We start from the raw sequence: 54,022 nt of genomic DNA, 5'->3' as shown, positions 1-54,022 counted from the left end.
TCTGGACTGCGGTCAGCAGCTTGCCGATCAGCACGTCGACCCGGGCGACCGCGTTCAGGTACTCCTGGCTCGCGGCGCCGGAGGTGTGGCCGGCGTGGTCGATCTCGCCGAGGTAGACGAAGGCCGCGTCGGGGTTCTGGTCCCGCAGTTCGGTGGCGGCCGCGGCGGCGATCTTCGGGTCCTCGCTGCCGTAGCCGTCGCGGTCGCCCTTGAGGGAGAGGCGCTTGTCGACCTTGGCCGAGAAGATCGGTCCGTTCTGGTCGGTGGAGGTGATCGGCTCCCAGTCGGCGGCCGCGTACGTGCTGAGCGCCGGCCTGGCGTCCTCGATGCGGGTCAGGAAGTCCGGGTGGGCCGTGTAGTTCTTGCCGGTGAAGGAGTTGTCCTTCACGCCGTGCTTGTCGGGCCACACGCCGGTGGCGATGGTGGACCAGCCGGGGCCCGAGGAGGTGGCCGCCATCGGGTTGGCGTAGAGGGTGCTGCGGGCGGTCAGGCCCTGGGCCATCAGACCGTTCAGGTGGGGCGCGTTGGCCACCTTGACGCGGTCGAGGACCGCGCCGTCGATGCCGATGACGAGGACCTTGTCGGTGGTGGCCGCCGACTCCCCGGCGGTGGCGGCGGTGGTGCCGAGGGCGGTGGCGAGCAGGGCGGCGGCGGTGGCCGCCACGGCGAGGGTGCGTCCGGGCAGGACAGCAGTGGTCACGTACTCCTCCGGGAGCAATCGTGGGGAAGGCGCGGCAGGGCGGGGCGCGGGCGTGCGGGTGGGGCGGGGACACTGCGTGCGCCGGGCCCGGACCGGGGGTGCGGTCCTCGGTCCAGACCCGTTATCTCGGTGTCACGGCGGGGCCGTGTCGGTGCAAGCGTCACTCTCGCGGCCGTGGGGTGGCCAGGAAGTAACCGGTCAGCTTCCGGTTGCCGACTTCCACGCGTCCACGTATCCGGTGAGGTTCTTGTCGATGTCGGCCCAGTCCGGCTCGAAGACCTCGACGCCCGCCAGGATCCTGGTGAGTTCGACGGCGTTGGCGTCGGTCGGCCGGACGTCGGCGCGGGCCGGGAAGCCGCCGCCGACCTCGCTGACCAGCTTCTGGGACTCCTCCGTCAGGAGGTGGTCGAGGAGCTTCTTGCCGTTCTCCGTGTGCGGGGCCTCGGCGACGAGACCGGCCGCGTACGGGAGGGCGAAGGTGGTGGGCCTGCCGCCTTCGCGGGCCGGGAACCAGATGCCCAGGTTCGGCATGGACTTGGACTGCGCGAAGTTCATCTGGACGTCGCCGTTGGCCACGAGCAGCTCGCCCTTGTCGGTCTTCGGCGCGAGCTTGCTGGTGGAGGAGGACGGGCCGACGTTGTTGGCCTGGAGCTTCTTCAGGTACTCCATCGCCGGCTCCTTGCCGCCGAAGTCGTGCATCGACTTGATGAGGACTGCGGTGCCGTCGCCCGCGACGCCCGGGGTGGAGTACTGGAGCTTGCCCTTGAACTCGGGGTCGAGCAGCTCCTCCCAGGTCTTGGGGGCCTCGGCGAGCTCCTTCTTGTTGTAGACGAAGCCGAAGTAGTTGTTGACGACCGAGGTCCACGTGCCGGCGGCGGCCTTGTCCGCGCCGTTGACCTTGTCGGAGCCCTGCGGCGCGTACGCCTGGAGCAGGCCCTTGCCGTCGGCCTGCTGGATGAAGGGGGGCAGGGTGATCAGTACGTCGGCCTGGGTGTTGGTCTTCTCGCGGACGGCGCGCTGGACCATCTCGCCCGAGCCGCCCTCGACGTACTTGACCTCGATGCCGGTCTTCTTGGTGAAGTCGGCGAAGACCTTGTCGTACCAGCCGTCGCCCTTCTCGCTCTTGAGGCCGTCGGCGCTGTAGACGGTGACGACCTTCTCGCCGCCGCCGGAGTCGGCGGAGGAGGAGGCGCCGCCGCAGGCGGTGAGGGTGGCGGTCAGGGCGAGGCCGGCTGAGGCGGCGACGGTACGGAGCAGGAGCTTACTGGGCGGGAGCGTGCTGGGAAGGAGCGTGCTGGGCATGGAACTTCCTTACGGGAAAAGGGAGTCGGCAGAGGTTCAGCAGGGGCAGCGGTGCAGGGGTGGGGGCGCTCGGGCCGGGTCGGGCGGGGATGGGACGTGGCCGGGCGCCGGGCCGGGTCAGCGGTACGCGGCCCGGGTGCGGATACGGGAGACGGCCAGCAGGACCGTCAGGGTCGCGGCCATCAGGACCACGGCGACGGCGGACCCGCTGAACAGCGCGCCCCGGTCGGTGGCGGTGAAGACGCGGACGGGCAGGGGCATCCAGTCCGGTGGGTAGAGCATCATCGTCGCGCTCAGCTCCCCCATCGACAGGGCGAAGCAGAGCCCGGCGGCCGCGGTGAGGGACGGCAGCAGCAGGGGCAGCCTGATCCGCCACAGCACGTACGCGGGACCGGCGCCGAGGGAGGCCGCGGCCTGTTCGTACGCGGGGTCGAGCCGGACGATCGCGGCGGAGACGGACTGGTACGCGAAGGCGGTGACGAGGACGGTGTGCGCCAGGACCACGATGGAGCCGGTGCCGTTGAGCAGCAGCGGCGGCCGGCTGAACGCGACGAGCACGGCCAGGCCGACCACCACGGACGGCACGGCGACGGGCAGCACGAACAGCGCGTCGAGCACCCGCTTCCCGCGCCGCCCGAGCGCGGCGGCGGCGAGCGCGGCCCAGGTGCCGAGGGTCAGGGCGAGCAGGCTGGCCGTCACGGCGGTGACCAGGGACGTGGTCAGGGCCTGGAGGGATTCGCCGCGGACGGCGGCGGCGTAGTTCCCGGTGGTCGGACCGGAGGGGAAGGCGCCGGACCAGTGGGTGGCGAAGGAGGCCCCGACCACGACGAGCAGCGGCAGGGCGAAGAGGGGGAGGAAGAGGGCGGCGAAGAGGCCCCAGGCGGCCCAGCGGCCGGTCCGGCTATGCACCAGCACGCTTGCTCACCATCCGGTAGAGGCCGAACAGGCCGACGGAGATCGCGATGTTGACGACGGCGACCACGCAGGCGGCCTGGTAGTCGGATTCGAGGATCGCCTTGCCGTAGACGAGCATCGGCAGCGTCGTGACGCCCTTGGCGCCGGTGAACAGGACGATCCCGAACTCGTTGAGGCACAGGACGAGGACGAGGCTGCCGCCGGCGGCGAGTGCCGGGAGGGCCTCGGGCAGGATCACCCGGCGGACGATGCGGGCCGGGCGGGCGCCGAGTCCGGCGGCGACTTCGAGCTGTGCGGTGTCCAGTTGGGAGAAGGCGGCGAGCAGGGGGCGCATGACGAAGGGCGTGAAGTACGTGATCTCGGCGAGGAGGACGCCCCAGGGCGTGGCGAGGAAGCGGAAGGGCCCCTCGGCGGTGCCGGTGAGGTCGGTCCAGACGCCGTTGGCCATGCCCACGCTGCCGTAGATGAAGAGCAGGGCGAGGGTGATGAGGAAGGAGGGGAAGGAGAGGAAGACGTCGATGAACTTCGCGACGGCGCGGGCCCCGGGGAACGGTACGAAGGCGATGACCAGCGCGAGCGCGAAGCCGAGGACGAGACAGCCGGCGGTGGCGCCGACGGCCAGCCAGACGGTGGTCCAGAGGGCCTCCCGGAACGCGGTGGAGGCGAAGACGGAGCCGTAGGCGTCGAAGGCGCCGCCGCCCTCGGGGGTGAGGGACTGCTGGACGACCAGGCCGAGGGGGTAGAGGAAGACGAGCGCGAGCACGGCCACGGGCGGCAGGGCCCACACCCCGCGCGGCAGCCGCCGGCCCGGCCGCGGGGCGGCGCCGGCCGGGGTCCCGCCCTCCGGGGCCGCGCGGCCCGGCCGGGCCGCCGCGGGGGCGGGGACCTCGGCTCCGAGGCGGGCGGCGCCGCGCTCGGGGTGGGCGGGGGCGGGGTGGGCCGGGGCGGGATGGGCCGGGGCGGGATGGGCGAGGGCGGGGGCGGGACGCGAGGCGTCAGGCATGTGACACACCCGCCGCCAGCAGCACCGCGTCCCGCGGCTCGAAGTGCAGGGTGACCCGGTCGCCGAGGGCGGGGGTCTCGCGCAGTTCGGGGAGGTCCGCCTTGACGCGGTGGCCGTGGACGTCGACGTACAACCGGTGTGTGGAGCCCCGCCACTGGACCTCGGCGATGGTGCCGCTGAGGGGGTTGGGGCCGTCGCCGAGGCCGAGCAGGTGCGGCCGTACGCACAGGGTGGCGTGCGATCCGGGCACCGCGCGGCCGCGGTCGAGCTCCAGCGGGCGGCCCTCGAAGACCGCTCCGGTGTCCGCGACGGTGACCGGGAGCAGGTTGGCGTTGCCGACGAACGAGGCGGTGAACTCGGTGCGCGGGGACCGGTACAGCTCCTGCGGGGTGCCGCAGTCCCGGAGCCGGGCCCGGTCCATGACCGCGATCCGGTCGGCCAGCGTGAGCGCCTCCACCTGGTCGTGCGTGACGTACAGGAGGGACACCTCCGGCAACTCCCGGTGAAGCCGGGCCAGTTCGGCGAGCATTCCGGACCGCAGCTGCGCGTCGAGCGCGGACAGCGGCTCGTCGAGCAGAAGCACCCCGGGGCGGATCGCGAGGGCGCGCGCGATCGCCACGCGCTGCTGCTGGCCGCCGGAGAGCTCGCGGGGGTAGCGCTTGGCGTAGGCGGCCATGCCGGTCAGGTCCAGGGCTTCGGCGACCCGGCCGGGTATCTCCGCGCGGGGCGTCTTGCGGGCCTTGAGGCCGAAGGCCACGTTCGCCTCCACCCGCATGTGCGGGAAGAGCGCGTACTGCTGGACCACCATGCCGATGCCCCGTTGGTGCGGCGGGAGCGCGGTGACGTCCCGGCCGCCGATCAGAACCCGGCCCGCGGCGGGCCGTACGAACCCGGCGACCGCGCGCAGGGCCGTGGTCTTGCCGGAGCCGGAGGGGCCGAGCAGGGCCATGACCTCGCCGGGCTCGACGGTCAGGTCGAGGGAGTCCAGGACGGTGGTGCCGTCGTAGGCGACGGTCACCCCCTCGAACCGGATGCCGCTCACGCCGGCTCCGCGCGGCGGGCGGGGCGGGCGGGGCGGGCAGCGGCGAGGACCGCGGGGAGCTCCGCGACGGAGCCGAGGACGTGGGTCGCGCCGTGCTCGGCGAGGGCGGCGCGGTCGTGGGCACCGGTGAGGACGCCGGCCACGAGCCCGGCACCGGCGCGGCTGCCGCTGAGCATGTCGTACGCGGTGTCGCCCGCGACCACGACGTCGCGTACGTCGGCCACGGCGCCGGTCCGCAGGAACGCGGCCAGCACCATGTCCGGGTACGGGCGGCCGCGGCCGCCCGCGTCGGCCGGGCAGAGGGTGAGGTCGGCGAGGTCGCGCCAGCCGAGGGCGTCGAGGATGGCGTCCTGGGTGACGCGGGCGAAGCCGGTCGTCAGGACGACGGTGCGGCCGTCGGCGCGGAGCTCCTCGATGGCTTCCCGGGCGCCGGGGAGCGGGGCGACGAGTCCGCCGTCGACGAGGTCCCCGTACGCCTCCTCGAAGGCGGCGTTCGCGCGCTGTGCGCGCTCCTCGCTGCCGAAGAGGTGGCGGAAGACGGAGATCTTCGACTCGCCCATGGTGTCGCGGACGTAGCGGAGCTTCTCCTCGTGGTCGGGGGCGCCCGGTGCGACGCCGAGGCGTTCGGCAGCGCGCTCGAAGGCGCGCTCGACCAGGCCCCCGTCGGCGACGGTGGTGCCGGCCATGTCGAGGACGACCAGCTTGCGGGAGTCGGCGTTGGGAGCGGCGTTGGCGTTGGCGTTGGTGTTGGTGTTGGTGTTGGTGTTGGTGTCGGTCATGTGGTTCACCAGCCCAGTTCGTTCGCTGTGGTCTCGGCTATGGCGGGCGAGCAGGTCATGCCGCGGCCGCCCGGTCCGGTCACCAGCCAGACGTCGTCGGCCACCTGTTGGCGGTGGACGACGCGGGTGGTGTCGGTGCACTGCGCGTACACGCCCGCCCAGCGGCGCCGGATCTTCGGCAGGGGGCGGCCCAGGAAGGACTCGGCGACCTCGGTGAGGTGCTCGTAGGGGTCCTCGAGGGTGTCGAAGGCGAAGGGGTGCTCGTACTCGTGGGTGTCGCCGATGGTCAGTCCGCCGTCCTGGCGCTGGACCATCAGCAGCTGCATCTTGTGCGCGGCGGCGGTCGGCGCCTGGGCCTGCTCCGCGTTGAGCGCGTCCAGGGCGGGTGAGCCGTAGGCCGGGTAGTAGCGGAAGCTGTCGGCGTCCGCGACCGAGGTGGTCAGCGCCTCGCCGAGCGGCGCGGTCTGCATCATCTGGAGCCGGACGCGGCGCACGGGCAGGTCGTGGGCCAGCTCGCGGACCAGGCCGGACAGCCAGGCGCCGGTCGCGAGGACGACGACGTCGCCGCGGTGGATGCATCCGTGGTCGTCGCGGACGGCGCCGGGGCCGGCCAGGGCGCGGACCTCGCGGCCGGGGACGAAGGTGTAGCGGCCGCTCGCCCGCAGGGCCTCGCGGAGGTGGAGCTGTGCGGTGCGCGGCTCGACGGCCGCGTCCCGCTCGCACCACAGGGCGGCTTCGAAGTCGCCGCGCAGGGCCGGGTTGATCTTCCGCGCCGCGGCGGCGGTGACCAGTTCGTAGCCGCGGGCGGCGGCGTCGGGGCGGGTTACGGCCGCCTCGGCGACCGCGTACTCGCGGGCATTGCGGACGGGGGTGAGGGAGCCGATGGCGCGGAAGCCCAGGCCGGGCACCTCCGCGCCGATGCGCTCCCAGAGCGCTCGGGCCCGCAGCGCGGTGTCGAGCTCCTCGCCCCCGGCCCGCCCGCTGACCCAGATCTGGCCGAAATTGCGCAGTGACGCGCCGCGGGCCTCCGCCTCGCGCTCGATCTGGACGACCTCGTGGCCGCGTTGGACTGCTTGCCAGGCGTGCATGGTGCCTACCACGCCGCCTCCGACGACTATGACTCTCACGGCGTCCACGGTGGTGCGGGCCCGTGGACCGACGGGATCGGGCCGGCGACGCGCCGGTGAACAGGCCTCAACGTTTGGACTAGACCCGTTATCTTTCTGTGATACTGATGCGCCCCTTTCCAGGGGGTACAGGTGGTTGTGCGGGTCTGCCGCGGCTCTATCCAGGCCGCAGGTGGGTCGTGAAGCTGAACCTGTCCCCCCGGTAGAGGGAACGCACGCGCTCCAGCGGGCGGCCCTCCCCGTCGCGTGAGAAACGGTGGATGAGCAGCATGGGGAGGGCGGGCGGCGTCCCGACGAGGAGGGCTTCGCGGGGGGTCGCGAGGACGGTCTCCAGCTTTTCGTCGGCGTCCCCGAAGACGATGCCGAGGCTGTCGCGGAGGTATCCGTAGAAGGAGGAGTCCGGCTGGAAATCGTCGCCGAGGCGGGGGGCGCGGGCGACCCGGATGTACGTGCTCTCCAGGCCGACGCGCTCGTCATCGGCGAGCAGGACGCGCTCCAGGTGCCAGACGGGCTCGCCGGGCCCGGCGCCGATGCCGGGAGCGAGGTCGGGCGGGCAGGGGAACTGCTCCAGGCCGATCAGGGTGCGGCCGGGGCGTCGGCCCTGGCGGCGTACGCCCTCGGTGTAGCTGGCGAGGGCGAGCGGCTGCTCCAGCTTCGGCCCGGCGACGACGGTGCCCCGCCCGGAGCGGCGGAGCCGGCCCTCCAGCAGCAGCTCCCGCAGGGCCTGACGGACGGTCTCGCGGGAGACCTCGTACCGCTCGGCGAGATCCCGCTCGGTGGGGAGGGTGCCGCCCTCGCCGAGCTCGTCGAGGAGGGCCGCGATGCGGGCCTTGACGGCGTAGTACTTCGGGATGCGGCCGTGTTCGGGGATACCGGAGCGGACGGGCGATCCGGGACGGTGGCGCGGGGTCTGGTCTTCCACGGTGGGACTCTATGCGGGCCGGGTGAACGGCTCCGGTACGGGGACCGGCGCGGGGGCGGGGCGGTACGGGCGGGGGCCGTGCGGGTGGGGGCCCGGGCGGGTGGGGGCCCGGGCGGGTGGGGGCGTACAGGCGGGGGCCCGGGCGGGCCGGGGGTCAGCGGGCCGGGGTCAGCGGGCCGGGGTCAGCGGGCCGGGGTCGCGCGCAGGCGTCGGGCGGCCAGCAGGAGTCCCCCGCCGACGGCGACGGCGACGGCGGCCACCCCGGCGCCGTACGCCCGGTTGCGCGGGCCGGTGTGCGCCAGCGCGCCCGCCTCCGCGGACTCGTCACCCCGGGGGCCCTCCACGGAGAAGCGGTAGCCGCCGGCCTCGCCGACCCAGTCGCCGTCGTCGCCCTTGCGCTGGACGAGGGCCGCGTCGGCGAGGACCTCGCCGGTCGGGGCGTCGGGGGCGAAGGCGAGGCCGACCTTGACGGTGAGGGAGCCGCCGGCGCCGACGGTGAAGCCGGGGAACGCGTCGCCCCCGTCGAACACGGCGATGATCTCGTCGCGGTCGGTCCCCTCCAGGCTGACGGGGAAGGTGCCGCCCGGGGCGTCGAACTCCATCCGCAGGTGGGCGGGGCGCAGGGTGCGGGCCTTGCCGGTGAAGACGACGACGGGGTGGATGGCCGTGCACACGGAGCCCGTGGTGTTGGTCAGGTCCAGGTACCAGCTCTGCGGTCCGCCGCCCGTGCGGTACACGGCCGGGCCACCGCGGATCCGCGCGCCGATGGGGAAGGCGGCGGCCTTGCCGTCGCCACAGGTGGCCTGCGCCCGGGACGGCAGCGCGGGGGCCGGGCGCGCCCCGCCACCGGTGCCGACGTCCGCGCCCGCGGTGGTCGCCGGGCCGGCGACGAGGGCGGCGGAGAGGGCTGCGGTGAGGGCAAGGGCTTTGCGTAGTCGCATGGAAGGCCTTCGCTGCTCGCCGGACGGGACGATGATCGGACGAGGCGACAATCACCCCGGGCCGCGCTCGCACCGTGTCACGCACGCGCGGCGCGCTGCCGGGCGCCGCGCCTGAGTCGTACTGGTTTACGCCCGATCGGAGCACGAGGTCAAACCGATCCCCTCGCGCGCCGCCCAAGCCCTCCCCCACCCCAGCCCGCACCCACACCCGGCGGGCCAGGTGGGGTGGGGTGGGGTGGGCCCGGGCGCCGGGGCGAGGCCCGGGCGGCCGGGCGCGGTGCAGCCAGGGGCGGGTTAGGTGTGGGCGAAGATCGGGGACAGGGCCAGTTCCGCCGCGCCCTCCGCCACGCCCCTCGGCGCCAGGGAGACCGTCGGCGGGGCCGGGGTGAGGGCGCGGGCCGCGAGGACGGCGCGGACTCCGGCGACGAAGGTCTCAGGGGCCGCCGCCACCACGCGGCCGCCGAGGAGCACCTCGTCCACGTCCAGGAGCGCGACCAGGTTAGCGGCCCCCTCGCCCAGGATCCGCGCCGCCCCGGGGAGGTCGCCGCGGGCCACGGCCGCCAGGCACAGCACCTCCGCGCACCCCCGCGCCCCGCACCGGCACGGCGGACCGTCCAGGAGGAGGACTTGGTGGCCGAACTCCCCCGCCGCCGAGCGGGCGCCCCGGTAGACCCGGCCTCCCAGCCGCAGGCCCGCGCCGAGGCCGGTGCCGACGTGGAGGTACACGGACGTACGGGGCGCCGCCCCGGGGGTCGGCCCGCCGGAGCCCCCGGTTCCGTTCGCCGGGCCGGCGTCGGGCGCCCCCGCACCGGCCGCCGCCGCGCCGGCGTTCGTGTCCTTGTCCAGCAGTACCGGCAAGCCCAGCCGCCCCCGCAGAACCTCCCGCAACGGGAACCCCTCCCATTCCGGGAACCCCGTCACCCGCCCCATCACCCCGGTCCGGTGGTCGAGCGGCCCCGGCGCGGCCACCCCGACGCCCAGCAGCGGTGGCCCGGCCGGGTCCGCGACCCGCGCAACGGCCCGTACGACCTCCTCGACCGCCGCGGCGGGACCGGCCGCGAAGTCCAGCGAGCCGCCGGCCCCGGCGAGGACGGTGCCAGCCAGGTCGACCCGTACCGCCCGGAACTCGTCGCGGTCCAGGTGCACGCCGACCGCGTGGCGCGCCTGCGGGACCAGCCGGAGCAGGGTGCGCGGCTTGCCGCCGGTGGACGCGGCGCGGCCGGCCTCCGCGAGCAGCCCCTCGGCCTTGAGCCGTGCCGTGATCTTGCTGACGGCCTGGGGGGTCAGCCCGGTGCGGGCGGCGAGTTCGGCGCGGCCCAGGCCCGTCGGCCCGGCGCCGCGCAGCAGGTCCAGCAGCAGCGCCTCGTTGTGCCCGCGCAGCGCCGGCAGGTTCACCCCGCCGCGACCGCCACGGTCGCCGCGCCTGTCACGACCGGCACCCTCGCCATGCCCGTCACGACCGGCACGGTCGCCGTGCCCGTCACGGTCGCCGCGCCCGCCGTCGCCGGCGTACGCGCTCCCGGGTTCGTCCCCGCTACCCCTGTTCACCTGCCCATTGTCCACCTTCCTTGCACTTTGGCAACGCTGTTGCCAAAGTGGACTCCATGAACGCCACCGCCCCCACCGGTCCCCTCCGCGTCGGCCTCATCGGCTACGGCCTCGCCGGTTCCGTCTTCCACGCCCCGCTCGTGACCGCCACCGAGGGGCTCGTCCTCGACACGGTCGTCACGTCCGATCCCGAACGCCAGTCCCAGGCACGCGAGGCCTACCCGGGCGTCCGGATCGCCGAGTCCGCCGACGAGCTGTGGGACCGCGGGGATGCCCCCGCCCTCGACCTCGTCGTGATCGCCTCCCCGAACAAGACGCACGTCCCGCTCGCCACCGCCGCCCTCACCGCCGGCCTCCCCGTCGTCGTGGACAAGCCGCTGGCCGCCACTGCGGACGAGGCGCGCGCCCTCGCCGGGCTCGCCGAGCGGACCGGTACGTTCCTGTCCGTCTTCCAGAACCGCCGCTGGGACAACGACTTCCTCACCGTGCGCCGCCTCCTCGCGGACGGCGAGCTCGGCGAGATCCAGCGCTTCGAGTCCCGCTACGAGCGCTGGCGCCCGCAGCTCAAGGGCGGCTGGCGCGAGTCGGGGGCGCCGGAGGAGATCGGAGGCCTGCTCTACGACCTCGGCAGCCACGTCGTGGACCAGGCGCTGGTGCTGTTCGGTCCGGTCGTACGCGTCTACGCGGAGGCCGACGCCCGGCGCCCGGGCGCCGCGACCGACGACGACACGTTCATCGCCCTCACGCACGCGAACGGGGTGCGCTCCCACCTGTACGTCAGCGCGACCACCGCCCAGCTGGGGCCGCGGATGCGCGTCCTGGGCTCCCGCGCCGGCTACGTGAAGTACGGCCTCGACCCCCAGGAAGGCGCCCTGCGCGAGGGGTTGCGCCCCGGGGCGGACACGGCGTGGGGCGAGGAGCCCGAGCACCTCTGGGGGCGGCTGGGCTGCGGCGAGTCCCCGCTGACCGGCGGCGGAACCCCGGTGCCGACGGTGCCGGGCGACTACCCGGCGTACTACGCGGCGGTGGCCGCCGCGCTGCGCGAGGGCGGACCGGCCCCGGTGACGGCGTACGAGGCCGCGCACTGCCTCGACGTCCTGGAGGCCGCGCGCACCTCGTCCCGCGAGGGCGTGGTCGTGGACATCCCGGCCGCCGAGCCCGCCGCTCCGTAGCGGGGACGGCTGAGGGGCGGGGCCGCCGTCCGGCGACTCCGCCCCCACCCGCTTGGCCGGCGGCGCGCGCTACGCGCTCTTGAACTCCTGGCGCTGGCGGCCCAGCCCCTCGATCTCCAGCTCCACGACGTCACCGGCCCGCAGGTACGGCTTGGGCTCGGGCCGGCCCATGGCCACGCCCGCCGGCGTGCCGGTGACGATGAGGTCGCCGGGGTACAGGGTCATGAACTGGCTCAAGTACCGCACAACCTCGCCGACCGGGAAGATCTGGTCCGCGGTGTTGCCGTCCTGCTTGAGCTCGCCGTTGACCCACAGCTTCACGTCCAGGACCTGCGGGTCCGGCACCTCGTCGGCCGTGAGCAGCCAGGGGCCGACCGGGGTGAAGGTCTCGCAGTTCTTGCCCTTGTCCCAGGTGCCGCCGCGCTCGATCTGGAACTCCCGCTCGGAGACGTCGTTGACGAGCACGTAGCCGCCGACGTGCGCCAGGCCCTCCTCGGCGGAGGCCAGGTAGCGGGCGGTGGCGCCGATGACGACGCCGAGCTCGGCCTCCCAGTCGGTCTTCACGCTGCCGCGCGGGATCAGCACGGTGTCGTCCGGGCCGCCCACGGTGTCGGCGGCCTTGAGGAACAGGATCGGCTCGGCCGGCGGCTCCGCGCCGACCTCGGCCGCGTGCCCGAAGTAGTTCAGCCCGATGCCCACGACCTTGCCGATGCGGCCGACCGGCGAACCGATGCGCAGCCCCTCGGCGCCCAGGACCGGAAGCCCGCCGGAGTCCGCCGCTTCCCGTACCCGGGACAGCACGGAGTCGTCGGCCAGCAGGCCGCCGTCCACATCCGTGATCACGCCGGACAGGTCACGCAGGGTCCCGTCCTGGTCGAGCAGCGCGGGGCGCTCCGACCCGACCGGTCCGACACGCAGCAGCTTCATGGGCATTCTCCCGTGGTCGAGGATGGTCGGCCCAAGGGCATGCCCGGGGCCGGACGATGGGTTGCGGCCATCGGAAGGTTGGTTGATCCTCCAAGAAGTCGGCCCAATCCGCAAGACCCTGTTCACAGGGTGGAACGCACGCCTCCACCGGTACGCGCCCCCCTGGGCTTCGACGTCTCCGCCTGCTCCGCAGCGTCCGCCCCGTCCGTCCCATCCACCCGCTCCGCGCGGTCCTTGCGGTACTGGAGCCAGATCCGCTCCGCCACCGACCACGCGGTGGTGGTCAGCAGGTACAGCCCGGCGGCCAGCGGCACCACGGCGGCGGTGATCAGCGTGCCGAAGGAGAGCAGGGGCAGTACGCCGCCCAGCTTGCGCATGACCTCCTGCTGCTCGGCGGTCATCTCGACCGGTCGGCCCGCACCCGCCGCGCCGCGCACGCTACGGGCACCGGCCTTGCTCCCGCCGGGCTTGGGCGCGCCGGCCTTGGTCCCGCCGGCCTTGACCCCGACCGTGGTCCCTGCCTTGGCCGCCGCCCTGGCGCCGGGCGCCGATGCCGGCGCCGGTGCCGCCGAGCCGATGGCGGCGGCCGCCCGGCGCCCGCGTACCGCGCTCCACGCCGCCACGGCCGCGATCGCCGCGAACAGTCCCAGGAACACCAGGCCCTGCGCCCCCACCAGGCCGCCCTCCCCGAGCGCCCCGGTCCACGTGGCCCCCAGGGGAGCCTCGAACAGCCGCTGCCCGAGCAGCTCGTTGGCCGCCCCGCCGACGTCCGCCGAGGAGAACGCCCGGTACATCACGAAGAACACCGGCAGCTGCAACAGCATCGGCAGGCAGGTCGCCAGCGGGGTCGCCCCCCGGAAGGCCGCGCGGCTCAGCGGGTACAGGGCGAGCCGTACGAGGACGGTGAACAGCACGATCGCGGCGGCGGTCGCGGACTCGGCCAGCACCGGCTCCAGCAGCCGGCCCAACTGGGCGACAAGATGGGTGAAAGCAGACATGAGGGCCCTCCGGAGGGTCTCGTCGAACGTCGAAAGAGCCGCATCGGACGACGCGTGGACGCACGGGGTGCGTGGACGCGCGGGGATGCGAGGGGTGTATTTCGGCGTGACGACCCACGAGGGGCACCGGCGGGGATCAGCGATCAGCGGGACAACGACCAGTCGGCGGGCGGCGCGTGCCGGAAGGCAACGGGCCGGGAAGCCGAGTGGCGTGGTGACGCGCCCCTACGCGGCCGTCGGGACGGACCGGCCGGGCGCCCTGGGCCGGGAACGGCCCGAGGCGTCGGGATCGCGCTGCGGCAGGAACGCCGTGCGCTGCTCGCGATCGCGGAGCACGGTGCGTATGCGGTGCGGCGGCACCGGCCGCACGAGCCGCGCCGTGGCGGCCAGGGCCTCGGAGCCCACCGCGACGGTGGCCGCCAGGGCCAGCACCACGACGCCGAGTCCGCTCTCACCGGCGAACAGCCCGAGGACACCGCCGAGGAGGACCAGGGACAGCGTCAGCAGCGCCGACACTCCCGCCGTCCGGACCAGGCGTGCGAGGAGCGACGACGGGAGACGGCCGCCGCTTCGTTGCCGAGCCATGCTGACCGCCCCCTTCCCTCTCCCGCGTACGAACTCTCGTACGACACCGAGCACTCGGATCCGATCCTAACCGGCCCCGCCGACAACCGGTACGGATCCGGCCTTCGGCAGCGGATCCCGAGCCGGCACCTCCTCGTCCGGCCGCCCGTCCGCGGTCCCCTCCGGGCCGGACCGGGACACCGCCGGCGTGATCCCGACCGGGCCGTGGCGCCGCGCGTAGTCCCACGGCAGCGGGCCGACACGTAGCCGAGGGCGTAGCCGCAGGTCACGTACGCGATCACGTACATGACCGGCAGGCCGCTACGGCCTGAGCGTCCCCCACACCACCAGCCGGTACCTGGAGGTGTATTCGGGCGTGCAGGTGGTGAGGGTGATGTACGCGCCCGGCTCGCTGTAGCCGTACTCCGGCTTGACCACGCTGCGCGGCACCGGAGCGATCACCCCGGTGTCCCGCTCGGTGGTCTCGCCGAGGACCTTCCCGACCACGTACGTGTACCTGCGCCCCCGGACGTCGACCAGGAGCTCGTCCCCCGGCCTCAGCCGGTTCAGGTACCGGAACGGCTCCCCGTGGGTGTTGCGGTGCCCCGCGAGCGCGAAGTTCCCGCGCGCCCCGGGCGCCGCGGTGCCCGGGTACTGGCCGGCGTACCCCTTGTCGAGGACGGTCCGCTTGTCGACGCCCCGGGCGACGGGGACGGAGAGGCCGAGGCGCGGGACGCGCAGGACGGCGTACGCCGGTCCGCCGGCCGCCGGCGCTCCGGCGGCGGGCGCGGGGGCCTTGGGCGCCGGGGCCCTGGACGCGAGGGCGGACGGCACGCCGGTCGGCCCGCCGGGGGAGACCGGCTCCGAGTCCCCGCCCGGCGGCACGGATCCATCCGCTTCACCGGGTTCACCGGGTTCACCGGGTTCACCGGGGACGGCGGCTTCGGCGGGGGCGGAGCCCCACTCGCGCTCCAGGGCCCGTACGCGGTCCTGCGCGGCGGCGACGGCCTGCCGGTTGGTCCACCACACCTGATGCACCACCAGCAACGCCACCACCACCCCCACGGTGGTGACCACTTCGGCGCACACCCACAGCACCCGCGCGAACGCCACCCGCGGCACCCGCGGCGCCCGCCGTGCGCGACCCTGCACCACCACCGGTATGTGATCTCTCACGGGCGGCACCATAAGACCTCCCCCGCCAACTGACCAGCGGCAGTACGGTGTGAACCATGCGCCCCGACACGCCTGCAGAGCACATCGCCGAAGCCGAGCGCCTCATCCGCACGGCGACCCGCTACCCCGAGGACCAGGAGCCGTTGCTCCTCCAGGCCGCGGCCCACCTGGAACTGGGCGACGCGCGCGATCGGGCGAGCGCCCTGTACGACCTGCTCCTGACGTCCTCCCCCGCCGACCCGCTCCTGATCAAGGCCCTCCAGGCGGCCAACCTCTGGGAGTACGGCCACGAGGCGGAGGCCCGCGCCCTGATCTCGGGCATCCGCGCGGCCGCCCCCGCGGAACCGGCCCCCTGGGAGATCATCGCGGAGGCCCTGGAGGCCCACGACGAGCTGGAGGCCTCGCACGACTGCTTCACCGAGGCCGCCACGCTCCTCATCACGGAGGACGCGCCGCTCACCCAGGCCACCACGGCCCTGCTGACCGGCCGCCACCGGGTCCGCCGCCTCCTGGGCCGGCCGCACGACGACTGGGACATGGTCGCCGACACCCGCCACATCGGCCCGATCCCGCTCGACGAACTCCACGACCCGAAGCGCATCTGGGCCCTGGGCTCCGACGACCCGACGGAGCTGCGCGCGGAGATCGCCCGCCTCCGCGCGGAACTGGGCGACCGCCGGGCGGCGCTCTCCCGCCCGTTCCCGGTGGCGATCCTGCACTGGCCCCAGCGCGAACTGGCCGAGCTCCTGACGAGCTACCCCACCCTGTCCTCGGAGTACCCCTCCCACGGCACCCACCTCGCCGGCATCGAGGCGTCCCTGCGCGCCCTGGCCGCCTCGGGCACCACGAACCTCGGCATCGTCACGGCGAGCGTCCCGTCCTTCGAGGCCTTCGCCGCGTCGGAGAAAACCTCCCCGGCCTCCCCGTCCCTCCTGGCGGAGTACGCCACCACCCTGGCGGCCCGAGGCAAGGCCACCCCGTGGCCCCCGACCCCGACGGCCCCGTGCTGGTGCACGTCGGGCAAGCCGTACGCGGAATGCCACGGGACCCAGCCTGTCAGCTGATCTTCGCGCGCTGGTGAACGAAGAAGTCGTGGCGGTGGTGATCTTCCTGCCCGGTGAACGCTTTGAACGCGCCAAGGGTGTAGGCATAGGCACCTGAGGAACGCTGAACCGTGTGCACTTCGAAGTCACGGCCCAGATGGCTCAGGTGTCGTTCGACCTCGGGAATGTCCATGGAGATACCCGCCTTGGCGAGCTTCGTAATGATCTGGTCCGATGCCAACGGGCGGGTAGCACCACGAAGCAGCTTGTAGACGGGGTCCTGAACAGTGCTTGTGGACTCGATCAGCTCATGGCGAGGGCCTTCCTGGCGGAGGGCTCTCGCGATCGAGCGACCGACAGCCTCAGCCACTGGCGGGGGAAACGCGTTTCCAATCTGGCGGTATACCGCCGTCTTGCGTCCCTCGAACTGCCACTCGTCGAAGCCCCGCTTCCAGCCTTGGATGCGAGCGACCATCTCTGTGGTGAGCTTGGGCCCCGGGGCTCCAAGCTTGGGCTCCCAGCCGGGTGCAGGCGGGGCATCGGCGACGCCCAGGGCATCTACACCGAGCTCGGCCCAGGCGCGCTTCGCGCGCGTCGGACCCAGGTCCGCTCCACCGTGCCTCTTCGACCCTCCGACGATGGTCGGCGCAATGGAGTCAGCTTGCTTCGCCCAAGCCTCGGCACCCTCCCAACCGTCCGCCTTCATCAAGTCCAGCAGGGTCTCGCCGACTGTCGGCTTCGGGGTATCGAGCGAGTCGGGCCACGTGAAGTACTGGGCGTACTCCTTCGGCATGGCGACGAGTACGAAGCGCGGCCGAAGCTGCGGAACTCCGAAGTCGGACGCATGGAGGAGCTTCCACTCGCCTACGTACCCGTACTCATGAAGCTGGTCGAGGACATGTTGACGATAGGCGGAGAAGCGGTTGGCGCTGAGCCCCCGGACGTTCTCCAGGAGCAGGGCCTTGGGTTGCATACGTCCGCAGGCCTCGATGGCCCAAGCGAAGAGGTCTCGCTCGTCGGCGGCGCCCATCTGCTTACCCGCGATGCTGAACGGCGGGCAAGGAACGCCTCCAGCGAAAAGGTCAACGCCCTTGAACTCCTCCGGGTCCCAAACTTCAGCATCGGCGACATCTCCCTGCCGCACGTCCCATTCCGGCTGATTACGCCTTAGCGTGGCCACGGCATGCGAGTCGAGTTCAACCGCGAGGCGGTGCCGAAAGCCCGCACGCTCAAGCCCCAGAGACTGACCGCCTGCACCGGCGCAGATCTCGACCACCTCGAGATCCTCGTTGCTCTTCGCCGAAGACATGCGATCTCCCTCCAGATAACGCCGGACCCTCCAGCGCACGAGCGGTCAGTGGGTGCCCCCGAGGCCGCAAGATGATGAATTAGGACTGCTCACCTCATCCGGAATGCAGCACCCCAGCAGCAGAGCTTTGCCTGCATGATGGTCGGCGCCAGCGCTCTGACGAGGACGCGGAAGTCTAAGCGCTACCACCAACATGTCCCAAATGCCCTATTTACCCCGAAGAGGTCCGGCGCTACCGCCGACGCAGCACCCGCCGGACACTGGCCCAACTTAGCCCCTCAGAGCTCGGTGCACTTCAGCACGCGCCTGAGCCGGAAGGCGGCGGTAGGCGCTCCATGCGCGCTCCAACGCGACAGCGTCGCGCCGCCCCCGCTCCGCCCAGCGGGCGAGACGCTTCCGATCCGCCTGGTCAAGGCCTTCGATGTCCTCGACGAGACGGGCCACGTCCGCAGGTTCCCCGTCGCCCCCCGCACGACAGCGCTTGCATTCTGTAACCGGCAGGGTTTCCCACTCACCGCCCGGGAGCACCACCTCACGGCGCGAGACGGAGAGCACGGCGGTCTGATTGACGTCGTCGGCGTAGGGCTCCGCACCGCCGATACCGCAGACAGTGCACATGAAGTCATCCCGCTCCATCGCGGCCCGCACTTCCTTTGCGGACATCTTCTTCGGTGCCGCAGCACGACGGGCGACCGGATCCCACACTGGCACGCCCGCGCTCACGAAGCGCAGCTGCTCGGAGGTCAGCGAAGCGTCCTCAGTACTGGGATGCATGACCCACCCGAAGTCACGAAGGTCCCGGATCCGCCTGTCTGCCTGAGCGATGCCAGGAAACGCCTCTCGAATCTGCTCCTTAGTAAAGGTGTTGCCTTCGCAAATCTCTTGAACGAGCCACAGCGCACCGCGGACCATAGCGCCGCCTTTGGTCTTCGGGTCGTTCCATGCGGGCAGAGACACCGCAACTCCGTTCTCACGATGACTGATGGCCAGATTTTACGATCTTCGGGCTCATGCTGTCAGTGGCTCCTGCAATGATGCATGACATCACGCATAGCCACGATGCCCCTGGAGGATCAGGCATGGCTGGGAAGTTCGACGTTCCGCCCGAAGCACACGCGAATCTCGCACTCGTTGAGGAGCGACTTGCTCAGGCGAGGACGGAGAAGGGGGCCAAGGTCACGGTCGACTGGAGGGGCCAGCAGAAGCACCTCGACGTGATCTCAATGCCGGTCCAGGTGCTGTACTTCAACCCTGACACGCACCGCATCCGCGCCCAGCGCACCCTCGACCCCGGCCGGAACCGCGTTCTGGAGGAGGAGCCTTGGAGCGAGCCTGCCCAGGACTACCTGCACCACTTGCTGGGCTGCAAACCCTCGAACCCGAACCAGACCGACCCTGACTTCACAGCCCTCGTCGACGAACTCCGCGACTTCGGTCAGAAGGATCCTGGGATCATCACGCCCGAGGGCATCCTCGTCGACGGCAACACCCGATGCGCCGCGCTACGGCAGCTCGGAGTCAAGGACATCCAGGTTGCTGTCCTACCCCCGGACACTTCCCGCAGCGATATCAGCGACGTTGAACTCTCTCTCCAGCTACGCCGCGATAAGCGGCGCGACTACACGTACGTGAACCGGCTCATCGCAGTCGAGGAGCAACTGGCTGCAGGCAGGCGCGAGGACGACATTGCACGCGCCTTCAATATCAAGACCAACACCCTCCACAAGGATAGGTGGGTCTATCAGCTGATTTGCGATGCAATCGAACGAAGCCGGACGGACAGCGGCGCTGCCCTGCGCCTGGTGGATTTCGAAGACCACCAGGAGAAGCTCCGAGAATTGCATCGGGACTACGCCAAGCTGGACCAGAACGACCCAGATGCCGCGGAACAGCTGAAGGAGTCTCGTCTGGCTATGGTCGTGCTGGACTTCGCCAAGACTACAATGCGCTTGGCTGAGGCAGACTTCCATACCCGGTACCTCAATGAACGACTTCCTGAGGAACTGAAACCAGCAGAGCAGCAGTCCGCTTCTGTAGTCATCCCCGGCCTCCCGGGCGTTGCCGTTCAGGACGCGGCACCGGCGGTGAAAACCACTCGAGCACTCACTGACACCCTCCTGCAGGCGAAGGCCGTAGTTCAGAACGGTGACAAACTGGAGCCTGCGGAAGTAGCCCGTGCCGGCCACATCATGATTACCGCAAACAAGGTCTTCACCACTGCGGTCAAACTGGCAGGTGTGAACGCTCAGCTACAGAAGCGGCAGATCGTGGTGCCAGAGCGCCTCACGGATGCTGCGGACCACGTCAACCAGTGCGCTTCCGAGTTCGCCGAAGCCAAAGCCAAACGCGTACTTGACGAAGAATCGTTCGATGACGCACTGCTCACGCTGCGCGCAAGCCTTGTCCGACTGGCCAAACAAGCGGGCCGTACATTCCCTACGCCTGGCGACGGGGTGGCCTGGCTTCTCGCCGCCACTCGCACGGAGTCGTGACCGTGCAGAGTGTCGGACCGAGCCTGAAGATCGAGTTTGGCGACGCCGCGACCCAGGCACGCCTCCGGGCTGCAGTCGGGTTCGAGGGCGAGCTGCGTCGTCTGGCATTGCGCTTCGGCAGCAGTGTGCAGCGCTCGCAAGGGTCTGTTGAGATCGAGATCGACGACCTTCTGACCAATCTCGTGGCGGTCGCCTCCTGGCCCCAACCCGCATCAGTGGAATGGGATCCTCAGCTCGCTGCTCTTGCAACGGATTCGGCAGCCGATGCTCAGGCAGTCGAGAAACGCCTCGATCCGGATGCCTCACCTGTCGGCACGGTGGACCCGACCGACATCGATCTCCTTCTCGGCTCTGGGTGGACTGCGGATCTGACTGACTTCCAGCGGCGCGATATCGCCAAGCTGCTGTCACTGCGGCACGGGGCCAACTTCTCTGTGCCAGGGGCTGGGAAGACCCGGGTCGGCCTCGCCGTCTTCCAGGCCTTGCGGCAGGCAGAAAGAGTTGAGCGACTTCTCATCGTTGGGCCGAAATCCTGCTATGAGGCCTGGCAGCGCGAGAATTCCGAGTGCCTGGAGAAGCCGCTCAATATGGAGGTCCTGTCCCAGCGGGTAGACCCCATGACTGACGCAGTCATCGTGAACTACGAGCGCCTCAGCGGCGCTGTCAACGAACTCAGCAGCTGGCTGACAGCCCGGCCATCACTGCTGCTCCTTGATGAGGCCCACCGCATGAAGCTGGGAGCTGACGGCACCTACGGCTCAGCTTGTCTCGCCCTCGGCCCGCGGGCCCGCCGCCGACTCATCCTCACCGGGACCCCGGCCCCCAACGGCGTCAGAGATCTAGAGAACCTATTCGGATTCGTCTGGCCGGGTCACGGTCGCAGGAAGGTCATCCAAGCCGTGGCCGGCGGTGACCTCGCGAAGGCGAGCCAGGTACTCCGCCCGCTCTTCGCCCGTACGACAAAGGGGGAGCTAGGACTTCCACCTGTGAGCACCAGCCTGCGTCCCGTGCCTCTCCCCCCTCTACACCGCGAGATCCACGACGCGCTCGTCGGCCGGTTCTCAGCGCGCGTTGCCGGTGCCGAGGCCGATTTTCAGCAGTTGGGCAAGATCATTGTCTACATGCTCATGGCTGCGACCAGCCCCGCACTCCTTGCAGTGGGCACGACACGCCATGAACCTCTCGCGTACCAGGTGCCACCACTGGCGGTGCCCGAGAACACGCCCCTCTACGCGTTGATGCAAGACCTACCCAGCTACGAGATGTCGCCCAAATACCAGGAGGTATTGGCGATCGTCTCGGCTAACTCAGCCCTGGGCCGCAAGACGCTCGTCTGGTCCACGTTCGTCCGCAGCCTGAATACCCTTAATCGGATCCTGGGGGCATTCTCCCCGGCTGTCGTCCACGGGGGCACCGAGGACCGGGAGGAGCAGATCAGCCGGTTCCGTACGGATCCCGACTGCATGGTGCTCCTCTCCAATCCCGCGACGCTCGGCGAAGGCATCAGTCTCCACCACGACTGCCACGATGCTGTCTACGTCGATCGGGACTTCGCGGCGGGGCGCTTCCTGCAGAGCCTCGACAGGATCCACCGTCTAGGGCTCGCGCCAGAAGCCGCGACCCGAATCACAGTGCTTGCTTCTGAGGGCACCATCGACGAAGTAGTCGCTCAGCGACTCGCCGACAAACTGCAGTTCATGGGGAGCATCCTCGACGATCCAGCGGTTCAGGAGCTGGCCGACCTCGATGAAGAACCTGCCGTTGGCGGTGGCATGGACCTCAAAGACCTCCAAGCAATGATGGGCTACCTCCGTGCCCGTACCTCCTGATCCGGTCCTACGCGCGGCCGCACGATGGCTCCACCGCCTCCCAGCATCCGGCGCATCGCGCTGCCGCGCGCTATTCACAACACACGCCGAGTTCAGCGACATCACGCCCACCCAATACGACGCTGCCTACACATGGATACACAGGGCGGGGTTGCAGGATGCGAAAGGCGTCTACGTACCACCAGAAGTAAGAATCTATGACGCTGCGATCGTGGACAGTGGAGCCGCCTGGCTGCCTGACGCCGATGTGCTCATCCAGAGCCCCGACGAGATCCCCGAGGACGCACTGCGCGCGGCCGAGGCGCTGGGGCTCGAACCCAACGCCGCATACGCGCGCATCGGCGCCGCCTGGGGCAAGGTAGACATCGCTGCACGTGCCAGAGTAGGTGCGATGGGCGAGGAGGCCCTTCTCAGGATTCTGCGCGGCTCGACCACGGCGGCAGTCGAACACATAGCAGCCTGGTCTGACGCTCACGGCTACGACATTGCAGTCGACGGCCCAGCTTGTTCGGCCCACCTCGAAGTCAAGTCAACTACCCGTCGCGGCAGGTTGACGGTATTCCTATCGCGCAATGAGTACGAGACAATGCGCCGCGACCCGGACTGGCACATGGTCGCGGTCCAGTTTGGGCTAACCAGCGAACCGATCGCCGTATCAACAGTACCCAGCGCCTGGATAGCAGCCCATGTACCTGCTGACCCTGGCGCCTTCGGGCGCTGGGCAGCGTGCCGCTTGGATATCCCACCCGATGTTCCTGAACCAGGCATACGGGCGCTGGCGCCCTTGCTGACACCTACAGCTTCTCCCCTGCTTGCAGGAATAGCTGCTGGCTGAACTAAGGAGGAAGACCCGAAGAGGCATGGCATCTCGAGAGTTCACTTTGCCGAGACGCCTCACTTGCGTGGGCGTCTCCGGGACACGACCGCACTCATGACCTCCCCCGCGCACGCTTCAGGGGGCTCATGTTCCCAGAAGCGCATCACAAGCCATCCCGCCTCGGCGAGCCTCTCGTCTGTATCCCTGTCACGCTGCATGTTCCTGCCGATCTTCTCCCGCCAGTACTCAGGGTTGGTCTTCGGCGGGACGAAGTGGTCAGGGCAACCGTGCCAGAAGCAGCCGTCGATAAAGACTGCAACGCGCACCGGACGGAATACCAAGTCGGCGGTACGCCGCATGTCCGGAAGCGGCTTGGCCGCCACCCGGTAACGCAGGCCGCTGGCGTGCAGCAGAGACCGCAGGGCCAGTTCTGGAGTGGTGTCGCGGCTTCGGTTGCCCAGCATACTGCGACGGTTGGCCGCAGATGATGCCCAGGAGCCGCTGGGCGGGCTCCACGGAACGGGCTCGGAAGGTTGATTGTCCATCGTGCTGGAAGTCTAGGGACTACGAACGCGAGGGCATCGCGGGCGCGTCCTCACGCCGCGCCCGCCTCAGCCTCGTAGTGGGTCTGGGCGCGGTCCAGGATGTCGTCCGGGTCGCAGCCCTGGGCTGCAAGCCAGTGGAGGACGTCGGCGATGAGATCGGTTACCGACTGCTCCGTGGCCTGCGGGCGCCAGGCGGCGGGAGGGTGCGGAGTGTCGGAGAGACCGCGGTAGGCCGCAAGGACGGCCGCTCCTCGTTGGACCCGGCGGCACTGGAGGTCCGACTGGAGTGCGAGTTCACACCAGACCGCCTTGCCGGTTGCCGTCAGCACCGTGCCCCAGTCGACCGCCAGAGCAGCCAGCAGGTGCAGGCCCCTACCGGACTCTTCTTCACAGGACGGCCACTCCACCACAGGGGTGGTGTGGCTCTTGTCGTGGATCTCTACTCGAAGACGTGCCTCGGTCGGCGCTGACTCCATTACCAGCGTCGCGGACGTGCCCGCACCTACGTGCTTGATCACATTGGCCGTGAGTTCCGTGACGGCTAGCTGCGCATCGTCAGCGAGGGCCGGGAGACCCCAGGCGGCGAGTTGATCTCTGACGAGGCGCCGCAGGAGACGCAGTTCGCCAGGCTCTGCCGTGAAGGGCAGAACACAGCGAGACCGGCGGCCGACAGATGGATATCCGTTCATGGAGCTCCCTCCCATGCCACGGCAGCGCCTGCACCAGCCGTATCCGTACGACTGCGCCGCGTAGCGTCACGACTGGAGTATGGCACTGAGAACTCTCACGATGTAACTTCTCACGAGAATCGTCCGGGTGAATCTCCGACACCTCAACGTCCGCCACACATAGCCTTGTTGCCTGAACGCCGGCAGCAGCACAGCACCTCGGGAGACGGCAGGCATGTCAGCTAGGGCAACCACCCGACGCCGCCAGCTCGGGGCGACCATGCGCAAGCTGCGCGCCCGCGCAGGCATGACGCTGGAGGAGGCCGGCCAACTCGTCGGCGTATCGAAAGCCACCGTGAGCCGGTACGAGACGCAGGAAGGGCCCGTGAAGTGGCCCATCGTGGACGCGCTCTGCCGGGAGTACGAGGCGAGCGAGGCCGAGCGCAGGGCGGTCGTGGAGCTTGCGAAGGGCGCGAAGAAGCAAGGGTGGTGGAACTCGATCACCGACTCGATTCCAGAGAGCATGAATCTGCTGCTCACCCTGGAGGACGAGGCCGTGAGGGAGGACCACTTCAACTGCCTCTATGTACCAGGGCTACTGCAGACTCGCGGCTATACAGAGGCCGTGCAGTACGCCTCGGAGATGAGGCTGCCGCCCGAAGAGATCGAGCGGCTCGTCGATATCCGGATGAAGCGGCAAGAGATTCTCGACCGTCCCGAGCCCCCGCACCTCTGGGCCATCCTCGACGAGTCGGTGATCCGTCGCCTTGTGGGCTCGCGACAGGTGATGAGATCGCAGTTGGAACGCCTGCTGGAGGCCAATGAGTCTCCGCACATCACCCTACAGATACTGCCCTTCTCCAAGGGAGCGCACTCAGCCGCCATGGGAAGTTTGGTGATCATCGGTGGCCCCGAGCCGACCCTGGACGTCGTCTACGTGGACACACACGTCGGCTCACTGTTCATGGAGCAGGACGAGGAGCTGGACCGCTACAGGCTTGCGTTCAACTACCTCCGCGCACAAGCGTTGGACATGGCTGCATCATCAGCCCTGATCGAACGCGTACATGAGGAGTTGTAATGCATCCCGTTTCACCCGCCATAGACAGCGCCATCTGGATCAAGTCCTCGTACAGCGGGGCCGAGCACAGCGAGTGCGTCGAGGCCGCCCTCCTCGCTGACGCGACCGCCGTGCGGGATTCCAAACGACCGACGGGCCGCACCATTTCGTTCACACACCCCGTTTGGCACGCCTTCCTTAAGGGACTGAACAGCGGCGTCTAGAAGCACCCCGCTACGCAGAGACCGTGCCCCGCAGGTCCGTCAGAAGCCGTATGAGTCACGTGTCGATCAGCAGAAGCACACAGCGCAGGCGGGCAGGCCACTGATCTGGACGGGGACGAGGTGCGCGTGGGCCTTCCAGTCCGCCGTCTCGATGACTTCCTCGTATGCGTCGATGGCATGGCCGTCCACCGCGGTGCGGCGCACGCCGTTGGGCCGGTAGCCGAACTTCCGGGAGACGGAGCGGGAAGCCGCGTTGGACGCGAAGGCTGTGGACGTGACGCGGGTAGCGGCGAGGCCGTCGAAGGCGAGGGCCAGAGCTGCCGCTCGCATCTGGGTCCCGTATCCCTGCCCCTGGAACCGTTGGCCGAGCCAGAAACCGGTACGGGCCTCGCCGGTCGTGGCGAAGTGTCGGGCGGAGAGGTTCTGCTGCCCGATGACCTGCTCGCCGTGGAAGACGGCTAGCAGGAGGCGCCAGTTGTCGCGGGTCCAGTCTCCTCGCGCCCACCAATGGTTCTGTACGACGTTCTGCGCTCGTTGCGTCGGCGGCACCGAGGCCCAGGGCTGCGGGAAGTACACGGCTCCGTCGGGGACGACGCCTTCGGCGGCCACCTGGGCGAGGGCGTCGAGTTCGGTGTCCACGGGGAGGCGGAGGGTGAGGTCGGGAGTGGTGATTTCCAGGGCAGTGATAGGCCAGTGGCGCATGGGAAGGCTCCCGGGTCAGGGCCCGTCGAGTCCGAAGATCGTGCCGAACGGGTCGACGAGTTGGCAGATGCGGCGCCCGGCTTCCACGTCGAGGGGGCCGCGGTGGTGGGTGCAGCCGGCGTCCAGTAGGCGTTTACGTTCGGTGTCCAGGTCTTCGACCGGCCAGTAGGGGACGGTGCTTCCCCCATGGGGGTTGGCCTTGGGCGAGGCGGGGTGGAAGCCCAACTCGAGGCCGTCTAGGTCGAGCCAGGCGTAGACGGAGGTGCCGTTGATGTCGAGCTGGACCTCTGCGTCGAAGATGTCGCCCCACCAGCGGGCGGCGGCTTCTGGGTCCTGCACGAAGACCATGACGGTGCGGATGCCGCGCAGCACTTGACGTTCTCCTTGCGTAGGGAAGAGGCACGCTACCGCTGCTCTGGTCACCTGTGGGCGCCGTGCAGAGAACGGAGCCCCGTAGCGGCGGCGAAGGCCGATAGGGCCTGTTTCAGGGCGCCGTCGTTCCACTGCGCGCCGAGTTCATTGGCGTGGTGCCGGTAGGCGTGGCGTATCCAGCGGGGCGATGGAAGCTGCTCGTCGCCTGCGATGAAGGCCAGGGTGATCAGATCCGGCAGGCCCGTGATGTCGGGGCGCAGCGTCTCGGCGTCGATGAGGGCAATGTGGCCGTCGTCGCGGCGCCGGACGTGCTCGGGCTTGAGATCGAGGTGCCCTAGAGGGACATGGTCAGGTCCGTGAGCGCCGGCGACGAGCTGAAGGAGGTGTCGCCAGGCGTTGGCGCACGTGATCCATTCGGGGGGCGGCTCACTGACGGCCGTGCCGGCGCGCCACTGCGCCATGGTTTCGCTGACCGCCGGGTGCCAGCGGGTTGAGGCGGTGTGGATGGTGGCAACGGCCCGAACCAGCTCGTCGAAGGCGCCTGTACTGGTCAGCATGATGGTCGTGTCGAGGTAGTCGACGAGCAGTGTGCGGGAGGCGTCGCAGGCCCGGTGGAGGGCCGGCAGGACGTACTCGTCGGCCAGCAGCTCGTACGCGAGGGCCTCGCCCTGGTAGGCGGCTTCGTCCGCGTGCCGCTTCAGCACCAGGCGAGGCGGACTGCCGAGTGCGAAGACCGCGGTGCGGTATCGGGCGGTCAGGCAGCGCAGGGGCCCTGGCTCCTGGTCATGATGCCGGGTGAGGAGGACGTACGCCTCACGCTCCGCTGCGGTGGCGTCGGTGGTGAGCGGGTGGCGGAGCCACCCGTCGGGCCGTGTGCGGGCGGCGCCGTCCAGCGGCCCGACGGGGGCGGTGCTCATGCCTGGACAGCCTGGGGTGCGCCGAGGCCGGCCAGGCTGTGGGCATAGCAGCGGGCGGCGAGGTCCGGACGCTGGTGCTCGCCGTAGACCGCGAAAAGGGCGTAGACCGGGGAGTCGAGGTTCTCCCCGATGTGCCAGCCCTGGTACGACCCGCCGACCACGTCCCAGATCTGGGCGCGGCCGAGGAAGACTGCGGCGAGGTCCTGGAAGTAGATCTCGACGCCGAAGGGGTAGGTGGCCATGGCCTCCTCCCGCCTGGTCGTCTCCACCTTGTCCCAGCTGGGGCCTGTGACGTTCCACGCGTAGGAGTCGATCTCACCGGGCCTGCCGGGCGGGTCGAGGAGACGGAGTACGGCGCGGTGCACGCCGAGGGGGCCCTGGAGGTAGTCGTGAATGCTCGTGGCCAGGGCGCCAGTACGCGTGGCGATCATCCCGCGGGCCAGGCCCGGCAGCTCCTCCGCAACCAGGGCCTCGGCCTTCTCCCATTCCTCCTTGTCCAGGGGCGGGGTGATCGGGGTCGGCTCGATGTGGTGCGGGGTGTCGAGGAACGCCACTTGGGCGGCGAGGGCGGTCTTCTCCGCCATGGGGTCGGATGTGACCCAGGGGACGCTGGAGACAACCACCGGGCCTGCACCCGCGGGGACGGTCAGCCGGTCTCCGGGGCGGGGGCCGTGCACCCGGAACAGATGCTGGAGCTCGTTCGCCGCCGCGGCAAGGGCCCTGTGGTCCGCGTAGAGGAATGGACCGTGGGGGCTTCGCGGGGCCGTGAATCCATTGCCGCACAGGGCCACGTCCCGTAGGCCCTCCAAGGGCTTGAGGTAGTCGACGAGGAGGCTGTTCAGGATCTGGAGTCCGGTGGTGCGGTTGCGCGGGCCGTCCATGCCGGGCAGCAGGTTGTTGTCCGCGCCGAGCGCGCCGTACGGGACGGTCTGAGCGTTGTTGGACACCACCGCGAGACGCGGCGGGGCCAGCGCGCCTTGGGCGAGCTGCTCGGTGTAGAGGTCAGAGACGTCGGCATCGACCCCGATGAACACGTCGTTGCCGGTGGTGCCGGAGAGCCGGACCAGGGGCTGGGAAACGCGCTTCTCCCAGAACAAGGTGTGGGCTCCGGCGGGGTAGAGGGTGATCTCGATGTCGCCGACGTTCAGCGGCTGCATGTGGTCCACACGGTGCACGGTGAAGCCCAGGGCTTCGATTGCGTCGGTCACGGCGGCCGGGGTAGTGGTGCCGGTGTAGACCGGCACCGTGCGGGCCAGGAGGTCGAGGGAGGGCAGGTGGAAGTGGTCCAGATGCTCGTGGCTGAGGATCACCGCGTCCGGTGCGGGCATCCCGTGGGTGTCCACGGTTCGCGGCGGCCAGATCTCGAACTCCAGGCTCCCGGCCCCGAATGCCGGGGCGAGGATCGGGTCGAGGAGGACGGAGGAGAGGCCGTCGGTGATGTGCCAGGTCTGATGGCCCAGGAAGGTCAGCTCCAGGCCGGCGGGGGCGGCTGCCATGACGAACTCCTTTGCCTTGCAGGGTCAGAAGAGTGCGGGGTGGCGTGGAGGGGGACAGCGGACGTCCCCCTCCACGCTGGTAGGACCTACCGGTGGTAGGTGGTCGGGGAGCTGCTGGTGGTACCGGTGCCGGCGAACGCCGTCACGCGCTGCTGGAGGCGGCGGACCGCCTCCGCCGTAACGGTCTGGCTGATCTTCACCGGGGGCGTCACTCGGTTCATCACGGACCTCCATCACTTGATTTCTTTGCGGCGAGAAATGCACCTGCCGTTCCCCGTCCGCCTGAGGGGGTGACACCCCGGGTGGGGGTTCTCGTCACGCCGATGAAGCTACGGACAGCTGCAGTTGGGGCTCAACCTTCTTGCGGGAAATTGCGCGCGCTCACGCGATGGCGTCGATGGCAGCCGTGATCATGTCCCGGGCCGCCGCACCGTAGAGAGCCCGTCCGGCCAGTTCGCCGAAGGCCCTCGCATACAAAGAGAGCTCACCTGGGGACGTGATGGTGACGCGGGCCGACAGCAACTCGATGCCGACCTGGACATCGTCGTAGAGGGTGAAGCTCTCCAGCGTCCACAGTGGCCGCTCGGCTCTAACAGGGATAACGCCGAGGGATACCCACGGCAGGGACATGACCTCCAGGAGGTACGCGAGCTGCTCGACGGTGGTAGCAGCTGGTGCGATCCCTGAGTGGAGGACTGATTCCTCCAATAGCAGCGCGAAGCGGTGGCGGCCATCCCGGATCACATGCGACCGGGCCACACGGGCTGCGGCCGCATCTTCCACATCGGTGGCAGTCCGATGGAAGGCGCCGTAAGCGCTCAGGACGGCACGTGCGTATCTCTCGGTCTGGAGCAAGCCGGGTACCACGTTGGAGCAGTAGACCCGGAAGGATCCCGTGCGCTCGAAGAGGGGCACGACCTCCTGCTGGAGGTGACGGAGGCCGGCTCGGTTCAGCCTCTTCCACTCCACGTACATCGAGTCCGCACTGCGGCCGGCGGCGATCAGGTCGGCGGCCTGGCCGTCAACTCCACACGCACGGCACCAGGCACGTATGTCGGCATCTGACGGGGTGGCTCTCGCGTGCTCGATGCGGGAGGTCTTCGCAGGGTCCCAGCCGCAGGCGACTGAAAGCTCGTGCCCGGCCAGCCCAGCGTCCAGGCGTAGATCCCGCAGCCGAGCGGCGAGAGCAAGACGGGCAGCCTGGACGCTGGACAGGGGCGAGGACATGGATGGTTATCCGGTGGCGCGCTTCGGGCGGTCAGATCTTGTAGTCCGCGAACGGCACGGAGCGCTTCCACACGGTCTCGAACGCGGTGGCACAAAGATCCGCAACACGCGGGTCGTCACACATCTCCCCGCCTGCGGAGCTGCCGTTGCCGGTGAAGTGGTTCCACCGGATGACACGGTCATCGATGAGCCAGAAATCATTGCCGGGCAGTGCGATATCCGACGCCTCACGGCGGGGCAGATACCGCACTTGCTCCCCAGCGGCGATGTTGACCGCAGCGCCCGCATGCCCGTACCGGGCATAGTCGCTCAGCGGCTGCGACACAATCCGGGCCCTACGGACCCGCACGCCCCGGGCCACGGTCCGGCGGACCAGGTCGACCCACCCGCACCAGTAGTCGGAATCCGGATCGGTCTCACGCTCCCCGGTACGCAGCCACGCAGCAAACCCCTCGGACTCGTGCGCGACGCCGTACGCGTCGCGCATCTCCAAGTGGACGGCTGAGTGCTGAGCCGAGTCGAGCAGTTCGTCAAAGCTCGGTACGGGCACGCTGCTCTGCGGCATCGCAAGCCTCCCTCAAGATCTTCACCATGCGGGCTGGAATCCGGATCACTGCCTCGGTGTCCGGAATCGAACCGGTCGCCAGGCACTCCGCTTCGGTTTGCTGATCGGCTTTCCACCCCTGCAACACCACGTCGGCATTATTCTCATCAACCCATACGGTCGGGCACTGGCCCGTGTCCGTGTTGGGATCGATCCCGACGAACCGTAGTGCCATGACCGCCTCCTGCGTCGAGCCGATTGCGAGATCTTGCGCCCTCCTTACCCAAGCAGGTGGGCAGCTCAACGCGCCACGCGTCTGACGAGGTTGGCTGCATCGCGTCGCGTCTGCGGCAACGTCCGTGAACCAGTCGTCGGCCTGGACAGTCGGGGGTGGGACGCCTCATGGGTGCCCTCACCCCGTCCCGCGGAACAGGTGGAGTTGTTGGTGGCCGCGGGCCGTTGTTGTGGGTGGGGTGGGGCGGGTGGCCGCGAGGGTGAGGAGGGTGCGGAGGGCTGCCAGGACCTCCGTCGGGGTGTCGCGGACCATCGACGGGGTGGCGCTGACCACCAGGACGCCGTGGGCCTCCAGGCGCAGACGGCGGCGGAGCGTGGCGTGCCAGGCGTCGCGGGTGTAGTGGTACTCCGCCGAGTCGATCTCCAGGGCCACGCCCTCGTCGGGCCAGTACGCGTCCGGGCTGGCCAGGAACGCGCCGTCCGGGGTGTAGAGGCGGGCGTTCCACAAGGGGGTTGGGAGGTCTGTCGCCGTGAGGGTGTCGCGGGCCCGGGCCTCGGCGATCGAGCGGACTCCGGCCAGCAGTTCTGTCGCCGCGGCGGCGATCGCGGGGCGGGTGAGGAGACGGGAGGCGCGGAGCTCGGAGTGCAGGTCGTGCGGGTGGCACCAGCCGGCCTGGACGACACCCGCGAGGACCGACCGGACCCGGTCGGGGTCCTCCGTACGGGCGGCGAAGTCGGCGGCCGCGCGCACCGGGCGGGTGCTGGGGACGCCGGACACCGTGATGGTGCGCGGCCAGCGGGAGGTCGGCAGCGGGCGTACGTGCGCGGTGGCGGCCAGCCGGCGCGGGGAGCGGATCAGTACGTCGACGGGGCTGCCGGGGGAGTACGGGGCTTCGCGGATGCCGAGCAGGGCGAGGGCCGCGCCGCCGGTGAGGGCGGCCGTGTCGCCGGTGAGGGGGTCCGCGGCGGGCTCGGCGGCGTACAGGACGGCGGAGAGGGCGCGTTGGCGCTGGTCCGGGGGGCCGGTCTGGAGGAGGTAGACCCGGGGCAGGAGGCGCTGCCAGGGGCCGCCGGGCCGGGAGCGGGAGGTGATCGTGCCGGAGGGGACGCCGGCGGCGGTGAGCTGGTGACGCGTGGCCAGGTTCAGCTGCCGGCGCGCGGCCCGCGGGGGGTGGTGCCCCTGGGGCTTGCCCTGCGGGTCGGGGTCGGGGTGCCGCCGGCCCTGCGGGCGCTGTGGGGGTCGGGCAGGCTCGGGCAGCGTTCGGCGCGTTCGGCGCCGGGGGTGCCCGGACAACACGTCCAGTGGCTCGCGCTGCCCGTCGGGCTCCGGTCGATGGGCGGGCTCGGGCTGCCGGGGCTGCGGCGCCTGTGGGTGCTGGTGGGCCTCCGGAGGCTGCGGGGCCTGTGGGGGCTGGTGGGCGGGTCCGGGGGGCTGCCGGTGCTGGGAGTACCTGGACAGCACGCCCAAGGGCTCGCGCTGCTCGTCCGGTTCGGCCCGGTGCTCGGGGCCGGGGTCGGCCCGGTGCGCGGGGTCGGGGTCGGCCCGGTGCTCGGCGTTGGCCCGGTGCGCGGGGTCGGGGTCGGCCCGGTGCTCGGGGTCGGGCCGGTGCTCGGGGTCGGGCGTGTGCTCGGGGTCGGGGTCGGGCCGGTGCTCGGGGTCGGGCGTGTGCTCGGGGTCGGGGTCGGGCCGGTGCTCGGGGTCGGGCGTGTGCTCGGGGTCGGGGTCGGCCCGGTGCTCGGGGCCGGGTCGGCCCGGTGCTCGGGGTCGGCCCGGTGCTCGGGGTCGGGCCGGTGCTCGGGGTCGGGCGTGTGCTCGGGGTCGGGGTCGGCCCGGTGCGTGGCCCGGTGTTCCGGGTCGGGCTGCCCGGGCCGCGGGGGACGGTGAGCCGGTCCGGAGTGGGCGGGCTGCCGGTTCGGGCGGGGGCGGGGTTGCCGCGTGGTGATCATGCGGCCGGTATGCCCGGGCGCGGGGGCGGCGTACCGCCCTCAGCGGCCCGGGTGCTCCGGCGACAGGAACACGACGACCCCGGTCTCGGTGCCCGGCCGGGCCGGGACCTCGTGCCAGCCCAGGCGGCGGTAGGTCGCCACCGTGTCCCTGGCGAGGCGGGACGTCAGTAGCCAGGCCCGCCGGTCCGGGGCGTCGGCGGTGATCTCGGTGAGCAGGGCCCGCCCGGTGCCGTGGCCGCGCGCGTAGGGGCGTACGGCGAGCTCGTCTATCTCCAGCGCGCCGGTCAGGAGCTCCTTCACCCGGGCCGCGCCGAGTTGGGCGGTCACCTGGGCGTAGCCGCGGACCTTGGGGAAGGCCGCCGGTGTGATCCAGCCCGTGGCGAAGCCGTCGATGCCGGTCGCGGACTGGGCGAAGGCGGTACGGAACCCACGGCGCCGGGCGTCGGCGGGGAGACGGGTCGCGAACTGGCGAATGGTTTCTTCATCCTCGTTCCACGGCGGGCCGGAGAAGACGTCGGCATAGACGTCGACCAGTTCGTCCGCGAGGTCGAGGACGGCCTGTCCGTAGCAGATCACGTTGTTCTGGCTCCTGAGGTCGGGTTCCGAGGGGTGGGTGGGGATTTTCCCATTTTGGGTTGGGAGAGTGAATTTATGGGCTCCGCGTTCCCGTCGCGCACAACGCACGGATCCGGCGAGTATGCGACAAATCGCCTCCCGGTCCTCCGTGTCGGGACACCCGGCGACCGCGTTGAGCAGCCGTGGACAGAATGCTTCGAACGGTCGGCCGGTGCGCGCTCGCCTTCCTCCTCGCCTTGGGGGTACTGGCGTTGCTCCCGCACGCCGTACGGGACGCGGTGCCGGACTCCGTGATCGGCGGGGCCGTGATCGTGCTGGTGTGGGTGCTGGGTGCCCGTCGGGTGGCCGGGCGATCGCGTTAGCCTCCTCCTCACCCTCGTACTCTCACAGTGAAGCCCATAGGACAAGACGACCGAAGGAGTTGGACATGGCTCGGGTACCGAGTTCCGCCGTGGCGGCGGCCGGTCTGGTCGGCGGGTACGCCGTCGCCCGGTGGACCAAGAAGCGGCCGCTGGGCGGTGTCGTACTCGGTGCGGCCGGACTCGCCGCCGGGCGGGAGTGGCACCGTCGGGGCGGTGTGCCCGCGGCCGCCGGGCTCGGGGCGCTCTACATCGCCGCGTTCGCCGGCTCGCACCCGCTGGCCAAGAAGGTCGGCGCGTGGCCGGCCGTGTTCGGGGCCGCAGGCGTCGTCGCCGCCACCACCTGGGCCGTCGCCGACCGCGGCTAGCGCCACCTTCCCGGCCGGCGGCCCCGGCCCCGCGCCCGTCCAGCCCCCGCTACGCGCCGAACGCCTGCGACACCGAGTAGATCAGCAGGCCCGCCAGGGCGCCGACCACCGTTCCGTTGATCCGGATGAACTGCAGGTCCCGGCCGATGTGGGCCTCGATCTTGCGGGACGTGTGCTCGGCGTCCCAGCCCGCCACGGTGTCCGTGATCAGCGAGGTGATCTCGGTGCGGTAGGTCGTGACGACGTACACCACCGCCCCCTCGATCCAGCCCTCCACCTTGTCCTGGAGACGGCCGTCCGTCGCCAGCCTGGCCCCCAGCGTCATCAGCGAGGACCGGACCCGCAGGCGCAGCGCGCTCTGCTCGTCCTCCGCCGCCGAGATCATCATCGACCGCACCGCGGTCCAGGCGGAGGCGATCACGTCCTGCACCTCGTCGCGCGCCAGCAGCTCGGACTTCAGGCGCTCTATGCGCGCCCGGGTCTCCGTGTCCGACTGGAGGTCGGCCGCGAAGTCCGTCAGGAACCGGTCGACCGCCCCGCGCGCCGGGTGCTCCGGCATGTCGCGCATCTCCGTGACGAAGCGGAGCAGCTCCTTGTACACCCGGTCGCCGATCTTGCGGTCCACGAACCGCGGCGTCCAGCCGGGTGCCCCGCCCTGGACGGCGTCCATGACCGCTTCCCCGTGCGTGACCAGCCAGTCGTGGGCCCGCGCGCACACGAGGTCGACGGCCCGGTGGTGCCCGCCGTCCGCGACGACGCGCTCCAGCGTCTTGCCGATGCCCGGCGCGATCTCCGCCGTCTCGGCCCGCCGGGTGATGGCCTCGCCCACGACCGCCTGCACGTCGGAGTCGCGCAGTACGGTCAGGGCCCCGCGCAGCGCGGTCGCCAGCTCGGCCGTGACCCGGTCGGCGTGCTCCGGCTCGGCCAGCCAGGCGCCGAGGCGGCCGCCGATGCCGAGGGCGTGCAGGCGGGCCTTGACCACGTCGGAGGAGAGGAAGTTCTCGCCGACGAACTCGCCGAGGGAGACCCCGAGCTGGTCCTTCTTCGTCGGGATGATCGCGGTGTGCGGGATGGGCAGGCCCAGCGGCCGCCGGAAGAGGGCGGTGACCGCGAACCAGTCCGCGAGCGCGCCGACCATGCCGGCTTCGGCCGCGGCGGCGACGTACCCGGCCCAGCCGCCCGCGCCCCAGGCGTTCTGGGCGTACTTGGCCAGTACGTAGACCAGCGCGACCAGGAGCAGCAGCCCCGTCGCGGTGGCCTTCATCCGGCGGACGCCGTGGCGCCGCTCCTCGTCGGCCGCGCTGAACACGAACGCCCCGCGGGCGGGCGCCGCGGGCCGCGCCGCCCGCCCGGTCGCCGCCGGCCTGCTCGGCCGCGACGGCCCGCCCGGCGGGTCGGTCGCTGACGGCCCGCCCGGCGGCGGTCCCCCGGGCGGCGGGTCGATCGGCGGCGGGGCACTGCCTCCGGCGGTGGTGCGGTTGTCCACGTGCTCCTGCTTTCCCCGGGGACGCCGGTTTGTCTGCATAGCATCCGACTCCCGGGAGGCGCGAGGAGTTCCCGGCACGCCGTGTCACTCCCACCGGCGCCACCGCGCTCCCCGTACGGATATCCGTGCGCGTACCCGCATCCGGACCGCTCAGCGGGGAACCGGGGAGCCCGCCCGGCCCCGCACCCAACCGGCGCCCGACCCGGCCCGGTTCCCGGCCTCGCCCGGCGCCCGCCCACCCCGCCCCGCGCCCCGTCAGCGCTTCTTGCGCAGCGACTTCGGACCGTCGAGGCCCTTGGGAGGCTTCGGGGACTTCGGAGGCTTGACCTTGATCTCCACCCCGCCCCAGAACGCGAAGCCGGTCACGACCACCCGCGGAGCGCCCGGCTCCGCCGGGCCCGGGGTGTCGCGCTGGTCGAAGGCGCCCATCACGCCGATGCCCCGGACGTCGATCTCCACCCCCGGCGGCACCGTGATCTGGACGCCTCCCATGACCGCGACGCAGCTGATCACGACCTCGCGCTGGGCGAAGTCCGCCTCGCGCAGGTCCAGCTCCCCACCGCCCCAGAACGCCACCGCGTCGAAGCGCGCGGGCACCGTCCACCGGCCCTTGCGCTGGAAGCTCGACATGACCGCGACCGCCCCGGACGAGCTCGCCGGCTCCCGGCCGACCCGCTCGGCCCAGGGCCGCACCGTGCCCCCGCCGGCGAGCGGCACCGGCGTCGGGGAGGCCGCCGGGGCGACACCCCCCGGGACGCCCGGCACCGCCGGCAGGTCGCGGGTCAGCGGTTCCAGCTCCGCGTACGTACGGGACGTGTAGGCCGCCTCCAGTCGCTCCTCGAACTCCTCCATGTCGAGCCGGCCCTCGGCCACCGCGTCGCGCAACCGCTCCACCACCCGGTCCCGGTCGGCATCGGACGCCCTCAGCTCCGGCAACGGCTTCTCCGGCCGCTCGTCACTCATGTGGCCCAGCCTATGCACTGATCCACGGGAGTTGTATGGCCCGCCGCCCCCCTGCACCCCGGGCTCGACCCTGATTTATCCCCGCCCCGCGGAGGGTTTCGACCCCGACCCGCGGACGCTTCCGTCCCCGACCCGCCTACGGCGTCACCCCCGGCCCGCGTACATCCGCGCGATCACGTCCTCGATGTCCGGCTCCCGCACCGACAGGTCCACCAGCGGGTACTGCGCCGCCACCGCCGCCACCAGCGGCGCCGCCGACGCCCCCGCCGGGAACGCCAGCCACTGCCGCGGCCCGTCCACCTTCACCACCCGCGCGCCCGGCACGCTGATCGGCGCGAGCTCGCGCTCCAGGTCCACCACCAGCGTCCGCTCGCTCTCCCCGACCGACCCCGCCGAGTGCAGCCCCTGCAGCGGCCCGTCGTACATCAGCCGGCCGTGGTCGATCACCATCACCCGCTCGCACAGCTGCTCGATGTCCTGGAGGTCGTGCGTGGTCAGCAGCACCGTCGTGCCGAGCTCCTCGTTCAGCTGCCGCAGGAAGCCGCGCACCTTCGCCTTGCTCACCACGTCGAGCCCGATCGTCGGCTCGTCCAGGTACAGCACGTCCGGATCGTGCAGCAGCGCCGCCGCGATGTCCCCGCGCATCCGCTGCCCCAGCGAGAGCTGGCGCACCGGCACGTCGAGCAGCTCGGCCAGGTCCAGCCGGTCCACGCAGCGCTCCATGTTCTGCGCGAACCGCGCCGCCGGGATCCGGTACATCCGCCGCATCAGCCCGTACGAGTCCTTCAGCGGCAGGTCCCACCACAGCGTGGTCCGCTGCCCGAAGACCACGCCGATCCGGTGCGCGAGCCGCATCCGCTCCCGCGCCGGGTCGATGCCCGCGACCCGCAGCCGGCCGCCGCTCGGGGTCAGGATGCCGGTCAGCATCTTGATGGTGGTCGACTTCCCGGCGCCGTTGGGCCCGATGTAGCCGACCATCTCGCCCCGCGCCACCTCGAAACTGAGCCCGTCCACGGCCCTGACCTGACGCTTCTCCCGGCGCATCAGCCCCACCCGGCGCCGTACGTCGAACACCTTCTCGACCCCGTCCAGCGAGATCAGCGCATCCGCCACAGCCAACTCCCTAGCTTCCCGTGCTTCGGTACGAACGGACACCCGCACGCCACGCCAGCGACGCGGGCAGGAACACGGCGAACGCCACCAGCGGGCTCACGAACGCGACCCACTGCGGCAGCCCCAGCGGATCCGGCCGGCCCAGCAGGTACAGCGCGGGCAGCCAGTTGACGAAGGCCAGCGGAACGATGAAGGTCACCCCGCGCAGCAGGTCCTTGCCGAACACCGTCGGCGGGTACTGGAGCATCGTGCAGCCCCCGTACGTGAAGGAGTTCTGCACCTCCGCCGCGTCCCCGGCCAGGAACTGGAACGCCGCACCCGCCACCATGACCGCCCCGAAGATCGCCGCACCCGCCGTGATCATCACCGGCACCAGCAGCACCTTGCCGATGGTCCACTCCAGGTCCAGCGCGGACACCGCCCAGGCCAGCAGCCCCAGGCCCTGGGCGATCCGGCCCAGCCGGCGCAGCGCGAAGCGGTCCGCCGCGACCTGCGCGAGCACCGGGACCGGACGCACCAGCATGGTGTCGAGCGAGCCGTCGCGGATGCGGGAGCCGATCCGGTCGGTGTTGCCCAGGAGCAGGTCCGCCAGGCCCAGGGAGGCCGAGCAGGACCCGTACAGCAGGGCGACCTCGGGCAGCGTGAAACCGCCCAGGACGTCCACGTGCGAGAACATGATGGCGATCGCGACGAAGTCGAGGAGCGTGATCGCCGCGTTCCCGAAGGTCGACAGGAAGAACGACGTCCGGTACGTCATCGTCGACCGGATCCACATCGCCACGATCAGCCCGTAGCCCCGCACCCCCTCCACGGCCCGGTTGCGCCGGGGCAGCTCCAGCTCCTGCTCCATCCGGCTCCGCGCCAGCACCGCCTCAGCCACCCTGGACCACCACCTTCCGCGTCGCCGCCGACTGCACCAGCCGGCCCGCCCCCAGCAGGACCACCGCCCACCCGGCCTGGAACGCCAGCGCCCCGGCCGCCGCCCCCGCCCCCGCGTGCTCGCCCAGCAGCACGTCCATCGGGACCTGGAGCATCGCCGCCCACGGCAGGACCCGGACGAGCTCGCCGAAGCCGCCCGGGAACACGGTGAGCGGCAGCAGCATCCCGGAGAAGAAGATCGTGACCACGGTGGCCATCAGGTTGATCCCCGCCCCGTCCATCAGCCAGAACGCCGCCAGCCCGAGCAGGTAGCGCAGCGCGAAGCTCACCACCAGCCCGAGCGTGACGGAGACCAGGAACAGCAGCCAGCGCGCCGGGTCCGCCGGCAGCGCCAGCGGGAACGCCAGCGCCCCCGCCAGCAGCGGCAGCACCCCGCGCCCCGCCAACTGGAAGGCGGCCCGGCCCAGATCGGCCGCCAGCCACCACATCTGGAGGTCCGCCGGCCGGTACAGGTCGACGGCGATGTCCCCCGTACGGACGCGCTCCTGGAGCTCCTCCTGGAACCCGCCGCCGATGAGCGCCGCCGCGGCGAGCAGCGCCTGGCTGACCCACACGAAGGTCAGGGCCTGCGCCTGGTCGTAGCCGCCGAGTCCGGGCCGCTCGTCCCACAGCGCGATGTACGTGTACGCGACGATGAAGCCGAACACGGTGTTCGTGAACACCCCCGCCGCCGTCGCCGTCCCGTAGGTGGCGTAGCGCCGGAATCCCCCGGCCGCGACCGCCAGGTAGAGACGCACCGACGACCGGGCTCCCCCGCCTGCTCTCTGACGCACCGTATCCCTCCGTTTCCCACGTCGTTCCTACGTCGGCCAAAGCGCGCGAGCTTAGTGCGGAGGGGCGATCCCCGCGACCGGTTTTACGCCCGTCCGGCTCGGAACCCGTGGCCATCGGGTAGACACCATGAGGTACAGAAGTGGATATTTCGCACGGCGCCGAGGAGTCCTGGAGATGAGCGACCCGTCACCACCACCGGGCTGGAACCCTCGCGACCCGGACACCCCGCCCGGGGACCCGCGAGCCCGGCAGTCCCCGCGGCAGCCCGGTACGCCCCGACAGCCGGGCACGTCACAAGACCAGGGACCACCCGGGGAGCCCGGAAAGGCGGGGAAACCGGGGAAGCCCGGCAGGAAGGTGCGCGACAGGCGGACCGGCGCGCGGCGCCTCCTCCCCACCTGGCGCACGGTCGCGGGCGGCGTCCTGCTGCTCGCCCTGCTGCTGGGCGGCGCCCTCGTCGCCGGCTACCTCCTGGTCGACATCCCCCCGGCCAACGCCGCGGCGACCGCCCAGTCGAACGTCTACCTCTACTCCGACGGCTCCCTGATCGCCCGCGACGGCGAGGTCAACCGGGTCAACGTCGCGCTCTCCCAGGTCCCCCGCACCGTCCAGGAAGCCGTACTGGCCGCCGAGGACCGGGACTTCTACTCCGAGCGGGCGGTCGACCCCAAGGCGATGCTCCGGGCCGCCTGGAACACCGCCACCGGCAAGGGCACCCAGTCCGGCTCGACCATCACCCAGCAGTACGTGAAGAACTACTACCTGGGCCAGGAACAGACGATCAAGCGCAAGGCCAAGGAGTTCTTCATCGCGATCAAGCTCGGCCGCGAGAAGTCGAAGGACTACATCCTCGAGGGCTACCTGAACACCAGCTACTTCGGCCGCAACGCCTACGGCGTCCAGGCCGCCTCCCAGGCCTACTACGGCAAGGACGTCGACCGGCTCACCACCGCCGAGGGCGCCTACCTCGCCACCCTCCTCAACTCCCCCAGCGCCTTCGACGTCGTCTCCCACCCGCAGAGCCGCCCGCGCGCCGTCGCCCGCTGGAACTACGTGCTCGACGGCATGGTGAAGAAGGACTGGATGCCCGCCGCCGAGCGCGCGGCCACGCAGTTCCCCGAGCCCGGCAAGGTCCGTACGGCCGCCGGGCTGTCCGGGCAGCGCGGCTACCTCGTCGAGGCCGTCAGGGACTTCATCGTCGAGCGGAAGGTCCTCGCCGACAAGACTCTCGCCGGGGGCGGCTACCGCATCACCACGACCATCGACCGGCGCCGTCAGAACGCCTTCGTCGAAGCCGTCGACGGCGAGATGGTCGGCAAGCTCGAACCGGACAAGCGCAAGGCCGACCGCCTCGTACGGGCCGGCGGGGTCTCCATCGACCCGGCCACCGGCAAGGTCGTCGCCATGTACGGCGGCATCGACTACACCAAGCAGTACGTCAACAACGCGACCCGGCACGACTACCAGGTCGCCTCTACCTTCAAGCCGTTCGTGTTCGCGGCCGCCGTCGAGAACGGCTCCCGCACCCAGGACGGCCGCCGCATCACCCCCCACACGGTCTACAACGGCGACAACAAGCGCCGCGTCGTGGGCACCCGCATCCCCTACGCCCCCGAGAACGAGGGCCAGGTGTCGTACGGGAACATCACCGTCGCCACCGCCACCGACCTCTCCGTGAACGCCGTCTTCGCCCAGATGGTCGTCGACGTCGGCACCGACGAGGTCAAGAAGACCGCCGTCGCCCTCGGCATCCCCGAGGACACCCCGAACTTCGACTCCGGACCGGCCATGGCGCTCGGCACGATGCAGGCCAGCGTCCTGGACATGACCCAGGCGTACACGACGCTCGCGGACCACGGCCGGCGCACCCCGTACACCTTCCTGGAGGAGATCACCAAGGGCGGCGACACCGTCGGGCTCCCTGCCCGCGAGCCGTCCCAGGCCGTCAGCCGCGAGGCCGCGGACACCACCACCTCGGTGCTGGTCAGCGTCGTCGACAACGGCACGGGCACCGCGGCCCTCGCCGCAGGCCACCCCGCGGCCGGCAAGACCGGAACCGGGGAGCTGGACCGCTCGGCCTGGTTCGCGGCGTACACCCCGGACCTGGTCACGGTGGTGGCGATGATGGGCCAGGACCCCGACACCGGCACCCTCCAGTCCCTGTACGGCGCCCTGGGCGAACCCCGGATCGGCGGCGGCGGCTACCCGGCCCGGATCTGGGCCGCGTACACGAAGACGGCGCTGGAGGGCACCGACCCGCTCGACTTCGAACTCGACCTCCAGCCCGGCGCGGCCAACCCGCCGCCGCTGCTGCCGCCGTCCGAGTCCGACACCCCGCCGCGGACCCCGGGCGGCCGTACGCCGACGCCCCCGCAGCGGCCTGGCCGGCCGACACCCCCCACCCCGTCCACGGGCGGTCAGGACCAGGGGGGGCGGACGAACAACGGCCAGGGCGACGGCGGCCAGACCGACGGCGGCCGCACGGACGGCGGGCAGGGCGACGGCGGACAGGGCGACGGCGGACAGACGCAGGGAGGCCAGACGGACGGCGGCACCACCCAGGGCAACCAGGGCGGCGCCACCACGGGCACCCAGGGCACGGACGGGGGCGCCACCGAGGGGCTGCGCCCGCCGCCGTCCGCGTTCCTGGAGTGACACGGCGGCCGGACCGGGCACGCCCCGGCGCGGCGGCCGGACCGGGGCACGCCCCGGCCGGTCAGTGGCCGGAGGTCGCCTTCAGCCCCACGACGGCGACCAGCAGCAGACAGATGAAGAAGATCCGGGCGGCGGTCACGGGCTCACCCAGCACCGCCATACCGAGCACGGCCGCACCGGCGGCCCCGATGCCCACCCACACCCCGTACGCCGTACCGATCGGCAGGGTCTTGGCAGCGTAGGACAGCAACACCATGCTGGCGACGATCCCGGCGCCCGTGAACACACTGGGCCACAGCCGGGTGAATCCCTCGGTGAACTTCATTCCGATCGACCAGCCGACTTCGAGCAGACCGGCGACGAGCAGCAGGATCCAGGCCATGAAGGCACCTCCGGGACGAGAGCGAACGGGGTGCGTCGTCTTGTCCTCAACCCGGTACGGCGCGTCTCGTCGGGGTACTCACCCACCGTAGCAAAGGGCGGTGTGCGGGGCCGGTGACCCTGGTCACCGGCCCCGCACACCGCCCGTCGTCGTCCTTGCCCTCCCCGTCAGGGACTCAGAGGTACAGCCCGGTGGAGTCCTCGGACCCCTCCAGCCGCTCGGCCGCCACGGCGTGCAGGTCGCGCTCGCGCATCAGCACGTACGTCGCCCCCCGCACCTCCACCTCGGCCCGGTCCTCGGGGTCGTACAGCACCCGGTCGCCGGGCTCGACACCCCGCACGTTCTGCCCGACCGCGACCACCTCGGCCCAGGCCAGCCGCTTGCCCACCGCGGCCGTCGCCGGGATGAGGATGCCGCCGCCCGAGCGGCGCTCGCCCTCCGGCAGGTCGGACTTCACGAGCACGCGGTCGTGCAGCATGCGGATGGGCAGCTTGTCGTGGGTGGTTTTCTCGCTCACGCCCTGAACCTACCCGCCCGCACCCGCCCCGCACGCCGGAGGGGTCGTCAGCGCTTGCGGCGCGCCGACACCACGATCAGGCCGACGACAGCGACCGCCAGCAGGGCCACGGGCACGATCCGCTCGACGCGCGGAGTCCCGTCCTCGTCGCGGAACCGGCTCGCCACGTCCGTCACCAGACGGTTCACCGACACGTAGGCCCGCCCGGCGGTGTGGTCGACCGTCGAGGCCACCTTGGCCTTCGCGTCCCCGATGATCGTCTTCGGGTGCATGCGCACGCCGATCTCGTCGAGCGTCTCGGCGAGCTGGTCGCGCCGGCGGACGATGTCCGCCTCGATCTGTGCGGGGGTCCTGGCTTCCGGCACCGCGCTGCCTCCGTCGTCGTGTGGTCTGTGGGCATGATCCGTCATGGACACTCTGTCAGCTTAGGCTCATGCCGTACCGATCCCCTCCCGAGGAGACTGTCTGACATGAGCGAGCGACTCCAGCCGGGCGACACCGCCCCCGCCTTCACCCTGCCCGACGCGGACGGCAACGAGGTCTCGCTCGCCGACCACAAGGGCCGCAAGGTGATCGTCTACTTCTACCCGGCCGCCCTGACGCCGGGCTGCACGAAGCAGGCCTGCGACTTCACGGACAACCTGGACGTCCTGGCGACGGCGGGCTACGACGTCATCGGCGTCTCCCCGGACAAGCCGGAGAAGCTGGCGAAGTTCCGCGACCAGGAACATCTGAAGGTGACCCTGGTCGGCGACCCGGAGAAGGCCGTCCTGACCGCGTACGGGGCCTTCGGCGAGAAGAAGCTGTACGGCAAGACGGTGACCGGGGTGATCCGCTCCACGGTGGTCGTGGGCGAGGAGGGCACGGTCGAGCACGCCTTCTACAACGTCAAGGCCACCGGCCACGTAGCCAAGATCATCAAGGACCTGGGCATCTGACCCGGCCCCTTCGCGCGACGGTGCGGCCCGCACCCCCCGGTGCGGGCCGCCGTACACCTGCGCCATGTGCGGGAACCCCGGCGAGTGGCGCGGCCGGCCGATCACGCTCCAGATCGACCACATCAGCGGAGACCGGCTGGACAACAGGCCCGAAAACCTCCGCTGCGCACTTCCCCAACTGCCACTCCCCGACTGATGCGTGGTGCCGCAAACGCCGCCCCAACCCTGTCGCCTCCCCAACCGCCGCGCCCGTAGACTGAGTGCGACCCAGGCGGGCCTAGTGTCCGAATTGGGGTCACATGTAGCGGTTGTGATGGAATGGCTAGACATGCTGGGTTTAGGTCCCAGTGGGGTAAAACCCGTGGGGGTTCGAATCCCCCCAACCGCACGTCTACGCCGAGGCCCCGTACGCAGTTGCGTACGGGGCCTCGGCGTACCGGGCGGCAGACCCGTCAGCCCAGGAGGGTGCGGACTTCCGGGATCAGGGCGCGGAAGGCCTGGCCGCGGTGGGAGATGGCGTTCTTCTCCGCCGGCGTCAGCTCCGCGCACGTGCGGGACTCGCCGAGGGGCTGGAGGACCGGGTCGTAGCCGAAGCCGCCCGTGCCCGCCGGGGTGTGGCGCAGGGTGCCGAGGAGGCGGCCCTCGACGACGCGCTCGGTGCCGTCCGGGAGGGCCAGGGCGGCCGCGCAGAAGAAGTGCGCGCCGCGGTGCTCGTCGCCGATGTCGCCGAGCTGGGCCAGCAGGAGCGCGAGGTTAGCGGCGTCGTCGCCGTGGGCGCCGGCCCAGCGGGCGGAGAAGATCCCGGGGGCGCCGTTCAGGACGTCCACGCACAGGCCGGAGTCGTCGGCGACGGCCGGCAGGCCGGTGGCCCGGGCCAGGGCGTGGGCCTTGAGGAGGGCGTTCTCGGCGAAGGTGACGCCGGTTTCCTTCACGTCCGGGATCTCGGGGTACGCGTCCGCGCCGACCAGCTCGTGCGGCAGGCCGGCGGCGGACAGGATCGCGCGGAGTTCGGTGACTTTGCCCGCGTTGCGGGTGGCGAGGACGAGGCGGCTGGGCGTGGAGGTCATGCCCGCCATTATTCCGGCCCGCGTGGCGGCGGCGGCCGGCCGCCCCCGCGCGGGCGGCCCGGCGGACCCGGGCCGGGAGCCGGGGGCCAAGGCCCCGCGCGGCCCGAGCCCGCGCCGCGGCCCCGCGCTTCCCGCCCCGGTCGCGTCAGCCGGGGGTGCAGACCTTGGAGAGTTCGCTCGCCGCGTCGGCGACGGGCTGGATGTCAGGGGTGGCGTCGCCGCCCTCGATCGAGGTGCGGACGTTCTTGACCGCCGTCTCCATCGAGTCGATGGCCTTGCCCAGGTCGGCGTTGTCCGTCTGGTCGCCGATCTTCTTGAGGTTGGCCTCGATCGCGTCGAGCGCGTTCTGGGCGTCCTGGGGGCTGTTGCCGGCCCGGGAGACCGCCTGCTGGAGGTCGTTCGCGCCGTCCGTGATGGCCACCGCCGTGCTGGCGCAGTCCATCGCCGTGGAGATGGCGTCGCAGGCGGAGAGGCCGGGTATGGCCAGGGCCGCGGCGAGGGCCACGGCGGCAATGCGGTGCTTCGGCTTGATCGGCTTCACTTCGGGGTCCCCCGGGAACTCGGATGCGTGGACGTACAGGGACGTTCATTTGACGTAGGTGGACATACGTGGACGTGGACGGGCGCACGGCTCTGACACCGTGCGCCCGTACCGGCGTAGACGCCGGGTCGCGCCCGGCGGTTGCCGCCTACAGTTCCAGCGCGCCGCGCTGGATGGCCTCGAGGTCCGCGCAGCCGCCGGCGGCGAGGTCGAGGAGGGCGTTCAGTTCCTTGCGGTCGAAGGGCTCGCCCTCGGCGGTGCCCTGGACCTCGACGAAGCGGCCGTCGCCGGTGCAGACCACGTTCATGTCGGTCTCGGCCCGCACGTCCTCCTCGTAACAGAGGTCGAGGAGGGGCTCGCCGTCGACGATGCCGACGCTGACGGCGGCGACGGTGCCGGTGAGCGGCTTGCGGCCGGCCTTGACCAGCTTCTTCTGCTGGCCCCAGGCGACGGCGTCCGCGAGGGCGACGTACGCGCCGGTGATGGCGGCGGTGCGGGTGCCGCCGTCGGCCTGGAGGACGTCGCAGTCCAGGACGATGGTGTTCTCGCCGAGCGCCTTGTAGTCGATGACGGCGCGCAGCGAGCGGCCGATCAGGCGGGAGATCTCGTGGGTTCGGCCGCCGATCTTGCCGCGTACGGATTCGCGGTCGCCGCGGGTGTTGGTGGAGCGGGGCAGCATCGAGTACTCGGAGGTGACCCAGCCTTCGCCGCTGCCCTTGCGCCAGCGCGGGACGCCTTCGGTGAAGGAGGCGGTGCAGAAGACCTTGGTGTCGCCGAAGGAGATGAGGACGGAGCCCTCGGCGTGCTTGCTCCATCCGCGTTCGATGGTGACCGGGCGGAGCTGTTCGGCGGTACGGCCGTCGATGCGAGACATGGCTCCGAGCCTAGTCCCTGCGGGGGAACGCGAGGACCCCGTCCCGGGGGCCGGGACGGGGTCTTCGGTGGTGCTGTGGTGGGTCCGGTCAGTGGGACCGGATCACATCATGTCCTCGATGTCGGCGGCGATCGGGTCGGCGTCGGTGCCGATGACGACCTGGATCGCGGTGCCCATCTTGACGACGCCGTGGGCGCCGGCGGCCTTGAGGGCGACCTCGTCGACGAGGCCGGGGTCCTTGACCTCGGTGCGGAGGCGGGTGATGCAGCCCTCGACCTCTTCGATGTTGTCGATACCGCCGAGCCCGGCGACGATCTTCTCAGCCTTGGTGGCCATGTGTTTCTCCCTGAGTGTGACGAAGAACGAGTCTCGGCGGCCAGTACGCGGAATCCGCCCGTGTGGCCCGCTTTGTCACGGTAACTCACGGTTGGCCCATCTTCACGGGCGCGTGTCCGGTCCCTGCCGAATGATGACGATCAGCAGCAACCTGTCCACAACTGGTCTACACCAGTGTGCCGCACGCGTCGCGGCTGCCAAAAACGAGCCGGTCAGGGAGGACGCCGATGAGTGCGAGCAGCGCCACAGGGGTGCCACAGCAGAAGTGGTGGAACGGCGTGTTCCAGGGACTCCAGAAGATGGGGCGGAGCCTGCAGCTGCCGATCGCCGTCCTGCCGGCGGCGGGCATCCTGAACCGGCTCGGCCAGGACGACGTGTTCGGCAAGGACGGCCTGGGCTGGAACGACGTCGCGAGGGTGATGGCGAGCGCGGGCGGCGCCCTGCTCAACGCCGACCTCGGCCTCCCCCTCCTCTTCTGCATCGGTGTCGCGATCGGGATGGCCAAGAAGGCGGACGGCTCCACGGCGCTCGCCGCGGTGGTGGGCTTCCTGGTCTACCGGAGCGTGCTGCGCGCCTTCCCCCTGGCCTGCCCCGACGGGACGAAGGACATCGGGGGCGGCTGCCTGGGCCCGGACGACACCTTCGCCGAGTACGCGTTCCAGAACCCGGGGGTCTTCGGCGGCATCATCATGGGCCTGCTGACGGCCTGGTTCTGGCAGCGCTTCCACCGGGTGAAGCTGGTCGACTGGCTGGGCTTCTTCAACGGCCGCCGGCTGGTGCCGATCATCATGACCTTCGTCGCGATCGCGTTCGCGGTGCTGTGCCTGTGGGTCTGGCCGCCGATCGGCGGCGCGCTGGAGAGCTTCTCGGACTGGCTGGTGGGCCTGGGTTCGTGGGGCGCCGGGATCTTCGGCATCGCGAACCGCGCGCTGCTCGTCATCGGACTGCACCAGTTCCTGAACGTGCCGGTCTGGTTCCAGTTCGGCAGCTTCACCAAGCCGGACGGGCAGGTCGTGCACGGCGACATCCCGATGTTCCTGGCGGGCGACCCGAACGCCGGGCAGTTCCTCTCCGGCTTCTTCCCCATCATGATGTTCGCCCTCCCGGCTGCGGCCCTGGCCATCACGCACTGCGCCAAGCCGCGGCGGCGCAAGGAGGTCGGCGGACTCATGCTGTCGGTCGGCCTGACCTCGTTCGTCACCGGGATCACGGAACCGCTGGAGTACTCGTTCCTCTTCGTGGCGCCGCTGCTGTACGTGATCCACGCGGTGCTGACGGGCGTGTCGATGGCGGTGACCTGGGCGCTGGGCGTGCACGACGGCTTCAGCTTCTCCGCCGGCCTGATCGACTACGTCATCAACTGGAGCCTCGCCACGAAGCCCTGGATGATCATCCCGATCGGCCTGTGCTTCGCGGTCGTCTACTACGCGGTGTTCCGCTTCGCGATCACGAAGTTCGACATCCCGACCCCGGGCCGGGAGCCGGACGAGGAGATCGAGGCGATGGAGTCGGAGACCACCCGGGCGTAGCCGAGCCGTGATGTAGCCGCGAACGACTCCCGCCGGGCCTTCGGTCCCGGCGGTGCGGGCCCTCGGATCCCAGGATCCGGGGGCCTTCGCCCTGCCCGGAGGACCGGGGTTCCGGATGCGCGGCCCGTTCGGGCCGGATGTGGCGCAGACCACAGGAAATTGAAGGTTCCTTATCTAACCCTCACCGTGTTACAACTGGTCTACACCACTTATTGGTGTAGACCATGCGGGCTTGTCCGGCCCCTGCGGTCCACCTTTCTGAGACGTCGCCATCTCCAGTTTCCTTGTCCCCTGGCGGCGCCTTGCCCACTGGAGGAACCACATGTCCACAGCGACCGCTGCGGAAAACAAGAAGGGCGCTGGCGTGATGGCCGTCATGCAGCGCATCGGCCGGAGCCTCATGCTCCCCGTTGCCGTGCTGCCTGCCGGCGCGCTCCTGCTCCGCCTGGGCGCCGACGACATGCTCGGCGACAAGGACGTGTTCCCGACCTTCATCCTGAAGATCGCCGGATACATGGCCGCCGGTGGTGGCGCGATCCTCGACAACATGGCGCTGCTGTTCGCCGTCGGCATCGCGATCGGCTTCGCCAAGAAGTCCGACGGTTCCACGGCACTGGCCGCCGTCACCGGTTACCTGGTCTTCCAGAAGGTCCTCGCCACCTTCACCGACAGCAACCTGCCCCAGGTCGCCAAGGTCGTCGGCGGCAAGATCGTCAACGTCGACGCCCCGGTCAACGCCGGTGTGCTCGGCGGTGTCGTGATGGGCATCATCACCGCGCTGCTCTACCAGAAGTTCTACCGGACCAAGCTGCCGGACTGGGCGGGCTTCTTCGGCGGCCGCCGCCTCGTCCCGATCCTCTCCGCCCTCGCGGGTCTGCTCACCGGCATCGTCTTCGGTCTGATCTGGCCGGTCCTCGGCACGGGCCTGCACAACTTCGGTGAGTGGCTGACCGGTTCGGGCGCCGTCGGCGCCGGCATCTTCGGTGTCGCCAACCGCGCGCTCATCCCGATCGGCATGCACCACCTGCTGAACTCCTTCCCGTGGTTCCAGGCCGGTTCGTACGACACCGCCAACGGCGCCGTCCACGGTGACATCGCCCGCTTCCTCGCCGGTGACCCCTCCGCCGGACAGTTCATGACCGGCTTCTTCCCGATCATGATGTTCGCCCTCCCGGCGGCCTGCCTCGCGATCGTCCACTGCGCCCGCCCCGAACGCCGCAAGGTCGTCGGCGGCATGATGTTCTCGCTCGCCCTCACCTCCTTCGTGACCGGTGTGACCGAGCCCATCGAGTTCACCTTCATGTTCATCGCCCCGGTGCTCTACGCGATCCACGCGGTCCTCACCGGTGTCTCCCTGGCCCTGACCTGGGCCCTGGGGATGCGCGACGGCTTCGGCTTCTCCGCCGGCCTCGTCGACTTCGCCCTCAACCTGGGCATCGCCGAGAAGCCCTGGATGCTGGCGGGCGTCGGCCTCTGCTTCGCGGTGGTCTACTACTTCGTCTTCCGCTTCGCGATCACCAAGTTCAACCTCCCCACCCCGGGCCGCGAGTCCGACGAGGAGCTCGCCGAGCTGGCGAAGGCCGAGGCCAAGTAAGCCCCGGCCCGACCTGCCGCACGCGGCCTTGACCGAAGCCCCTGCCTTTCCCTACGAAAGGCAGGGGCTTCGGCCTGCCCGCGCTCCCCGGCGTGGACGGCATGACTCCCCCGCACAGCCCCGCATCATCGGCCGGCCCGTCGGCGTGAACCTGGAGCCGGGCGACGTGCCGGAGATCCGGCGCGCGAAGCCCGAGTACGCCAAGCGGCTCGTCGACATGGGCGCGGCCCTCCTGTGCATCACGGCGAACCCGGGCACGGGCGGCTCGTACGAGGCCATGGCCCGGGTCCCCGACGAGCTGCGCCGGTGGCTGGCCGACGACGCGGCCCTCTGGTCGGGGAAGACGCACCACGCCGGGCACCCGGAGCGGATCACCACTGCGCGGCTGACGGCGCTGGTCGACGCGGGCGCGGACGGCGTGGTCATGCCGCTGCCGGGGGGTGACGCCGCCACACCTGGAACCGGATGGCGCTCGGCGGCCGGCGCGCCCGGCCCGCGGCCGACCGGGACGCGGCGGCTTAGAGGCGGTCCGGTGGCGGTCCGTCGGCGGCTCAGACCTCGTAGACGGCGCCCGCGTGGGCCAGGTCGACGCGGCCGCCGTAGACCGCGCGGGCGTCGGCGAGGTTGCGCTCGGCGTCCGTCCACGGCGGGATGTGCGTGAGCACGAGCCGGCCGACGTCGCCGCCGCGGGCGTACTCGCCGGCCTCGCGGCCGTTGAGGTGCAGGTCCGGGACGTCCTCCTTGCCGTGGGTGAAGGACGCCTCGCAGAGGAACAGGTCGGCGCCCTTGGCGAGCAGGCCCAGCTCGGGGCAGGCGCCGGTGTCGCCGGAGTACGTGAGCGAGCGGCCGCCGTGCTCGACGCGGATGCCGTACGACTCGACCGGGTGGCTGACCCGCTCGGTGCGCACCCGGAAGGGGCCGATGTCGAAGGTGCCGGACTTCAGGGTGCGGAAGTCGAAGACCTCGCTCATGGAGCGCTCGTCGGGAACGTCGTCGTAGGCGGTGGTCAGGCGCCTCTCGGTGCCCTCGGGGCCGTAGACGGGCAGCGCGGGGCAGCGCCCGCCCTCGTGCCGGTAGAAACGGGCGACGAAGTACGCGCACATGTCGATGCAGTGGTCGGCGTGCAGGTGGCTCAGGAAGATCGCGTCGAGGTCGTAGAGACCGCAGTGGCGCTGGAGTTCGCCGAGGGCGCCGTTGCCCATGTCGAGGAGCAGCCGGAAGCCCTCGGCCTCGACGAGGTAGCTCGAACAGGCCGATTCCGCAGACGGGAACGAGCCCGAACAGCCGACGACGGTGAGCTTCATGGAGCGTGAACCTCCGTGGACGGTCCGTGGACGGAATGCGGGCCGTGCGTGGGTCGAGCGTAAGGCGCGGAACGTCGGGTCGCTCCTCCGCGGCAGGCCGTTGTGGGGGGAATCACCTGCGCTGTCACCCGGGGGAGCGACGGTGGGTACGGGCGTTGCCGAGGCCGGGTGTTCCCTGCCGTGCCGGGGCATTCCCACACGGCTACGGTCGAAACATGGACACCTCCTGGTGGCCCCCGGTGGCCGCGGTCGTGGCCGTCGCGCTGGTGGTGCTGGTCGCCGGAGGACGGCTGGGACTCCCCCGCCGGGCCCCGCCCGCACGGGGGACGGGTCCGCCGCCGCGGCCGCGGGCGGGCGAGCTGTGGCGCCTGGCCGACGGCCGGCTGTGCCTGGTGCTGCTGTCGGCGGGGCGGGCACGGGGCCACCGGGCGCGGGTCGCGTGGATCACGGGTAAGTACGACGACCGGCGCGCCGGGGTGATCCCGCTGCCGCCGGGAACCGTGGGGGCGCAGGGCCGGGCGGGTTACCTGGAGGCGGACCGGCCGGCGGAGGTGTCGGTGTGGGAGTTCCGCGAACGGGCGGGGGTGCTGGACCCGACGGTGTGGGACGAGGTGAAGGGACTGGGAGGCGGCCGGTGATCCGCGTACGGGGGCTGTACGACCCGGCGGACCGGGCCGGGGCCACACATCCAACCCCGCCGGCGTTTGAGGCGCGGGGTCCGGGGCGCAGCCCGGGGGGTTTGAGCCCCGCCGGCGTTTGAGGCGCGGGGTCCGGGGCGCAGCCCCGGGGCTTGGGCCCCGCCTCCGTCAAGAGCGGACCAGGGTCCGGGCAACGCGCGGGGGCCTGGGGGAGCCGGGCCGGGTCCGGGCAGCGCCCGGGGCGGCGGGGGCACCGGGGGTGCCGTCAGGCCACCGCCCCGCACCGACCGCCCGGCCCGCCGCGAGGCGCACCGCACCGCACCGCCCGGCCCGCCGCGGGGCGGGGGCCAAGGGGCCCGGGCCGTCAGGCCCAGAGCTGGCCCTGGAGGGCCTCGATGGCCTCCTCCGTCGTCGCCGCCGTGTACACGCCCGTGGACAGGTACTTCCAGCCCCCGTCGGCCACGACGAACACGATGTCCGCCGTCTCGCCCGCGGCCGCCGCCTTGCGGCCGACGCCGATCGCCGCGTGCAGGGCCGCGCCCGTGGAGACGCCCGCGAAGATGCCCTCCTGCTGGAGCAGTTCCCGGGCGCGGGTCACGGCGTCCGCCGAGCCCACCGAGAAGCGGGTGGTCAGCACGGAGGCGTCGTACAGCTCCGGGACGAAGCCCTCGTCGAGGTTCCGCAGGCCGTACACGAGGTCGTCGTACCGCGGCTCGGCCGCGACGATCTTGACGCCCTCGACGTGTTCGCGCAGGTAGCGGCCGACGCCCATCAGCGTGCCGGTCGTGCCCAGGCCCGCCACGAAGTGGGTGATCGACGGGAGGTCGGCGAGGATCTCCGGGCCGGTCGTGGCGTAGTGCGCGCCCGCGTTGTCCGGGTTGCCGTACTGGTAGAGCATCACCCAGTCCGGGTGCTCCGCCGCCAGTTCCTTGGCCACCCGGACCGCGGTGTTCGACCCGCCCGCCGCGGGCGACGGGATGATCTCGGCTCCCCACATGCTGAGAAGGTCCCGGCGCTCCTGCGAGGTGTTCTCCGGCATCACGCAGACGATGCGGTAGCCCTTGAGCTTGGCCGCCATCGCCAGGGAGATGCCGGTGTTGCCCGAGGTGGGCTCCAGGATCGTGCAGCCGGGGTACAGCCGGCCGTCCTTCTCGGCCTGCTCGACCATGTGGAGCGCGGGGCGGTCCTTGATCGAGCCGGTCGGGTTGCGGTCCTCCAGCTTGGCCCAGATGCGCACCTCGTCCGAGGGCGACAGCCGGGGCAGCAGGACCAGCGGCGTGTTGCCGACCGCGGCCAGCGGGGAGTCGTAGCGCATTACTTCGATCCGCCGGCCACGGCCGGGAGGATGGTGACGCTGTCGCCGTCCTTGAGCGCGGTCGAGATGCCGTCCAGGAAGCGGACGTCCTCGTCGTTGAGGTAGACGTTCACGAAGCGGCGCAGCTTGCCGCCGTCGATGATGCGCTCCTCGATGCCCTTGTGGCGGGTCTCCAGGTCGGAGAACAGCTCGGACAGGGTCGCGCCCTGGCCCGACACGGCCTTCTCGCCGTCGGTGTAGGTGCGGAGGATGGTCGGGATGCGGACCTCGATGGCCATGGCGGGCTCCTGTGTCGTGAGGATCTGGGGGGTCGTGCGAGGGCGTGGGGCGGCGATGCTGGGCGCGCGGTTCTCGTGCCCCCGCGCGACGGGGCGGTGTGGTGCTCAGGCAGCAGGACAGATGGCACTGGCGAGGCGGCACAGGTCGACGTGCAGCCGCGCCACGAGCAGCAGCCTGCCGGGCGTCTCGATGCTCACGTCGTGGGAAACCATGCGGTCATGTTAACGATTCCCGACCGGCGGTTTGGAGTGTGATCCCGCATCGTGGACGCCAGCCGCTCACATACTGGTCAGTAGGCCGCTACGACCTGCACTTCCTCTTCGGTGATCACTCCGTCGACGATGCGGTACGAGCGGAACTGGAACTCCCCGAGGCCGTCCTCGTCCGCCGTCGAGACCAGGACGTAGTGGGCGCCGGGCTCGTTCGCGTACGTGACGTCGGTGCGCGAGGGGTAGGCCTCGGTCGCGGTGTGCGAGTGGTAGACGATCACCGGCTCCTCGTCGCGGTCGTCCAGCTCGCGGTAGAGCTTCAGCAGGTCCTTCGAGTCGAACTCGTAGAACGTGGGCGAGCGGGCCGCGTTGAGCATCGGGACGAACCGCTCGGGGCGGTCGGTGCCGGCCGGCCCGGCCACGACGCCGCAGGCCTCGTCGGGGTGGTCCTGGCGGGCGTGCCCGACGATCTGGTCGTAGAGGGCCTGGGTGAGGGTCAGCATGAGCGACAGGATAAGCAGACGGGCCCTCCCGTACCGAGGGGCGGTACGGGAGGGCCCGAATGATGGACACACCGCCCTGGGGGCGGGGTGTCGGGGCCGTGGGGGGCCGGCGCGGGCGGGGGGGGGGGCCCCCCCCGCCCCGGGGGGGGGGGGGCGGGCGGGGGGGGGGCGGGGGGGGGGGGGGGTAGAGTAAAAAAAAAAAAAAACAACCAAAAAAAAAC

60 protein-coding genes, 1 tRNA gene and 1 riboswitch (1 of these 62 cut by a window edge) are annotated in these 54,022 nt (G+C 71.1%); of the genes, 16 read left to right on the top strand and 45 right to left on the bottom strand.

What is annotated here, in order from left to right; translation table 11 throughout:
• The 10 genes from ACFWTC_RS06530 to ACFWTC_RS06485 form a co-directional block, all read right to left on the bottom strand.
• Positions 1-700: the 5' end (the start) of an alkaline phosphatase family protein gene (locus ACFWTC_RS06530; protein WP_384027991.1), read on the bottom strand. 824 nt of this gene lie to the left of the window's left edge; the window shows 700 of its 1,524 coding nt (coding positions 1-700); the start codon lies at positions 698-700; the stop codon falls past the left edge of the window.
• A 198-nt stretch (positions 701-898) separates the two neighbouring features.
• A complete protein-coding gene (locus ACFWTC_RS06525; RefSeq protein WP_384027992.1) occupies positions 899-2,002 on the bottom strand; it encodes a 2-aminoethylphosphonate ABC transporter substrate-binding protein in 1,104 nt (367 codons plus the stop codon).
• 117 nt (positions 2,003-2,119) lie between these two features.
• On the bottom strand, positions 2,120-2,917 hold the full coding sequence (locus tag ACFWTC_RS06520) for an ABC transporter permease (protein WP_383920541.1): 798 nt from the start codon (positions 2,915-2,917) through the stop codon (positions 2,120-2,122).
• Complete coding sequence (locus tag ACFWTC_RS06515; RefSeq protein WP_383920544.1) at positions 2,904-3,920, bottom strand: 2-aminoethylphosphonate ABC transporter permease subunit; 1,017 nt, start codon at positions 3,918-3,920, stop codon at positions 2,904-2,906. Before ACFWTC_RS06515 ends, ACFWTC_RS06520 begins: the two co-directional genes overlap by 14 nt.
• Complete coding sequence (locus ACFWTC_RS06510) at positions 3,913-4,962, bottom strand: ABC transporter ATP-binding protein (RefSeq protein WP_384027993.1); 1,050 nt, start codon at positions 4,960-4,962, stop codon at positions 3,913-3,915. Before ACFWTC_RS06510 ends, ACFWTC_RS06515 begins: the two co-directional genes overlap by 8 nt.
• Positions 4,959-5,741 (bottom strand): phosphonatase-like hydrolase, encoded by a 783-nt coding sequence (locus ACFWTC_RS06505; protein WP_384027994.1) that lies wholly within the window; start codon positions 5,739-5,741, stop codon positions 4,959-4,961. Before ACFWTC_RS06505 ends, ACFWTC_RS06510 begins: the two co-directional genes overlap by 4 nt.
• A gap of 5 nt (positions 5,742-5,746) precedes the next feature.
• Positions 5,747-6,868 carry a TIGR03364 family FAD-dependent oxidoreductase gene (locus tag ACFWTC_RS06500; protein ID WP_383920553.1) on the bottom strand — a complete coding sequence of 374 codons (1,122 nt, stop codon included), beginning with the start codon at positions 6,866-6,868 and terminating at the stop codon, positions 5,747-5,749.
• Between the two features lie 157 nt (positions 6,869-7,025).
• A complete protein-coding gene (locus ACFWTC_RS06495; protein WP_383920556.1) occupies positions 7,026-7,790 on the bottom strand; it encodes a GntR family transcriptional regulator in 765 nt (254 codons plus the stop codon).
• Between the two features lie 182 nt (positions 7,791-7,972).
• Positions 7,973-8,731 carry a hypothetical protein gene (locus ACFWTC_RS06490; RefSeq protein WP_383920559.1) on the bottom strand — a complete coding sequence of 253 codons (759 nt, stop codon included), beginning with the start codon at positions 8,729-8,731 and terminating at the stop codon, positions 7,973-7,975.
• A gap of 294 nt (positions 8,732-9,025) precedes the next feature.
• Complete coding sequence (locus tag ACFWTC_RS06485) at positions 9,026-10,279, bottom strand: ROK family protein (RefSeq protein ID WP_384027995.1); 1,254 nt, start codon at positions 10,277-10,279, stop codon at positions 9,026-9,028.
• A gap of 56 nt (positions 10,280-10,335) precedes the next feature.
• Here ACFWTC_RS06485 and ACFWTC_RS06480 point away from each other — a divergent pair, with 56 nt between their 5' ends.
• Positions 10,336-11,451 carry a Gfo/Idh/MocA family oxidoreductase gene (locus ACFWTC_RS06480; protein ID WP_383920565.1) on the top strand — a complete coding sequence of 372 codons (1,116 nt, stop codon included), beginning with the start codon at positions 10,336-10,338 and terminating at the stop codon, positions 11,449-11,451.
• Positions 11,452-11,520: 69 nt separating this feature from the next.
• Here the strand turns inward: ACFWTC_RS06480 and ACFWTC_RS06475 are convergent, their stop codons facing one another.
• The 4 genes from ACFWTC_RS06475 to ACFWTC_RS06460 form a co-directional block, all read right to left on the bottom strand.
• Positions 11,521-12,378: a fumarylacetoacetate hydrolase family protein gene (locus tag ACFWTC_RS06475; protein WP_383920568.1), complete on the bottom strand. Its 858-nt coding sequence runs from the start codon at positions 12,376-12,378 to the stop codon at positions 11,521-11,523.
• Between the two features lie 122 nt (positions 12,379-12,500).
• Positions 12,501-13,376: a hypothetical protein gene (locus ACFWTC_RS06470; protein WP_384027996.1), complete on the bottom strand. Its 876-nt coding sequence runs from the start codon at positions 13,374-13,376 to the stop codon at positions 12,501-12,503.
• A gap of 225 nt (positions 13,377-13,601) precedes the next feature.
• The gene (locus tag ACFWTC_RS06465) at positions 13,602-13,961 is read right to left on the bottom strand and encodes a DUF6412 domain-containing protein (protein WP_383920574.1); all 360 of its coding nucleotides are present in this window, start codon (positions 13,959-13,961) and stop codon (positions 13,602-13,604) included.
• 300 nt (positions 13,962-14,261) lie between these two features.
• A complete protein-coding gene (locus ACFWTC_RS06460; RefSeq protein WP_384027997.1) occupies positions 14,262-15,128 on the bottom strand; it encodes a class E sortase in 867 nt (288 codons plus the stop codon).
• A gap of 44 nt (positions 15,129-15,172) precedes the next feature.
• On the opposite strand from ACFWTC_RS06460, the gene ACFWTC_RS06455 reads away from it, so the two are divergent.
• The gene (locus ACFWTC_RS06455) at positions 15,173-16,180 is read left to right on the top strand and encodes an SEC-C domain-containing protein (RefSeq protein ID WP_384027998.1); all 1,008 of its coding nucleotides are present in this window, start codon (positions 15,173-15,175) and stop codon (positions 16,178-16,180) included.
• Here ACFWTC_RS06455 and ACFWTC_RS06450 read toward each other — a convergent pair.
• Positions 16,173-17,468, bottom strand: a complete 1,296-nt coding sequence (locus ACFWTC_RS06450) for a DNA cytosine methyltransferase (RefSeq protein ID WP_384027999.1) — start codon at positions 17,466-17,468, stop codon at positions 16,173-16,175. The two genes, ACFWTC_RS06455 and ACFWTC_RS06450, sit on opposite strands and share 8 nt — an antisense overlap.
• Before the next feature lie 270 nt (positions 17,469-17,738).
• The gene (locus ACFWTC_RS06445; protein ID WP_384028000.1) at positions 17,739-18,425 is read right to left on the bottom strand and encodes a hypothetical protein; all 687 of its coding nucleotides are present in this window, start codon (positions 18,423-18,425) and stop codon (positions 17,739-17,741) included.
• Positions 18,426-18,547: 122 nt separating this feature from the next.
• On the opposite strand from ACFWTC_RS06445, the gene ACFWTC_RS06440 reads away from it, so the two are divergent.
• The 3 genes from ACFWTC_RS06440 (at position 18,548) to ACFWTC_RS06430 (ending at position 22,624) form a co-directional block, all read left to right on the top strand.
• Positions 18,548-19,960 (top strand): ParB N-terminal domain-containing protein, encoded by a 1,413-nt coding sequence (locus ACFWTC_RS06440; protein ID WP_384028001.1) that lies wholly within the window; start codon positions 18,548-18,550, stop codon positions 19,958-19,960.
• A complete protein-coding gene (locus ACFWTC_RS06435; RefSeq protein ID WP_384028002.1) occupies positions 19,957-21,789 on the top strand; it encodes a DEAD/DEAH box helicase in 1,833 nt (610 codons plus the stop codon). Before ACFWTC_RS06440 ends, ACFWTC_RS06435 begins: the two co-directional genes overlap by 4 nt.
• 151 nt (positions 21,790-21,940) lie before the next feature.
• Positions 21,941-22,624, top strand: coding sequence for a protein NO VEIN domain-containing protein (locus tag ACFWTC_RS06430; RefSeq protein WP_384028003.1), 684 nt, complete (start codon positions 21,941-21,943; stop codon positions 22,622-22,624).
• A gap of 59 nt (positions 22,625-22,683) precedes the next feature.
• Here the strand turns inward: ACFWTC_RS06430 and ACFWTC_RS06425 are convergent, their stop codons facing one another.
• Together ACFWTC_RS06425 and ACFWTC_RS06420 are read right to left on the bottom strand one after the other, a co-directional pair.
• Positions 22,684-23,151, bottom strand: a complete 468-nt coding sequence (locus tag ACFWTC_RS06425; protein ID WP_384028004.1) for a very short patch repair endonuclease — start codon at positions 23,149-23,151, stop codon at positions 22,684-22,686.
• 50 nt (positions 23,152-23,201) lie between these two features.
• Positions 23,202-23,840: an ATP-binding protein gene (locus ACFWTC_RS06420; RefSeq protein ID WP_384074077.1), complete on the bottom strand. Its 639-nt coding sequence runs from the start codon at positions 23,838-23,840 to the stop codon at positions 23,202-23,204.
• Positions 23,841-24,054: 214 nt separating this feature from the next.
• On the opposite strand from ACFWTC_RS06420, the gene ACFWTC_RS06415 reads away from it, so the two are divergent.
• Complete coding sequence (locus ACFWTC_RS06415; protein WP_384074074.1) at positions 24,055-24,900, top strand: helix-turn-helix domain-containing protein; 846 nt, start codon at positions 24,055-24,057, stop codon at positions 24,898-24,900.
• Complete coding sequence (locus tag ACFWTC_RS06410) at positions 24,900-25,103, top strand: DUF397 domain-containing protein (protein ID WP_383920605.1); 204 nt, start codon at positions 24,900-24,902, stop codon at positions 25,101-25,103. Before ACFWTC_RS06415 ends, ACFWTC_RS06410 begins: the two co-directional genes overlap by 1 nt.
• Positions 25,104-25,169: 66 nt before the next feature.
• Here the strand turns inward: ACFWTC_RS06410 and ACFWTC_RS06405 are convergent, their stop codons facing one another.
• The 10 genes from ACFWTC_RS06405 to ACFWTC_RS06360 form a co-directional block, all read right to left on the bottom strand.
• Entirely contained in the window at positions 25,170-25,805 is a 636-nt protein-coding gene (locus ACFWTC_RS06405; protein ID WP_383920608.1) for a GNAT family N-acetyltransferase, read from the bottom strand.
• 15 nt (positions 25,806-25,820) lie between these two features.
• A complete protein-coding gene (locus ACFWTC_RS06400) occupies positions 25,821-26,177 on the bottom strand; it encodes a VOC family protein (RefSeq protein WP_383920611.1) in 357 nt (118 codons plus the stop codon).
• A gap of 47 nt (positions 26,178-26,224) precedes the next feature.
• The gene (locus tag ACFWTC_RS06395; RefSeq protein ID WP_383920614.1) at positions 26,225-27,094 is read right to left on the bottom strand and encodes a hypothetical protein; all 870 of its coding nucleotides are present in this window, start codon (positions 27,092-27,094) and stop codon (positions 26,225-26,227) included.
• Positions 27,091-28,590 (bottom strand): MBL fold metallo-hydrolase, encoded by a 1,500-nt coding sequence (locus tag ACFWTC_RS06390; protein WP_383920616.1) that lies wholly within the window; start codon positions 28,588-28,590, stop codon positions 27,091-27,093. Before ACFWTC_RS06390 ends, ACFWTC_RS06395 begins: the two co-directional genes overlap by 4 nt.
• Before the next feature lie 86 nt (positions 28,591-28,676).
• The gene (locus ACFWTC_RS06385; RefSeq protein WP_384030384.1) at positions 28,677-28,811 is read right to left on the bottom strand and encodes a hypothetical protein; all 135 of its coding nucleotides are present in this window, start codon (positions 28,809-28,811) and stop codon (positions 28,677-28,679) included.
• Positions 28,812-28,971: 160 nt separating this feature from the next.
• Positions 28,972-29,817 (bottom strand): DUF5753 domain-containing protein, encoded by an 846-nt coding sequence (locus tag ACFWTC_RS06380; protein ID WP_384030382.1) that lies wholly within the window; start codon positions 29,815-29,817, stop codon positions 28,972-28,974.
• 31 nt (positions 29,818-29,848) lie between these two features.
• Complete coding sequence (locus ACFWTC_RS06375) at positions 29,849-30,382, bottom strand: DUF6879 family protein (protein WP_383920622.1); 534 nt, start codon at positions 30,380-30,382, stop codon at positions 29,849-29,851.
• Positions 30,348-30,596 (bottom strand): hypothetical protein, encoded by a 249-nt coding sequence (locus ACFWTC_RS06370; protein ID WP_383920625.1) that lies wholly within the window; start codon positions 30,594-30,596, stop codon positions 30,348-30,350. The genes ACFWTC_RS06375 and ACFWTC_RS06370 overlap by 35 nt, the downstream gene beginning before the upstream one ends.
• Before the next feature lie 177 nt (positions 30,597-30,773).
• Positions 30,774-32,057 carry a hypothetical protein gene (locus ACFWTC_RS06365; protein WP_384030380.1) on the bottom strand — a complete coding sequence of 428 codons (1,284 nt, stop codon included), beginning with the start codon at positions 32,055-32,057 and terminating at the stop codon, positions 30,774-30,776.
• A 524-nt stretch (positions 32,058-32,581) separates the two neighbouring features.
• Positions 32,582-33,118, bottom strand: coding sequence for a GNAT family N-acetyltransferase (locus tag ACFWTC_RS06360; RefSeq protein ID WP_383920631.1), 537 nt, complete (start codon positions 33,116-33,118; stop codon positions 32,582-32,584).
• Positions 33,119-33,300: 182 nt separating this feature from the next.
• Between ACFWTC_RS06360 and ACFWTC_RS06355 the strand changes: the two genes are divergently transcribed.
• On the top strand, positions 33,301-33,480 hold the full coding sequence (locus tag ACFWTC_RS06355; RefSeq protein ID WP_383920633.1) for a hypothetical protein: 180 nt from the start codon (positions 33,301-33,303) through the stop codon (positions 33,478-33,480).
• A 65-nt stretch (positions 33,481-33,545) separates the two neighbouring features.
• A complete protein-coding gene (locus ACFWTC_RS06350) occupies positions 33,546-33,845 on the top strand; it encodes a hypothetical protein (protein ID WP_383920637.1) in 300 nt (99 codons plus the stop codon).
• A gap of 49 nt (positions 33,846-33,894) precedes the next feature.
• Here ACFWTC_RS06350 and ACFWTC_RS06345 read toward each other — a convergent pair whose 3' ends face one another.
• From ACFWTC_RS06345 to ACFWTC_RS06325, 5 genes are all read right to left on the bottom strand, one after another.
• On the bottom strand, positions 33,895-35,370 hold the full coding sequence (locus ACFWTC_RS06345; protein ID WP_383920639.1) for a DUF445 domain-containing protein: 1,476 nt from the start codon (positions 35,368-35,370) through the stop codon (positions 33,895-33,897).
• Between the two features lie 216 nt (positions 35,371-35,586).
• The gene (locus ACFWTC_RS06340; RefSeq protein WP_383920642.1) at positions 35,587-36,294 is read right to left on the bottom strand and encodes a DUF1707 domain-containing protein; all 708 of its coding nucleotides are present in this window, start codon (positions 36,292-36,294) and stop codon (positions 35,587-35,589) included.
• A gap of 144 nt (positions 36,295-36,438) precedes the next feature.
• Positions 36,439-37,449 (bottom strand): ATP-binding cassette domain-containing protein, encoded by a 1,011-nt coding sequence (locus ACFWTC_RS06335; protein ID WP_383920645.1) that lies wholly within the window; start codon positions 37,447-37,449, stop codon positions 36,439-36,441.
• Entirely contained in the window at positions 37,418-38,287 is an 870-nt protein-coding gene (locus tag ACFWTC_RS06330; protein ID WP_384030378.1) for an ABC transporter permease, read from the bottom strand. The genes ACFWTC_RS06335 and ACFWTC_RS06330 overlap by 32 nt, the downstream gene beginning before the upstream one ends.
• Positions 38,280-39,083 carry an ABC transporter permease gene (locus ACFWTC_RS06325; RefSeq protein ID WP_383920650.1) on the bottom strand — a complete coding sequence of 268 codons (804 nt, stop codon included), beginning with the start codon at positions 39,081-39,083 and terminating at the stop codon, positions 38,280-38,282. The genes ACFWTC_RS06330 and ACFWTC_RS06325 overlap by 8 nt, the downstream gene beginning before the upstream one ends.
• 211 nt (positions 39,084-39,294) lie before the next feature.
• Between ACFWTC_RS06325 and ACFWTC_RS06320 the strand changes: the two genes are divergently transcribed.
• Complete coding sequence (locus ACFWTC_RS06320) at positions 39,295-41,775, top strand: transglycosylase domain-containing protein (protein WP_383920653.1); 2,481 nt, start codon at positions 39,295-39,297, stop codon at positions 41,773-41,775.
• A gap of 61 nt (positions 41,776-41,836) precedes the next feature.
• On the opposite strand, the gene ACFWTC_RS06315 is transcribed toward ACFWTC_RS06320, so the two are convergent.
• From ACFWTC_RS06315 to ACFWTC_RS06305, 3 genes are all read right to left on the bottom strand, one after another.
• A complete protein-coding gene (locus ACFWTC_RS06315; RefSeq protein ID WP_150519451.1) occupies positions 41,837-42,157 on the bottom strand; it encodes a multidrug efflux SMR transporter in 321 nt (106 codons plus the stop codon).
• 29 nt (positions 42,158-42,186) lie between these two features.
• Positions 42,187-42,254, bottom strand: a riboswitch (guanidine-III (ykkC-III) riboswitch).
• A gap of 78 nt (positions 42,255-42,332) precedes the next feature.
• Positions 42,333-42,635 (bottom strand): co-chaperone GroES, encoded by a 303-nt coding sequence (locus tag ACFWTC_RS06310; RefSeq protein ID WP_351276517.1) that lies wholly within the window; start codon positions 42,633-42,635, stop codon positions 42,333-42,335.
• 86 nt (positions 42,636-42,721) lie between these two features.
• Entirely contained in the window at positions 42,722-43,039 is a 318-nt protein-coding gene (locus tag ACFWTC_RS06305; protein WP_384028262.1) for a DUF3618 domain-containing protein, read from the bottom strand.
• A 105-nt stretch (positions 43,040-43,144) separates the two neighbouring features.
• Here ACFWTC_RS06305 and bcp point away from each other — a divergent pair, with 105 nt between their 5' ends.
• The 3 genes from bcp to ACFWTC_RS06290 all read left to right on the top strand — a co-directional run bounded on the left by bcp (position 43,145) and on the right by ACFWTC_RS06290 (position 44,000).
• Complete coding sequence (gene bcp / locus ACFWTC_RS06300; RefSeq protein WP_383924517.1) at positions 43,145-43,612, top strand: thioredoxin-dependent thiol peroxidase; 468 nt, start codon at positions 43,145-43,147, stop codon at positions 43,610-43,612.
• Positions 43,613-43,676: 64 nt separating this feature from the next.
• The gene (locus ACFWTC_RS06295) at positions 43,677-43,808 is read left to right on the top strand and encodes an HNH endonuclease (RefSeq protein WP_383924514.1); all 132 of its coding nucleotides are present in this window, start codon (positions 43,677-43,679) and stop codon (positions 43,806-43,808) included.
• 108 nt (positions 43,809-43,916) lie between these two features.
• Positions 43,917-44,000: transfer RNA gene (locus ACFWTC_RS06290), tRNA-Leu, on the top strand.
• Between the two features lie 64 nt (positions 44,001-44,064).
• Here the strand turns inward: ACFWTC_RS06290 and rdgB are convergent.
• The 4 genes from rdgB to ACFWTC_RS06270 form a co-directional block, all read right to left on the bottom strand.
• On the bottom strand, positions 44,065-44,679 hold the full coding sequence (gene rdgB, locus ACFWTC_RS06285; RefSeq protein WP_383924511.1) for an RdgB/HAM1 family non-canonical purine NTP pyrophosphatase: 615 nt from the start codon (positions 44,677-44,679) through the stop codon (positions 44,065-44,067).
• A gap of 145 nt (positions 44,680-44,824) precedes the next feature.
• A complete protein-coding gene (locus ACFWTC_RS06280) occupies positions 44,825-45,220 on the bottom strand; it encodes a hypothetical protein (RefSeq protein WP_384028264.1) in 396 nt (131 codons plus the stop codon).
• Positions 45,221-45,368: 148 nt separating this feature from the next.
• Entirely contained in the window at positions 45,369-46,094 is a 726-nt protein-coding gene (gene rph, locus ACFWTC_RS06275; RefSeq protein ID WP_383924505.1) for a ribonuclease PH, read from the bottom strand.
• 102 nt (positions 46,095-46,196) lie between these two features.
• A complete protein-coding gene (locus ACFWTC_RS06270) occupies positions 46,197-46,484 on the bottom strand; it encodes a glucose PTS transporter subunit EIIB (protein WP_383924525.1) in 288 nt (95 codons plus the stop codon).
• 173 nt (positions 46,485-46,657) lie between these two features.
• Between ACFWTC_RS06270 and ACFWTC_RS06265 the strand changes: the two genes are divergently transcribed.
• Together ACFWTC_RS06265 and ACFWTC_RS06260 are read left to right on the top strand one after the other, a co-directional pair.
• Entirely contained in the window at positions 46,658-47,959 is a 1,302-nt protein-coding gene (locus ACFWTC_RS06265) for a PTS transporter subunit EIIC (protein WP_384028266.1), read from the top strand.
• A 322-nt stretch (positions 47,960-48,281) separates the two neighbouring features.
• Positions 48,282-49,553 (top strand): PTS transporter subunit EIIC, encoded by a 1,272-nt coding sequence (locus ACFWTC_RS06260; protein ID WP_383924500.1) that lies wholly within the window; start codon positions 48,282-48,284, stop codon positions 49,551-49,553.
• A gap of 551 nt (positions 49,554-50,104) precedes the next feature.
• Here ACFWTC_RS06260 and ACFWTC_RS06255 read toward each other — a convergent pair.
• Positions 50,105-50,857 carry an MBL fold metallo-hydrolase gene (locus ACFWTC_RS06255; RefSeq protein WP_383924494.1) on the bottom strand — a complete coding sequence of 251 codons (753 nt, stop codon included), beginning with the start codon at positions 50,855-50,857 and terminating at the stop codon, positions 50,105-50,107.
• A 215-nt stretch (positions 50,858-51,072) separates the two neighbouring features.
• Between ACFWTC_RS06255 and ACFWTC_RS06250 the strand changes: the two genes are divergently transcribed.
• Positions 51,073-51,495: a hypothetical protein gene (locus ACFWTC_RS06250; protein ID WP_383924491.1), complete on the top strand. Its 423-nt coding sequence runs from the start codon at positions 51,073-51,075 to the stop codon at positions 51,493-51,495.
• 364 nt (positions 51,496-51,859) lie between these two features.
• On the opposite strand, the gene ACFWTC_RS06245 is transcribed toward ACFWTC_RS06250, so the two are convergent.
• From ACFWTC_RS06245 to ACFWTC_RS06230, 4 genes are all read right to left on the bottom strand, one after another.
• Positions 51,860-52,810: a PLP-dependent cysteine synthase family protein gene (locus ACFWTC_RS06245; protein WP_384028268.1), complete on the bottom strand. Its 951-nt coding sequence runs from the start codon at positions 52,808-52,810 to the stop codon at positions 51,860-51,862.
• On the bottom strand, positions 52,810-53,088 hold the full coding sequence (locus ACFWTC_RS06240; RefSeq protein WP_383924487.1) for a MoaD/ThiS family protein: 279 nt from the start codon (positions 53,086-53,088) through the stop codon (positions 52,810-52,812). The genes ACFWTC_RS06245 and ACFWTC_RS06240 overlap by 1 nt, the downstream gene beginning before the upstream one ends.
• A 105-nt stretch (positions 53,089-53,193) precedes the next feature.
• Positions 53,194-53,301: a putative leader peptide gene (locus ACFWTC_RS06235; protein WP_311736929.1), complete on the bottom strand. Its 108-nt coding sequence runs from the start codon at positions 53,299-53,301 to the stop codon at positions 53,194-53,196.
• A 77-nt stretch (positions 53,302-53,378) separates the two neighbouring features.
• Positions 53,379-53,801, bottom strand: coding sequence for a Mov34/MPN/PAD-1 family protein (locus ACFWTC_RS06230; RefSeq protein ID WP_384028270.1), 423 nt, complete (start codon positions 53,799-53,801; stop codon positions 53,379-53,381).
• Between the last annotated feature and the right edge of the window lie 221 nt (positions 53,802-54,022).

Origin of the sequence: Streptomyces sp. NPDC058619, from assembly GCF_042717785.1 — a bacterium.
Classification (GTDB): Bacteria; Actinomycetota; Actinomycetes; order Streptomycetales; family Streptomycetaceae; genus Streptomyces.
Note: the sequence above shows the minus strand (reverse complement) of the source record. Positions and strands in the feature narration are given on the sequence as shown.

Excerpts from the sequence above, each read along its gene's own strand:
- ACFWTC_RS06525 (WP_384027992.1), bottom strand. The coding sequence starts at position 2,002 with ATGCCCAGCACGCTCCTTCCCAGCACGCTCCCGCCCAGTAAGCTCCTG.
- ACFWTC_RS06515 (WP_383920544.1), bottom strand. The coding sequence starts at position 3,920 with ATGCCTGACGCCTCGCGTCCCGCCCCCGCCCTCGCCCATCCCGCCCCG.
- ACFWTC_RS06505 (WP_384027994.1), bottom strand. The coding sequence starts at position 5,741 with ATGACCGACACCAACACCAACACCAACACCAACACCAACGCCAACGCC.
- ACFWTC_RS06490 (WP_383920559.1), bottom strand. The coding sequence starts at position 8,731 with ATGCGACTACGCAAAGCCCTTGCCCTCACCGCAGCCCTCTCCGCCGCC.
- ACFWTC_RS06480 (WP_383920565.1), top strand. The coding sequence starts at position 10,336 with ATGAACGCCACCGCCCCCACCGGTCCCCTCCGCGTCGGCCTCATCGGC.
- ACFWTC_RS06475 (WP_383920568.1), bottom strand. The coding sequence starts at position 12,378 with ATGAAGCTGCTGCGTGTCGGACCGGTCGGGTCGGAGCGCCCCGCGCTG.
- ACFWTC_RS06470 (WP_384027996.1), bottom strand. The coding sequence starts at position 13,376 with ATGTCTGCTTTCACCCATCTTGTCGCCCAGTTGGGCCGGCTGCTGGAG.
- ACFWTC_RS06465 (WP_383920574.1), bottom strand. The coding sequence starts at position 13,961 with ATGGCTCGGCAACGAAGCGGCGGCCGTCTCCCGTCGTCGCTCCTCGCA.
- ACFWTC_RS06460 (WP_384027997.1), bottom strand. The coding sequence starts at position 15,128 with ATGGTGCCGCCCGTGAGAGATCACATACCGGTGGTGGTGCAGGGTCGC.
- ACFWTC_RS06455 (WP_384027998.1), top strand. The coding sequence starts at position 15,173 with ATGCGCCCCGACACGCCTGCAGAGCACATCGCCGAAGCCGAGCGCCTC.
- ACFWTC_RS06450 (WP_384027999.1), bottom strand. The coding sequence starts at position 17,468 with ATGTCTTCGGCGAAGAGCAACGAGGATCTCGAGGTGGTCGAGATCTGC.
- ACFWTC_RS06440 (WP_384028001.1), top strand. The coding sequence starts at position 18,548 with ATGGCTGGGAAGTTCGACGTTCCGCCCGAAGCACACGCGAATCTCGCA.
- ACFWTC_RS06425 (WP_384028004.1), bottom strand. The coding sequence starts at position 23,151 with ATGGACAATCAACCTTCCGAGCCCGTTCCGTGGAGCCCGCCCAGCGGC.
- ACFWTC_RS06420 (WP_384074077.1), bottom strand. The coding sequence starts at position 23,840 with ATGAACGGATATCCATCTGTCGGCCGCCGGTCTCGCTGTGTTCTGCCC.
- ACFWTC_RS06415 (WP_384074074.1), top strand. The coding sequence starts at position 24,055 with ATGTCAGCTAGGGCAACCACCCGACGCCGCCAGCTCGGGGCGACCATG.
- ACFWTC_RS06410 (WP_383920605.1), top strand. The coding sequence starts at position 24,900 with ATGCATCCCGTTTCACCCGCCATAGACAGCGCCATCTGGATCAAGTCC.
- ACFWTC_RS06405 (WP_383920608.1), bottom strand. The coding sequence starts at position 25,805 with ATGCGCCACTGGCCTATCACTGCCCTGGAAATCACCACTCCCGACCTC.
- ACFWTC_RS06395 (WP_383920614.1), bottom strand. The coding sequence starts at position 27,094 with ATGAGCACCGCCCCCGTCGGGCCGCTGGACGGCGCCGCCCGCACACGG.
- ACFWTC_RS06390 (WP_383920616.1), bottom strand. The coding sequence starts at position 28,590 with ATGGCAGCCGCCCCCGCCGGCCTGGAGCTGACCTTCCTGGGCCATCAG.
- ACFWTC_RS06385 (WP_384030384.1), bottom strand. The coding sequence starts at position 28,811 with ATGAACCGAGTGACGCCCCCGGTGAAGATCAGCCAGACCGTTACGGCG.
- ACFWTC_RS06380 (WP_384030382.1), bottom strand. The coding sequence starts at position 29,817 with ATGTCCTCGCCCCTGTCCAGCGTCCAGGCTGCCCGTCTTGCTCTCGCC.
- ACFWTC_RS06375 (WP_383920622.1), bottom strand. The coding sequence starts at position 30,382 with ATGCCGCAGAGCAGCGTGCCCGTACCGAGCTTTGACGAACTGCTCGAC.
- ACFWTC_RS06370 (WP_383920625.1), bottom strand. The coding sequence starts at position 30,596 with ATGGCACTACGGTTCGTCGGGATCGATCCCAACACGGACACGGGCCAG.
- ACFWTC_RS06350 (WP_383920637.1), top strand. The coding sequence starts at position 33,546 with ATGGCTCGGGTACCGAGTTCCGCCGTGGCGGCGGCCGGTCTGGTCGGC.
- ACFWTC_RS06345 (WP_383920639.1), bottom strand. The coding sequence starts at position 35,370 with ATGCAGACAAACCGGCGTCCCCGGGGAAAGCAGGAGCACGTGGACAAC.
- ACFWTC_RS06340 (WP_383920642.1), bottom strand. The coding sequence starts at position 36,294 with ATGAGTGACGAGCGGCCGGAGAAGCCGTTGCCGGAGCTGAGGGCGTCC.
- ACFWTC_RS06320 (WP_383920653.1), top strand. The coding sequence starts at position 39,295 with ATGAGCGACCCGTCACCACCACCGGGCTGGAACCCTCGCGACCCGGAC.
- ACFWTC_RS06315 (WP_150519451.1), bottom strand. The coding sequence starts at position 42,157 with ATGGCCTGGATCCTGCTGCTCGTCGCCGGTCTGCTCGAAGTCGGCTGG.
- ACFWTC_RS06310 (WP_351276517.1), bottom strand. The coding sequence starts at position 42,635 with ATGCTGCACGACCGCGTGCTCGTGAAGTCCGACCTGCCGGAGGGCGAG.
- bcp (WP_383924517.1), top strand. The coding sequence starts at position 43,145 with ATGAGCGAGCGACTCCAGCCGGGCGACACCGCCCCCGCCTTCACCCTG.
- ACFWTC_RS06295 (WP_383924514.1), top strand. The coding sequence starts at position 43,677 with ATGTGCGGGAACCCCGGCGAGTGGCGCGGCCGGCCGATCACGCTCCAG.
- rdgB (WP_383924511.1), bottom strand. The coding sequence starts at position 44,679 with ATGACCTCCACGCCCAGCCGCCTCGTCCTCGCCACCCGCAACGCGGGC.
- rph (WP_383924505.1), bottom strand. The coding sequence starts at position 46,094 with ATGTCTCGCATCGACGGCCGTACCGCCGAACAGCTCCGCCCGGTCACC.
- ACFWTC_RS06265 (WP_384028266.1), top strand. The coding sequence starts at position 46,658 with ATGAGTGCGAGCAGCGCCACAGGGGTGCCACAGCAGAAGTGGTGGAAC.
- ACFWTC_RS06260 (WP_383924500.1), top strand. The coding sequence starts at position 48,282 with ATGTCCACAGCGACCGCTGCGGAAAACAAGAAGGGCGCTGGCGTGATG.
- ACFWTC_RS06255 (WP_383924494.1), bottom strand. The coding sequence starts at position 50,857 with ATGAAGCTCACCGTCGTCGGCTGTTCGGGCTCGTTCCCGTCTGCGGAA.
- ACFWTC_RS06250 (WP_383924491.1), top strand. The coding sequence starts at position 51,073 with ATGGACACCTCCTGGTGGCCCCCGGTGGCCGCGGTCGTGGCCGTCGCG.
- ACFWTC_RS06245 (WP_384028268.1), bottom strand. The coding sequence starts at position 52,810 with ATGCGCTACGACTCCCCGCTGGCCGCGGTCGGCAACACGCCGCTGGTC.
- ACFWTC_RS06240 (WP_383924487.1), bottom strand. The coding sequence starts at position 53,088 with ATGGCCATCGAGGTCCGCATCCCGACCATCCTCCGCACCTACACCGAC.
- ACFWTC_RS06235 (WP_311736929.1), bottom strand. The coding sequence starts at position 53,301 with ATGGTTTCCCACGACGTGAGCATCGAGACGCCCGGCAGGCTGCTGCTC.
- ACFWTC_RS06230 (WP_384028270.1), bottom strand. The coding sequence starts at position 53,801 with ATGCTGACCCTCACCCAGGCCCTCTACGACCAGATCGTCGGGCACGCC.